We start from the raw sequence: 56,956 nt of genomic DNA on the forward strand, positions 1-56,956 counted from the left end.
CTCGATGGTGACGCGTACCGACAGGGCCCGGTGGCTGCGCCCGTCCGGCCCGGACACCGTGCCCAGCCGCCGTAGCAGGGCCTCGTAGGCGCGTGGCCAGTCGTCCTCGGTGCCCAGCAGCAATCCGATGGTGTGCTCGACGTCGGCCACGGCCGCCTCCTTCAGATCAGTTCGGCCACACCTGCCGCAGCAGTGAGGTCAGATGCGGGTCCAGGGCATCGCGCCAGCCCACCCAGGTGTGGGCGTCCGGGTTCTCGGTGGTCGTCACGGGATACCCCTGTTTCGCCAGGGCATCCGCCATGTCCCGGTTGTTCGCCAGGTTCTCCTCGGCGGCGCCGCACGTGATCGCCGCCGGGACGGCCGGGCCACGGCGCGCTCGCAGGGTGCGGGTGGTGAACCGGACGATCCGCTTCCAGTGCTGGAAGCCGGACTCCTGGCTGTCGTACCGGGGCTGGAAAAAGCTGCCGGACTGCAGGAACAGCCCGGCGAAGCCGGCCGGGTGGCGGCGCTGGGCGTGCAGCATGGCGAGCGCGCCCAGGCTGGCGCCGGCGCCCACGACCGTGCCGCCCGGCGGGCCGGTGTGGTTCAGCCGGGCGCTCTCCTGGGCGGCGCTGTCCAGTTGGGCGCTTTGCTGGGCGGCGCTGTCCAGTTGGGCGCTTTGCTGGGCGGCGCTGTCCAGTCGGGCGCTTTGCTGGGCGGCGGCGCTTGCCAGGCCGGCGCGCACGCGGGGGAGGACTTCGCCGGCCAGGGCCAGGGCGTAGGCGCGGGAGGCCGAATACCACTCCAGGCGGTCGCCGGCCGGCAGCAGCACCAGGTGGTAGGGCGCGACGCGCCCGTCGCCGATCATCGCGGCGGTGTATCGCCCCAGGTCGCCGAAGCGGTCATAGTCCGGCCCGTCGTGCGCCAGAAGCACCCGGGTGGTCGGGGTCTCCGGCGACCAGATCCGCAGGCTCAGGGCGGTCCGCAGGCCGCGGACCGGCAGCCGCACCGTGCGCCAGGAGCCGGGCGCGGGCGGCAGGTGCAGCCAGGCCGGCTCCCGGTAGTCGGGGGAGTGCAGCACCGACGACTCGCCGAAGCCGCCCGGCACTCGGTCGGGGTTCGCCGGATCGCAGACGGTTTCCCGCGAGCCGTCCCGGTGGAGCAGCTCCAAGCGGTACTCGAGTCGTTGCACGGGCGGCGTCTCGCGGCTCAACTCCCAGAATCCGTCGTGGAAGGCGAGGTCGGCTTTGAACGCGGAACTGAGCACCCGGGCTCCGCAGAGGGTGTGCGTCGCGTCGGCGTACCGGAAAGAGAGCGTGGCGCCCTCCCACCGTGCCCCGCCCGCGCCCGCCATGAACGCACCCTAACGCCGCGCCCGCCCGCTCGCCCGGCTTGTGCCGGCGCCCGCCGCCGCGATCGGGCCGGGGTCAGCCGATCGCCGCGGTGAGGCGGGACAGGAAGCGGGCGCGCAGATCCGCCGTCTCCAGGTTGTCGGCGGGCCACCACGGACAGGCGACGTGCACGGCGACGACCCAGCCGGTGGCCAGGAGGCGCCCGGCGGCGGCCAGCACGTCGTCGCCGGACGGGCCGCCGGGCGCGGGAAAGCGAAGCCCGGGCAGCTCGCCCGGGTCGATCACGTCGGCGTCGATGTGCAGCACGAACGGGCCGGGCGGAGCCGTGCCCGCGTCCACCTGCGCCACCGAGACGCGGCGGATCGCACCGGTGGCCAGGTAGTCGGCCTCGGCCGGATCGGTGTCCCGCGCGTCCACCAGGACGGCCCGCTCCGGTGGCACCGGGCGCAGTCCGAAGAGTCCGGCGTACGCCTCCGGGTGCGCACCGGTGACCAGCCGCAACGACAGGCCGCCCGGGTAGCCGGACGTGGTGGTCTGGAAAGTGTGCAGGTCGGCGTGCCCGTCGAACCAGACGATGCCCGGATCCAGGCCGGTCCGCTGCACCCCGGCGACGACGCCGCCCGCGACGAGACAGTCCCCGGAGAAGATCACCGGCCGGGCGCCGGCCGAACCGACCGCCTCGGCCACCGCGCCCTGAACCGCCGCGATCCGCAGCCATGGGTCCGGGTCCGACGACTCCGCCCGTACGGTGACCGCCGCCGGCACCGGGATGTCACCGACCGGCAGGGGCTGATCTTGGTGGTACGGCACCAGAATGATCGTCACGCCGTCCAGACTGGCACGATGGGCGACATGGCGCTGCCCGCAGACAGTCACGTGCACAGCGAGTGGTCCTGGGACGCGGTGCGCGGCTCGATGGAACGGACCTGCGCCCGGGCGATCGAGATCGGCCTGCCGGCGCTCGCGTTCACCGAGCACGTCGACCATCACTCCTGGCCGGCCCCGGTCGACGGCCCGTACGCCAACGACCGGATCACCGCCGCGGCCGACCCGGCCGGGCTCTTCACCCCGCCCGCGTTCGACGCCGCCGGCTACCTGGCGGCCGTCGAGCGCTGCCGCGAACGCTTTCCCGGCCTGCACATCCTCACCGGCCTGGAGATGGGCGAACCACACCGGTTCGGCGGCGAGCTCTCGAAGATCCTCGCGACCGGCCCCTTCGACCGGGTGCTCGGCTCGCTGCACTGCCTCCCGGACGGCGACCACTACGCCGAACCGTGGGGCATCTTTCCGCACCGCGACCCGGCGGAGGTGGTCCGCGAATACCTCGCCGAGGTGATCCGGCTGGTCAGCACCACCGGCGACTTCGTGGTGCTGGCACACATCGACTACCCGGTCCGGTTCTGGCCGGATCCGCCGTTCGACGTGGCGGCGTTCGAGGAGGAGTTCCGCGCCGCGCTGCGGGCGACCGCACGGTCCGGCCGGGCCCTCGAGATCAACACGCGGCTGCCCCTGCACGCAACGATCCTCGACTGGTGGCGCGACGAGGGTGGCCGGGCGGTGTCCTTCGGCAGCGACGCCCATTTCCCCGAGGCGGTCGGTCTCGGTTTCCGGGAGGCGGCCGCGATGGCCGAGGCGTACGGCTTCCGGCCGGGCGACACTCCCTACGATTTCTGGCGCCGGTCCCTCTAGGGTCGGCGGCATGCGGATGCGGATCGAAGGCCACGACCTGCCCGGGCGGCCCGGGGCGCCGCAGGCCGAGCAGCTGCGGCTCGGCGGCGTACAGGTGGGGATGCAGCGCAAGAGCGAGGTGGTCGGGCGGGTGCCGGTCCACGAGGAGCGGGCCGTCTGGGAGCTGGAGGTCACCACCCGGGACGTGGACGGGCTGGTCGACGTGGGCGGGCCGTGGGTGCACGGGCGGCCCGGGGCCCGCTTCCTCTACCTGAGCTGGGGCGCGGCCGACGGGGAGACGTTCTCGATGTTCCGGCGCGCGAAGCTGTTGTTCGGCGACATCCCAGGCCCGTTGTTGCGGGCGGCCGCGGCGGACCAGGGCGTCCTTGTCGGCCGGCTCGGCCTGACCGACGCCGACGGGGGCCCGCGCTGCGCCCGGGTCCGCCCGCCGGACCTCACCTGGGCTCTGGAGTAAACGGGTCCGCCCGCCGGACCTCACCTGGACCCTGGAGTGACGCCGTGCTCCGCTGAGCGGGGCGTCCGGAAAAGTGTCGGAGGGTCGGCCTAGAGTCGGCGACGTGCTGATCGACCGTGACCCGCCCGCCCGCTGCCGGTGGCTGCCGTGACCGCCGTGGTCACCGCTGCCGCCGCCGAGGTGCGGGTGTTGCACGGCTTCCTCGGGCCTGGCGGCACGATCTCGCTGTGGGCGGAGACCGACGCCGCCGAGGGTCCGGCCCGCGCGGGGAGACGGCGCGGGGAGACCCCCGATCATCCGTTCGCGGTCCCGGTCGAGGGGCTGCCGGCCGGTGAGGCACGGCCCGCCGTCCTGGTGCTTCCCTCGACCAGTGCCGGGCCGCTGCCGTCGCCGCAGCTCGGGTTGCCGGCCCGCCGGGGGACCCCGCGTCCCCGGATCTGGCGGGTGCCCGCCGTCTCGGTTCCGTTCCTCGACCCGGACCTGGTCGCCGAGTTCGACGGGCGGGCCGCGCCGTCGGTCGGGTGGCTGGTCGAGCTCTGCGCGTTCGCGGCGAGCCTGGTCCGGCGCGGGCGGCTCCTGCCCGGCGTGCGCCTCGACGGCCCGCGCCCGGCGGCCTGGTGGCGGCCGGTGCTGATCGGGGCGGACGCGGTTCGCTACGCGTCGCTGCGAGATCGGATGCCGCCGGCCTGCCGGGCCTGGTCCGCGCCTTCCGCACCCCGCGCCGGGCACGCGCGGCCGGCAGCGCAGCCCGATCCGGAGCCGCCGGTCGATGGCGGCGGGCGGCGGGACCGCGGCCGGGCGGCGGACCCGGTTGTGCAGGATGCCGGTGAGCTGCTCCAAAGCGGCCTGGAGCGTCTCGTCGACGGGCTGGTCCGGACCCGGCTGGCGGAGGCCGGGGTCGCCCTGGCCGACTACGGGTGGCTGGCCGCGCTCACCGGGGAGCCCGAGTTCGAGGCGGCCCCGGCGCTGGTCGACGAGCTGACCCGGCGGCTCGACGAGTGGTTCGCACAGGCCGCCCGCGGGGCCGAGGTTCGGGTCTGCTTCCGGCTGAGCGATCCGCGCGAGCACGAGCCGGTGATGCCCGACGACGTTCCGCTGCCGGACGACGCGTGGCGGCTCGAGTTCCTGCTCCAGGCGGCCGATGAGCCGAGCGTGCTGGTCAGCGCCGCCGAGGTGTGGCGGGATCGATACGCGCCGCTGTCCCGGTGGACATCGCATCCGCAGGAGCGGCTGCTGGCCGGGCTGGGCCGGGCGGCCCGCCTCTACCCGGAGCTGGGTGAGGCGCTGCGCGGCGCCCACCCGACCGAGATGCTGCTGGACACCGAGGGCGCGCACCGGTTCCTCAGCCACGCCGCACTGCTCGAGGAGGCCGGCTACGGGGTGCTGCTGCCGGCCTGGTGGCAGCGACGGCCGAGCCTCGGGTTGTCGCTGCACGTGCGCGGCCGCGATCCGGTCTCCACCGTGCTGCGGGACCGGGCGGTCGGGTTGCGGGAGATGGTCGACTACCAGTGGGGGCTGGCGCTCGGCGGGCGCACCCTCACCGCGGACGAGCTGACCGACCTGGCCCGGGCCAAGGTGCCCCTGGTCCGGCTGCGTGGGCGCTGGGTGTTCCTGGACCCGCAGCGGCTCGCCACGGGGCTGGCCTTCCTGCGCCGGGGCGGCGGCACGATGACCGCGGGCGAGGCGCTCAAGGTGATGCGCCTGCTCCCGCCCGAGGAGCTGCCGCTGCCGGTCACCGACGCCCGGGGTGAGGGCTGGCTGGCCGACCTGCTCACCGGGCGCCTCGACCAGCGGCTGGAGGTGCTCGATCCGCCGCCGGGGCTGCACGGCGTGCTCCGGGCGTACCAGATCCGGGGTTTCTCCTGGCTCGCCTTCCTGGACTCGCTGGGGCTGGGTGCCTGCCTGGCCGACGACATGGGGCTGGGCAAGACCGTGCAGCTGCTCGCCCTGCTGCTGCACCACCGGGCGGGTCCGGCGCTGCTGATCTGCCCGCTGTCGGTGCTGGGCAACTGGCAGCGCGAGACGGAGCGGTTCGCACCGTCGTTGCGGGTCCGTGTGCTGCACGGTGCCGGCCGGGAGGATCCGGCGTCCCTGGCCGGCGACGCCGACCTGGTGCTGACGACCTATGCGACGGCCGTCCGCGACGCCGACGCGCTCGCCGCGATCGAGTGGGATCGCGTGGTGCTCGACGAGGCCCAGCACATCAAGAACGCGGGTGGCGGCGCGGCCAAGGCGGTGCGGCGCTTCCCGGCGCGCAACCGGATCGCGCTGACCGGCACACCGGTGGAGAATCGGCTCTCCGAGCTCTGGTCCATCCTCGACTTCCTCAACCCCGGCCTGCTGGCGTCGGCGCACACGTTCCGGGCCCGGTTCGCCGTGCCGATCGAGCGCTATGCGGAGGAGGACGCCGCCGCCCGCCTGCGCCAGGCGACCCGGCCGTTCCTGCTGCGACGCACCAAGCTGGACCCGGGGATCGCCGGTGACCTGCCCGCCAAGCGGCACGTGCGGCACCTGTGCGGCATGACGACCGAGCAGGTCAGCCTCTACCGGGCGGTTCTCGACGAGCTGGAGCAGCGGCTGGCCGAGCCGGGCGAGAAATGGCGCAAGGGCCTGGTGCTGGCCGCCATGACCAAGCTCAAACAGGTCTGTGTGCATCCGGCACTGCTGCTCAAGGACGGTTCGCCGCTGCCCGGGCGCTCCGGGAAGGTGGATCGTCTCGAGGAGATCCTGGACCACGCGCTCGGGGTGGGGGAGAGCGTGCTGTGCTTCACCCAGTTCGCCCGGTTCGGCGGGATGCTCGTGCCACACCTGGCGGCGCGCTTCGGCGTGCCGGTGAAATTCCTGCACGGCGGCACGCCGCGCGGCGCCCGCGACGCCATGGTCGCGGAGTTCCAGCAGGCCACCCGTCCGGGGATCTTCGTGTTGTCGTTGAAGGCGGGCGGCACCGGGCTCAACCTGACCGCCGCCAACCATGTGGTGCACGTGGACCGCTGGTGGAACCCGGCCGCTGAGACGCAGGCGTCCGACCGGGCGTACCGGATCGGCCAGCGCCGCGACGTGCACGTGCACAACCTGGTCTGCCTCGGCACCCTGGAGGAGCGCATCGATCGGCTCGTCGCCGACAAGGGCGTCCTCGCCGAGCGCGTGGTCGGCACCGGTGAGGGCTGGCTCAGCGCGCTGTCCGCTCAGGAACTGCGCGACCTGTTCGCCCTGGCCCCGGAGGCGATCGTTGACTGAGCCGACCCGTGGCGGAAAACCGATGCCGCCGCAGAACGAGTTCCCCCTGGCCTTCCTGGGCATGTTCGAGTCGCTCCGGATGGGGCCTACGTTCGCTCGCGGCCGCCGTGACGAGCGCGCCGGTTATGTGCGCAGCCTGACCGTCTCCAGCAGCCTGGCCGTCGCGCTGGTGCGCGGCCCGGAAGACCCGGTCGCCTTCCGCTCGCGGATCGCCGTGCGGGCGTTCGGTGCGGCCGACTGGGTGCGAGTCGAGAAAGCACTGGTCAGCGAGGCGCGCTACGTCGCTGATCTGCTCGACGGGCGGATGCCGGCCGGGATCGAGACGGTCTTCGCCGGCGCCGGGCTGGGCCTGCTGCCGCTGTCGCTCGACGAGGTGGCGATGGACTGCACCTGCGAGCGCTGGCCGATGCCGTGCATCCACCTGGCGGCAACCACCTACGCCCTCGCGCGTGCCTTCGAGACCGACCCGTTCGAGGTGTTCACCTGGCGCGGCCGGTCCCGCGACGAGCTGCTGATGCGCCTGCGACGGCTGCGCGAGTCGACGGCCGTGGACTCGCAGCTCGCCGCCGCGTCCCCGGCAGTCGCGGATCCGGATCCGCCGCCGCCACCGGCCGCCCTTGTCGATCCGGACGATCCGAACGCGTTCTGGGGCACGGAAGCGGGCGGCGAGTCCGAGCCGCTTCGCGGGGTACGCCCGGACGCGCTCCTCGACCAGCTGGACCCGCCCGCGCTCAGCCACCACGGCAAGCCGGTGACGGAGGTGCTGCGCCCGGCGTACCTGGCGTTGACCGACGACGACCGGGATTGACGTTGCGCGGCCGCACTAGGGTGGGCCCGTGATCTGGTTCGAGGCGTTGTGGCGCTTGGTCGGCGTGCTGCTGACCGAGTCCGGCCCGACCGGTCTGCTGCTCGGAGCCGGCGCCGTCGCCGGTGTGCTGCTGGTGACCGCCCTCACCGCGAGCATGCTGCTCGGCGGGCGCTTCACCGCCACCGAGCCCGGGACCAGCCGCCACTGGCTGCGCGAGCGCGCCCGGCGTACCGGTGTGCCGCGTCACCGCGACCCCGACGCCGCTGGGCGCACCCGGCCGAGAGGACCCACCGCGGCCCTCGCGGCCGCCTGAGCGTTCCCTTCCGACCGCTCGCCGGCCGCTGACGTCTGTCCACGTCCCGGCTCGCGAGGAGTTCCCTCACCATGTCTTCCTTGATGGACGCCGTCTACACGGCGATCTCAGCGATTCTGCTCTTCTGGCACAGCGCCTGGTACCGGGTGTTCGGCGACGCCGACGCCCTGCGGACCGACTGGGCCTGGGTTCTCGGCATCGCCTTTCTCGTCCTGACCGTCCGGATTGCACTGTTCCCGCTGGTCGTGCGGCAGGTCCGCTCGCAGCGTGCGGTGCAACGGCTCCAGCCGAGGATCCAGGAGGTGCGCGAGAGATATCGCGGCGACCGGCCCGGCATGCAGGCCGAACTGCTCAAGCTCTACCAGACCGAGAAGATCAAGCCGATGGCCGGCCTGCTGCCGCTGCTGGTGCAGGCGCCGATCCTGTTCGGCCTGTTGCACGTGCTGCGCCACGTGCGGCCGGACGTCACCAGTGCGGCCTCCCGCACCCTGTACGGCTGGACGCTCACCCAGTTCGACAGCGCGGTCCACGCGAAACTGTTCGGGGCGCCGATCGCCGCGGGGTTCACCTCGTCCGCCGAGCAGCTGAGCATGTTCGGTGCCTCGGGCGTCACCGTGAAGCTGGTGGCGGCGGTATTGATCCTGATCATGACCGCTACCACGTACCTGACGACCCGGCAGATGATCAGCAAGAGCGGTCCGGCGGCGGACCCGCAGGGCCGGATGGTGCAGCGCCTGATGCTGTACGGGTTCCCGCTGTCCCTCCTGGTGTCCGGTGTGATCTTCCCGATCGGAGTGGTCTTCTACTGGGCCGTGCAGAACCTGTTCGCGCTGGGCCAGCAGGCGTGGATCCTGCGCCGCTACCCGCTGGCGCCGGCGACGCCGGCCGGACCGCCGGCCCCGCGCCCGGCCGTGGAGTCGCCGCGAGTGGGAGCGAAGCCGTCGCGGAGCAAACGGCGCCGCCGCATGTCATGACCGGGCTCCGGCGGGTTGATGGCGACTGCCACGAAGAAGGAGATCGCACTTCGCCGTTACGGCCCTGAGTGGGTCGTCCAAACGGTCAGCATTCCGGCAAACCGCGGAGGGCCCTTCGCCGAGCGTGATGAGCTACGCACGTCATGGCGTTTTTGTCCTGAAAAGGTGTGACATGAACAAAGCAATTCGTTCGCTTGCGATCGCCGGCATGAGCCTCGCCGCCGGCGCGATGATCGGCGTGGGTCCGGTGCACGCCGCACCGGCCACCGACCAGGCCGCTGGAAGCAACGCGGGATACCACGCACAGAGCTGGGCCGACTACGACTATGTCGTCGGCTACTTCCGGTGGCAGCGGAGCTGCCGGAACGCCGGGTGGACGGGCATCAAGTACGGTGCCTGGGACAAGTACAAGTGCTCCCCGGTGCGGGTCAGCTGGCGTGGCTGGGCGTGGAAACTGCAGGTCCGTCAGGAGTACTGGAACTGGGACGACTGGGACGGCGGATGGCCCGGCGACTGGCCGTACAAGCCGGACTACGTGGGTAGCCCGTTCAACATCGGCCAGCCGTACAAGCACAACGGCTTCCCGTGGAAGAACTACAAGGGCAACAAGTTCGACCACTGGAAGGACGCCCCGGGCGACAAGTACCAGGACTGGAAGTACCCGCAGGGGCCTAACGACAAGTACCAGGGCCAGTACCCGCAGGGACCCCACGACAAGTACCAGGACCAGTACCCGCAGGGACCCCACGACAAGTACCAGGACCAGGACTGGAAGTACCCGCAGGGGCAGCACGACAAGGTCAAGGACTGGAAGGGCATGCCTTAGGGCGAGGACGGCGGCCGTAGCATTCCTGACCGCAACGGCTTCTTCTCGTTCTGACGAGCGGGCCGCACCGTATCCACGGCGCGGCCCGGCGTCGTTTCAGGTCACCAGGCGACCGGGACGTAGTCCTTCAGGAAGCAGCCGTACACGTCCTCGCCCAGCTCGCCGCGGACGATCGGGTCGTACACCCGGGCTGCGCCGTCGACCAGGTCCAGGGGCGCGTGGAAGCCCTCTTCGTGCAGCCGCATCTTCGTCGGGTGCGGGCGCTCGTCGGTGATCCAGCCGGTGTCGACGCTTGTCATCAGGATCCCGTCGGCGAACATGTCGACCGCGCTGGTGCGGGTCAGCATGTTCAGCGAGGCCTTCGCCATGTTGGTGTGCGGGTGACCCGCTCCCTTGTAGCCACGCGCGAAGATGCCCTCCATCGCGGAGACGTTCACCACGTACCGGCGCGGGAACGGCGACGCCAGCATCGCCCTGCGCAGCCGGCTGACCAGGATGAACGGCGCGGTCACGTTGCACAGCTGGACCTCGAGAAGCTCGAGCGGGTCCACCTCGTGCACCCGGTCGCTCCAGCTGTTCGTCGGCGTGGTGTCCGGCACCAGGCCACCCGCGTCGATCTCGGCCGAACGGGCGGTCAGCGCCAGCTCGGTGATCTGCTGCGGGGACAGCGACGACTTGCCCGCCGTCAACGCGGCCGCCGGGGACGTTCCGGCCGCGCCGAAATACTCCAGCTCCGGCAACTTTCCGCTCGGCAGCGGCTCCGCCTCCGCCGCGGCGATGGCCGAGTACGCGCCTGCGGTACGACGTACCGTCTGGGCTGCGTTGTTGATCAGAATGTCCAACGGCCCGCGTGACGCCACCGAATCAGCCAGACCCACCACCTGGGCCGGGTCTCGCAGATCGATGCCCACCACCCGCAGCCGATGCAGCCAGTCCGCGCTGTCCGGCATCGCCGCGAAGCGGCGGACGGCATCGTGCGGAAAGCGCGTCGTGATCGTCAGATCCGCGCCGTCGCGCAACAGCCGCAGCGCGATGTACATGCCGATCTTGGCGCGGCCGCCGGTGAGCAGCGCCCGGCGCCCGGTCAGATCGGTACGCGCGTCCCGGCGGGCGTGATTCAGCTCCGCGCACGACGGGCAGAGCTGGTGGTAGAACGCGTCCACCACGGTGAACCGCTGCTTGCACACGTAGCAGCCGCGCGCCTGCTTGAGCACCCCGGCACTAGCGCCCCGGATCGTGCTCTTCAGCGGAATCCCGGCCGTCTCATCGTCGATCCGCCCCGGCGCGCCGGTCGCTGTTGCCTCGGTCACCGTCTTGTCATGCGTGAGGACCGCGTCCCGGCGCTCCCGGCGACGCTGCATCTTCGCCGTCTTGAACAGCCCGCCGACCGCCCGGCGCACACGCACCGCGTCCGGATGCTCGACCGGCAACGCCTCGACCTCGGCCAGCACGGCGAGGCATTCCGCGAGGCGGTCCGGAGCCACGCCCACGGCGTCGTCCGTCATTAGTACGTCCCCCTCTGTTCCCACCGCAGGCACTGTACTTACCCGCCGTCCTATCGGCCGCCGGCGGCGCCCCGCAAGGGCGCCGGTCACCGAATTCGCAGCCCTTTTCGGCGTCGGCCCCCGAGTCGGCGGCGGACCCGTGCCCTGCGGATCGGGCTCCGGCTTGTCATGCCGGGCCGGTGCGGGTCAGGTTGCGGGCGGGATCGGGCTGCGGCCGGTCAGCCCAATGCCACCTGGCCTAAGTTGATCATGATGGCTGACCTGCGGGCATGCGGTGGCGGTAGCCACGTCCCAGGCGGCGACCCGCCGAGATGCCTCGCGACCCCTTGCGGTCGCTAATCAAGATCAACCTAGGCCTGCATGGGGGTGCGCCGGCGACGGCTCGCCCAGCGCCAGTGCTATTTAGCCTAGGTTGATTTTGGCTTGGGCTGAGGCGCCGTAGCCCCTGATCTGCGAGGACGTCTCGGTCAGGTAGGGCGCCTCGCTGGAGAGGGCTGCCAACCGCCACCCGCGTACCCGCCGGTCACCTCCCATGATCCACTTAGGCTAAGTGGCATTGGGTCACGCCGGGCCGGCGCCGGTCAGGATCGCAGGGCCGGATCAGGCTGCGGCCGGTCACACTGGGGCCGGCGCGGGTCACGGTTGCGGGGCCGGATCAGGCTCCGGCTCTTCCCCGGCGGGCTTGCGGCCCGCCCGCGACGCGGACCCCGGATGGTCGGCCAAGGAGGACGGCCGGCGGCCGGATCGATCGTACGGATGCTCGCCCGACCCGCCTGCCCAGTTGTGCGGCCCGCCGTTGGCGGCCCGGCGCCGGACCGCCTCGTCATCGGCGAGCGTCGCCGGCCGGGCGGCACTCTCCGGAGGCGTGGACGGCCCGGTGGGGGTCGCGCCGCTGAGCCAGTCGTCGAGGGTCTTCGGCCGGCGGATCCCGCCGGTGGTGAGGTCGCCGAGCGTGTGGGGACGCTCGGCGGCGGCCGCCGGCTCGGAAACGATCGGGCCACCCTTCAGCCATTCGTCGAGCGTCTGCGGGCGGCGGATGAACCCGGAATCGTCACCGCTGTTAGCCGGCTCCAGGACTGCGGCGCCGCTCGTGGTGGCGGTCGTTTCCGCGCCGGGCGGGAGTTCGGCGTCCGTCGGTCGTTCGGCCGGGACGGTCTCTGCTGCGTGCGGGGCTGTGGTTTGTGCGGCCGGAGCGATTCCCGCTGCGTGCGGGGTGATGGGCTGTTCGGCCGGAGCGGTCTCTGCTGCGTGCGGAGCTGTGGGTCGTTCGGCCGAGGCGGTCTCTGCTGTGTGCGCAGCTGTGGGTCGTTCGGCCGAGACGAACTCCGCCGCGTGCGGAGCTGTGGTTTGTGTGGCCGGGGCGATCGGGGCCGCGACGGTCTCTGCTGCTTCGGGGCCGGCGGACCGGTCTGCCGGGGCAGGCTCTGCCGCGTCCGTCACCTCGGCCCGGGCCGAGGCGGCCGGGCCGACCGGCGTAGCGGAGAGGTCACCGAGGGTTTCCGGGCGGGACGGGCGCTCGCCCTCCGCAGCCGGGCCGCTCAGCCACTCATCCAGCGTCTGCGGGCGTCGCCCCGTCGCCGGAACCGCGCTGACCGGCGTCGTCAGATCATCGAGGCTTCGAGGACGGTCCTGAGCCGGCCGGTTGCCGGTCCAGTCGCCCAGGGTCTGCGGGCGGGTGTTACCGGGACGATCCTGGAACGAGTACGGCAGGGCCGCTTCCGGCATCAGCGTGGCCGGCTGCCAGGGCGCGGACGTGGCTTGATCCTCGTCCACAGCACCGGACCGAGATTCGGAACCCGCTGCGGGCGCGACCTCGGCGGCCGGGACGCTTTCTTCCGGCGTGGTCGATCCTCCGCCGGTCGCGCCGGCGTGGGGCAGCCAGCCGAAGGAGTCCGAGCCCGAGGCGGCGAGGTTCATGAGGCGGGGATCGGATCGCCAGGCGAACAGATCCTCGATCCCGGCCGGTGCGGGCGCAGATCCACTACCGGTAGACATCGCACGGCCAGATGCCGGCGCCGCGTCTACGGTCTCGTCCTCGGCGACCGCCGGTTCGGACGGCGCGGCGTCGATGTCGCTCGCCGGTTCGGACGGCCCGGCGTGGATGTCGCTCGCCGGTTCGGACGGCCCGGCGTGGATGTCGCTCGCCAGTTCAGACGGCCCGGCGTGGATGTCGCCAGCCGGCTCGGACGGCCCGGTGTGGATGTCGCTCGCCGGTTCGGACGGCCCGGCGTGGATGTCGCCCGCCGGTTCGGACTGCGCGGTGTCGAGCGACATGGCTGCCGCGGTCTCCCGTGCGCCCGGTGCGACCGAGGACGCCGCGGCAGCTATGTCGCTGCCAGTCGGAATGAATGGTTCCGTTCCGATCGGGATCGGGGCGGCGTTGAGCGGCGTGGGTTCCGACTCGGTCGGCGCGTCCGCGCCTGCCGACGCGCTTAGTCCTGCGCCTGCGCTCACTTCCAAGCCCGCGCCTGTGCCGGGGCCCGCGCCCACGTCTCCGCGAGCGCTTGCGCCTGCGTCCACGCGGGGGCCTGCGTCTGTGCCTGCGTCCACGCCAGCGTCTGTGCCTGCTGTGTCCACGCCAGCGCCAGCGTCTGTGCCTGCTGCGTCCACGCGAGTGCTCGCGTCCGCGTCCACCACGCCAGGGCCTGCGTCTATGCCTGCCTTCGCGGCTGCAGCTGCGGTTTCGGTGGGCTGCGGCACCCGCTCCGGCTCCGAGCCCGGCGTGGGCTCGGGCACGGACTCTCGGTCCGTGCTGTCCGCGTCGGTCGGTGTCGCCGACCTTGCTGGGCCAGCCACTTCGCTGAACGGAATGAATAGTTCCGTTCCGATCGGGGCGGGTGTGGTGTTGGGCGACATCGGTTCCGGCTCGGTCGATGCGACTCCGGTCGCGGCCTGGTCGGGCTCAGGCTTGCTGATCATGGCTTCGGGCGTCGCGGAGGCGGGATCAGCGGGAGTGGCCGCTTCGGCGTAGCTGAGCTCTGTTTGCCCGTTCGCAGTCTCAGGCGTGCCAGCGGAAGTAGTCCCTTCCGCGTAGGCCGGCGTTGACTCCTTGCTCGTCGCGATGGGCGCGCTGAAAGCAGAAGCCGCAGCCGCGAAGATCGGCGAGGATTCTTCGCTTGTCCTCTCCGGCGTGCCGGGGGTGGCCGGCGTGGGCTCCGCGTCGGTGGCGGCCGCCCTGGTCACCGCTTCGAGGAGCGGAGGCAGTGACTCGTCCGGCGCCGCGTCGGCATGAGGACCGGCACCGATGGCAACGTCGGCCAGGGGATCGTCGACCGAAGCAGCCTCGACAGGGGCGGCGTCAGCAAGGAGATCGTCGATCAGGACGGAATCGGCGGGGGCGGCGGCGTCGGAGGGCGCCCGGTAGAGGAGCGGCGTGCTGGAGCTTTCCGTCTCTTCCGCCACGGCGTCCATGATCGGCGTTTCGTCGTCCGGTGTCACGGTGTCGGTTGCTGAGGGATCTTCGTCGGCGAAGAGGGCCGGATACGCGGCTGCGCCTTCGGTGAGCTTCTCCGGTTCGAGGCCGAGTAGCGAGGCCACCGGCAGGTCAACGATGTCCGAGGCGGGCTCCGACTGGTCGGCGCCGGCGCCCCTGTCGGTGACGTCCGAGTCATGCCCGGACTCGGCGGCGAACGCGGACTTGATGCCGGGCTCGGCGTCGAACTCCGGCTCGGCGTCGAAATCGGACGTGGTAGCGGACCCAGCCGCAGGCTCCGACTCCGCAGCCGTCGCGTCTCCATCGATGACTTCCGAGTCATGCCCGGAATCGCCAACCGCCCGCCCCCTACCGGCAACCACCGGAAGCACCGTGGTCTCTTCCCCCGGCCCCGCCGGCAACGCCGCCACCGGCCGGGTAACCGCGCCCTGCTCCTTCTCGGCGATGTAGTCGAGAACCGCCGCGTAATCCAGGACGACGGTCTGCGACACCGACGTGCCCGCCGGCAGCGCACCCGCCGCGGCGACGCCGGCCGGCAGGGCGAAGGTGACGGTGTCATCAGAGAAGGACGAAGGGGCGAGGGCCGGGCTGACCGGAGGCTGCCAGTCGGTGATCTCCGCTTCCCCGGCGTGTTCGGCCAGGCCGGCTCGTTCCTGGAGGCGGCGCAGCGGACCCGGCGCCCACCAGGCCGCGTCGCCGAAGAGGGCGAGCACGGCCGGCACCAGCAACATCCGGACTACGGTGGCGTCCAGGACCAGGGCGATGATCATGCCGACGCCGACGAACTTCATGGTGGTCACCGAGGAGAGCGCGAAGGCGCCGGTCACCACGATGAGCAGCAGCGCGGCCGCGCTGATCACCCGGCCGGTGCGGCTCAGGCCGATGGTGACGGCCTCGGCGGTGGAGGCGCCGCGGGTACGGGCCTCGACCATCCGGGACAGCAGGAACACCTCGTAGTCGGTGGAGAGGCCGAACACCACGGCGGCCATCAGCACGACGATGCCGGCTTCCAGGGGTGCCGGGGTGACGTTGAGCAGGCCGCTGCCGTGGCCCTCCTGGAAGATCCAGACGAGGATGCCGAACGTCGCGCAGAGGCTCAGCGCGCTCACCACGACGGCCTTGATCGGCAGCAGGATCGAGCCGAACGCCAGGAACATCAGGACCAGCGTGGCGCCGGCCAGCAGGCCGATCATCAGGGGCAGCCGGTCGGCGATCGCGTCCAGGCTGTCCACGTTGCGGGCGGTGATGCCGCCGACCAGCACTTCGGCGTTCGCCGGGGCGGACAGCGCGCGCAGGTTCTCGACGGCCTGGCGGGCCTCGGTGCTGAACGAGTCGGTGCTCTCCAGGTCGGCGTTGAGGACGACGACGTCGTCTCCGGTGCCGGACGTGGTGATCTCGGCGATGCCGGGGACCTTGCCGGCGGTTTCGGTGAACTTCTTGACGTCCGGCTTCTTGCCGTCGGTCCCGCGTACCACGAGTTGCACGCCGTCGGCGCTGAACTGCGGATAGTCGGTCTTGAGCGTCTCCACCGCGACCCGTCCCGGGTCGCCGGCGGGCAGCACGCGTTCGTCGTTCTCGCCGAACCGGGCGTCGGTGATCGGCAGCGCCAGCACGAGCAGGGCGGCCAGGATCGGCAGCGCCACCAGGAACGGGCGGCGCAGCACGGCGCCGGCGAGCCGTTCCCACCCGCCGGGCCCGGCGCCGGTGTCGCGGCGGCCGGGGAGCCGGACCGGCAGCTTGTCGACGCCGGGGCCGATGATCGCCAGGATCGCCGGCAGCAGGGTGAGCGAGAGCAGCATGGCGAGGAAGACGGCGGCGAGGCCGCCGTACGCCAGGGACTTGAGGAAGCCCTGGGGGAAGAGCAGCAGGCCGGCCAGGGCCGTCATCAGCAGGGTCGCGGAGAAGAGCACGGTACGGCCGGCGGTGGCGACGGTACGGCGTACGGCCTCCGCGGTGCTGTGGACCGCCTGCTCCTCGCGGAACCGGCCGACCATGAACAGGCCGTAGTCGATCGCCATGCCCAGGCCGAGCAGGCTGGCCACGTTGACGGCGAACGAGTTGACCTCGTGGTTCAGCGCGACCGCGTGCAGGACGCCCAGGGAGCCGAGCACCGCGCAGCCGCCGATCAGCACCGGCAGCGCGGCGGCCACCAGCGAGCCGAAGATGAGCAGCAGCAGGATCAGCACGATCGGCAGTGAGATCAGCTCGGCGGACGCCAGGTCCTGGGTCGAGCGGACCGACGAGGTGTGGTTCAGGGGCACGCCGCCGGCGAGTTGGACGTGTGCCCCCGGGACGGTGAAGTCGTCCTCGATCTGCGCGTACGCATCCATCTTCTCGGCGTCGTCGTCGCCGGCCACCGTGATCACCGCGATCGCGCTGGATTTGTCCTCGGCGGCGAAGCCCGCCGCCTTCTTCTCCCAGTACGAGTCGTGCGCGGTCACCGCCGACTCCGGCAGCGCCGCGAGCCGCTCCTTGATCCGCTTGGAGAGGGCGGCGTCGTCGATGGTCCCCTGGTCCGGCGTGTAGATCGCGATGACGTCGCCGCCCTGCCCGTCGAGGGCCTCGGCGACCACGTCGGCGGCCCGGCCGGACTCACTGCGCGGGTCGTTGTAGCCGCCCTCGGAGAGACGGTCGAACACGCCGAAGCCCCACACCCCGGAACCGATCACCGCGACGAGTGCGATGATCAGCACCGGCCAGCGAAGTCGGGCGACCCGTGATCCCCAGCCCGCGAACACAAGCTCCCCTTACCTGTCGAAAGTGCGAGTTACCGCAGCTCAGCGCAGAGCTGCGGCGAACAGGACGACCCCGCCGCAATCCCCGCCGAAGGACTCTTCGGTGATCCACTGCACCGAGATCTTGCCAGCACCGGTGGCCCGGTAGTTCAGCGTGTAGGCAGCCGTGGACAGCCCGGTTCCGCGCTGCGCCCAGCGGTCGGTGTAGATCTCCCCGCCGGTGGAGAGGCTTGCCTGAAGTCGTCCCCGGCCGGACGAGACGCCGAGGTAGAGCCGGAGGGTGGTGCGTTCCGTCGTGGCCGGCGCCGTGAGCGTGAAGCCTTTACCCGCACCGCAGGTACGCACACCGCTGGTCACGCCGGTGGCCTGAGCGAGTGGGCTGCCCCCGGTCCAGCGGTACCGCTGCGGGCTGTTCGTGACCTTGGTCCGGGTTTCGTCCGGCGTGCCCTCGAGGATGACGAAGTCGCCGTCCGCCTTGCGTTCGAGGGTGTACCGGCCCTGCTCACCCCAGTGCACCCAGTCGATCTCCCCGTCGGCTGCCAGGTCCACCGTCGAGGCGATCGGTACGCGCTCGGTGACGATCGAGTTCACCGGCCGGACGGACATCGACGGGGAGGCGCTGGGCAGCGGGATCGGCAGCTGGGCGGCGGTCGGCTCGGCGAGCGCCGGGGTGGTGACCGCCGGGGCCGCGCGGTCCGCCGACCGGGCGCGGACGACCAGGCCGAAGGAGAGCACGGCGAGCACCCCGAGGAGGATCACGCCGGCCGTGGCGAAGTGTTCCTGCCAGCGCTGCCAGCCCCTCTCGAGCAGCACGTCGGGCACCTGGCGCCGGCGGGCGCCGGGGCGTGCCGGTACCAGCGCGGCCGACGGTCTGTGCTCGTGCACGGGCGTCTGATCGGGCAAGGATCCTCCAGATCAGGCGGGGGTGGGGGCGCGGAGGCGATAAACGATCTCATCTTGTGGCCCGGTTATGAAGAGGGGGTGGCGGGTCTCCGGACGTACGGGTGATCATCCGCCTCGGCGATTCGGCGGAGGTTCTTCGTGGGTTTGCTCCCGCTCACGAGTACCGTGTCCGGAGTTTTCCGACTTGCGGACAGGGGATGGCATGACTGACAGGACCGGCTCGAAGAGCAAGGGTCTCGCCTTGGCGGTGGCGGGCGGGGTGCTGGTTCTCGCCGTGCTGGCCGGGATCTTCTTCCTGGTGCAGTCTCGTGACGAGGAGCCGGCGACCACCCAGGCCTCCGCGACCCAGCCCGCCAACCCGCTCGAGGTGGAGCCGGAGATGAAGCCGGGCACCGGCACGGTCGACAAGATCGTCATCACGGAGATCGTTCCGGGGACCGGTGCGGTGGTGCAGAAGGGTCAGACCATCACGGTCAACTACAAGGTGATCTCGTACAAGACCGGGGAGCTGATCGACTCGTCGTGGGACGGCGGGCAGCCGTTCTCCGCGCAGATCGGCGTGGGCCAGCTGATCCCCGGCTGGGACCAGGCCGTCCCCGGGCAGAAGGTGGGCAGCCGGATCCAGCTGGACGTGCCGGCCGACCTGGCGTACGGGCCGTCGAAGGGCGACCTGCGCTTCGTCGTCGACATCCTGGACGCGAAGTAGCCGTTACAACTCGGTCACCACGACGTCGAGGGCGCGCGGCCGACCGGGCGCGCCCGGCGTCTCCTCCACCGTGAACTTGAGGTCGCGCAGCGCCGTGACCAGGTCATCCACCGACTCCGGCGCGGCGCCGTCCGCGGCGAGGGCGCGGACCAGGCGACCCTTGGTGGCCTTGTTGAAGTGGCTCACCACCGACCGCTTGGGCACGCCATCGACGTTCCGCTCGTGCAGCACCCGCAGTGCGGCCGCCCGCGTGGCGCTGCCGGCGGCCGGCGACCACATCGCGGCGTACGCGCCGGAGCGCAGATCGAGCACCGGTTGGCCGTCGGTGGCGGCGTCGAGTGCCGGGCGGAGGGCCTTCTTCCAGTACGTGGTGAGCCCGCCCACCGGCGCCGGCAGGGTGACGCCCACCGAGCAGCGGTACGCCGGAATCCGGTCACCGAGCCGGACCACGCCCCACAGCCCGGAGAAGACCACGGCGTTCCGCTCCAGCCAATCCCGCGCCGCCGGAGCCAGGCTGTCCGCGCCGAGCGCCTCGTACAGCACCCCGGTGTAGATCTCCGCGGCCGGGGCCGCCGGCGCGCCGGGCAGCTCGGCGTTGCGGGCCACCTCAGCGCGCTGGCCGGCGCTGAGTCCGAGGGTGGCGAGCGAGCCGGCGATCGACCGTTCACTTGTCCGCTTGCAGAGCGCCACCAGCCGGTTGAGCACCCGGGTCCGGGCCTTGGCGAGTTCGGGCAGCCAGAGCGCGGCCGGGTCGACGGGTTCGCCGGTGACGGCCGGGGTCTTGCCCTCGGACGGTGGCAGCAGGATCAGCACGCGGCGAGACTAACCGGCGGTGCCGTCCGGCCGGTCGGCCAGGGCGTCCGCAACGGTCGGGTAGACCCCGATCCGGGTGGTCAGTCCCACCGTGTCGAGCAGCCGTTCCAGGAATTCGCCGGGGCCGGCGAGCCGCAGCCAGCCGCCGCCGGCGCGGGCCCGGTTGTGCCCGACCACGAACGTGCTCAGCCCGATCGAGTCGCAGAACTCGACACCGGCCAGGTCGACCACCACGCGGGGCTGGGGTTTCGACAGCGCCTCGTCCAGCTTGGCGGCGAGACTGGGTGCGCTGTCCAGGTCCAGGTGCCCGCGCACGGTCACCACTACGGCGCCGGGTTCCTCGGCAAGGAAGACGTACACATCGGCTTCTTGCCCAGAAACCGCCTCGCCGTCACCTCTCCACGGTGACGGTCGTTTTCACGGTTGCCCGATCGATCTCGCTGGTCCGGATGGTGAAGGCCAGCTCGTAGGTGCCCGGCAACGGGAAGGTCACCGAGCCGAGGGCCTGGTGCGACGGGGCGTCCAGGCCGGCGATCGGCTGGGGGACCGCCTCCAGGTCCTGGTCGAGCAGGCGGGCGGTCAACTGCCACTCGGCGGCCCGCAGCGGTGCGCCGGACGGGGAGTAGAGGAAGGCGTGCACGGTGTTGTACTCGCCCAGCTCCACCGGATAGATGTTGAACTGGAGCGCGTAGATCGGGCTGTCCAGGGTGTCCGAGGAGCCCCGGCCGCTGATCGCGTTGTCCTTGACCGCGGCGGTGCGACCCGGGTCCACCTGCACCAGCACGGCGCTGAGCGCCAGGATCACCACGGTCGCGACGACCTCGATGCCGACCGTACGCCGCAGGACCCCGCCGTTGCGGGCGGTGAGCACGAGCTTGCGGGCCACCGCCGCGGCGCCGAGGACCAGGGCGAGAACGCCCAGCTTGGCGAGCAGCAACTGGCCGTACCCGGTGCGCCAGAGTGCTTCGAGAGAGCCGAGCTGCACGGCGGACTGCACCCCGCCGGCGATCGCGAGCCAGAGCACGGACATGGCCGCCCACCGGGACCAGACCGGCAGGATCTTGGCGAGGACCCGCCGGTGGGTGCCGCGCAGCAGGAACGCGATCAGGGTGATAAGGCCGCCGATCCAGATCGCCATGGCAGCCATGTGCACCACGCCGACGGCGACCGTGACCGCGGGCATCGGCGCGGCGGCGGCGTGCCCGGTCAGCGGCCAGGTGACCAGCCCGGCGACGGCGAGTAGCAGCACCGCGACGACCTGGGCCCGGTGGGCGCGCGGCTGGACGACGGTGGGAGCGACCCGGGGGACCGTGATGAGCGCGGGGGCGTCGGTCGAGACCAGGGTGAGGGCGGGGCCGCCGGCGGGTACGAGTTCGCGGGCCGGCGCGGGCGCGGGGGAGGGCCCGATGGCCGGGGTCCGGCGCGGGCCGCGCAGCAGCCGGGGCAGCAGTGCCGCCAGTACCGCCAGTACCGCCAGCCTGATCGTCAGCAGGAGCCCGAACTGGCTGGTCAGCACCTCGCCCAGCTCGCCGGCGCTGACCTGCCACAGGGCGGAGCCGCTGCCCTGCTGCGCCTGAAGGCCGAGCGCGCCGACGGTCGCCACGGCGGTCAGGGCGATGCCGGTACGCACGGTGATCAGCGCCGATCGGCGGGAGCGGCGCGGTGGCCACAGGAAGGCCAGGAACAGCGCGGGGCCGGCGATCAGCGTGAGTCCGGCGTACCCGGTGAATTTCAGGGTGGGGATCGCGGCCGCGACCGACCAGTGCGGCCCGGTGCTGGTCGCGGCCTCGGGCCGCTCGGAGGGCGCGCCGACCGAGAAGGTGATGGCGCCGCCGACCGGGTGGCTGTCGGCGGAGATGACCCGGAAGCTGATCAGATAGGTGCCGAGCGGGCGGCCGGGCTTGCGGACCGGGATGCGCAGGACGGCGCCCTCGACGGTGGGTGTGCCGTTGATCCGCTCGCCGTCCGGGGCGATCACCTGGATCCGTCCGCTGACCACGGCGATCGGCTCGCTGAACGTGACCGTCACGACGCTCGGCGAGGCGCCGACGACGCTGCCCGGAACCGGATCCGAACTGACCGGCGTGGCGTGCGCGGACGCCGGGACGGCGGGCAGGAACAGCACTCCGAGCACGGCGAACAGCAGCAGGAGTGGAATGTTACGAACCCTCGTCACACCGGGTAGTTCGGAAGCGGGCCGGGAAAGGTTCAAGCGGGTCGTCGCTGGATACGATCCGGCACAGATCCATGCGCTCTGCGAGGAGGCCACGATGTCTGTCCACCCCCGTGCCGGCCGGCCGGCCGAACCCGCCGATCTGATCGACGTACCCAAGGTCATCTCGCGTTACTACACCGAGCACCCGGACCCCGGGCAGGCGGGGCAGCAGGTCGCGTTCGGCACCTCGGGGCACCGGGGTTCCAGCCTCCGCTGCGCCTTCAACGAGGACCACATCGCCGCGACCAGTCAGGCCATCGTCGAGTACCGCCGGGAGCAGGGCGTCGACGGCCCGCTCTTCATGGCCCGGGACACCCACGCGCTGAGCGAGCCGGCGATGATCACCGCGTTGGAGGTGTTCGCCGCCAACGACGTGACCACGCTGATCGACAGCCGGGACGGGTACACCCCGACGCCGGCGCTGTCGCACGCCATCCTGACGTTCAACCGCTCGTCCGCGCGCAAGGCGGACGGCGTGGTGGTCACTCCCTCGCACAACCCGCCGGACGACGGAGGCTTCAAGTACAACCCGCCGAACGGCGGGCCGGCCGACACCGACGCCACCAAGTGGATCCAGGACCGGGCGAACGCCCTGATCGCGGGCGGGTTGAAGGACGTCCGGCGGGTCGGCGCGGCGCAGGCCCGCGAGTCGGCGACCGTCTCCGGGTACGACTACCTGGCCACATACGTGGACGACCTGCCCTCGGTGATCGACATCGAGGCGATCCGGCGGGCCGGGGTACGGATCGGCGCCGACCCGCTCGGCGGGGCGAGCGTCGCGTACTGGGGTGAGATCGCCGACCGGCACGGCCTGGACCTGACCGTGGTCAACCCCGTGGTCGACCCGCGGTTCGGCTTCATGACCCTGGACTGGGACGGCAAGATCCGGATGGACTGCTCGTCGCCGTACGCCATGGCGTCGCTGATCGAGCAGAAGGACCGCTTCCAGATCGCGACCGGCAACGACGCGGACGCCGACCGGCACGGCATCGTCACCCCGGACGGCGGCCTGATGAACCCGAACCACTACCTCGCGGTGGCGATCGGCTACCTGTTCCGGGCCCGTACCGACTGGCCGGCCACCGCCGGGATCGGCAAGACGCTGGTCTCCTCCTCGATGATCGACCGGGTCGCCGCCGACCTGGGCCGCCGCCTCGACGAGGTGCCGGTCGGCTTCAAGTGGTTCGTGCCCGGCCTGCTGGACGCGTCGATCGGCTTCGGCGGCGAGGAGAGCGCCGGCGCCTCGTTCCTGCGCCGCGACGGCAGCGTGTGGAGCACCGACAAGGACGGCATCCTGCTCGACCTGCTCGCCTCCGAGATCATCGCCACCACCGGCAAGACGCCGAGCGAGCACTACCGCGAGCTGACCGCACGGTTCGGTGAGCCCGCCTACGCCCGGATCGACGCCCCGGCGAACCGGGAGCAGAAGGCGATCCTCGGCAAGCTGTCGCCGGAGCAGGTGACCGCCACGGAGCTGGCCGGCGAGCCGATCACCGCCGTGCTGACCAGCGCCCCGGCCAACGGCGCGGCGATCGGCGGCCTCAAGGTGGTCACCGGCTCCGGTTGGTTCGCGGCCCGCCCGTCCGGCACCGAGGACGTCTACAAGATCTACGCCGAGTCGTTCCACGGACCCGAGCACCTGGCCCGGATCCAGGAAGAGGCGCGCGCCGTGGTCTCGGCGGCCCTCGGGAGCTGATCCGGTTCCACTCAGGTTCGGGCCGGTTCCGCCGACAGGAATGCCGCAAGCACTGTGCAGACCTGGCGAGGAGCCGTACGAACCCGATGAGCGCACCCGAGACCGCCGGCTCCCGGCAGCGAGCCGGCGGGCTCACCGCCGTGGTGGTGGCCCTGGCGGCCATCGTCGCGGTACTGGTGTGGCTACTGGTGGACCCGTCCCTGCTCCACCTCGGGTACCTGGGCGGTCCGATCGCCATGGCCACGGCGGTCCTCGCCTGCCAGCGGATCGCCCGGGTGGTGCAGCTGCCGCGCCCGGTGCGGTCGTTCTGGCGCCGTATCGAGCACGCCGGCGTCTGCATGCTGGCCGCTGCGGTCATCGCGATGTTCCGGGCCAACAACGAGGCCGGGCTGTCGCCGTACGTCGGTGTGCCGCTGCTGGCCGGCGTACTGTTGCTGCTGGCCGCGTTCCTGCTGCTGCCCGGCCCGAAGCGGACCGCGGTGGGCTGGATACGAGCGCTGCTGGACGGCGCCACGGTGGCGGTCGCCAGCGCGCTGATCTTCTGGTACGTCGTGCTCGACCTGGCACCCGGGGGCACCTCGATGGTGGCCCGCACCGGGGCCGCCGTGGTGGGCACCGGCGGCATGCTGCTGCTCGTCGTGATCGGCAAGGCGGCGGCCCGGCCGCAGACCATGGTCGCCCCCGACGCGCTGCGGGTGCTGGCCCTCGCGCCGCTCGCCGCGGTCGCCGGCAACGTACTGCTGATCGCCGGTGGCGACTGGAGCCGGCTGGCGCTGTCGGTGCTGGCCATCCCGCTGGTCGCGGTCTCGATCTGCGTCGCCGCCCACCTCCAACGGCGGGCGATGACCGATCCGGAACGCCCGCAGGACGCCGCGCTCGCGCACCGCTCGCTGTTCAACCTGTTGCCGTTCCTCGCGGTCACCGCGACCGCGGTCCTGGTGATCAGCGTCAGCAGCCAGGACATGACCGGCCGGCAGCGCACCGTGATCATCGGTGCGGTCCTGATCGCCGGCTTCGTCGTGGTCCGCCAGCTGCTCAGCCTGCGGGAGAACAGCCTGGCGCTGAAGGGCATCCGCCGGCAGCAGGCCGAACTGGAGCGGCTGGCGCTCAGCGACTCGCTCACCGGGCTGCCGAACCGGGCCCGGTTCGGTGTCGCGCTGGCCGAGCGGATCGGCGCGCACCAGCCGGCCGGTGCCCTGCTGATCGACGTCGACGACTTCAAAATGATCAACGACACGCTCGGCCCGGCCGCCGGTGACCAGCTGCTCTACCAGGTCGCGCAGCGGCTGCGGCAGCACTGCGCGGCCGGCGAGATGCCGGCCCGGCTCGGCGGCGACGAGTTCGCCGTGCTGCTCCCGGCCGACGAGCCGGAGGAGGCCGAGGCGGCCGCCACCCGGCTGCTGCTGGCCTTCGCCGACCCGTTCCGGGTGGGCGACCAGACGCTGCTGCTGCACTCCAGTGCCGGTATCGCCCTGGCCGGCACCGGCGAGACCGCCGACGAGGTGCTGCGTAACGCGGACATCGCGATGTACGCGGCCAAGGAGTCCGGCAAGGCCTCCTGGGTACGCTTCGAGCCGCGGATGCGCCAGGACATGGTGAACCATGCCCGGCTGGCCAGCGAGCTGCAGAACGGCATCATCCGCGGCGAGCTGCGGCTGCTCTACCAGCCGGTGTTCGACCTGGTCACCGGCCGGCTGCACGGCGCCGAGGCACTGGTGCGCTGGCAGCACCCGACCCGCGGGTTCGTCTCGCCGGGAGAGTTCATCCCGGTCGCCGAGCGCTCCGGGCTGATCGTGCCGCTCGGCGCCTGGGTGCTGCGGGAGGCCTGTACCCAGCTCGCCAGCTGGCGTGCGGAGTACCCCAACGCGATCGAGGCGGTGAACGTCAACGTCGCCGTCCGTCAGCTGCGCGAGGCCGGCTTCGTGGACGAGGTGGCCGCGGTGCTCAGCGACACCGGGCTCATGCCGGCCAACCTGATCCTCGAGGTGACCGAGTCGTCGGTGGTCGACGGCTGGCAGGTCCGGGAGACCCTGCAGACGTTGCACGACATCGGCGTACGCCTGGCGCTTGACGATTTCGGCACCGGCCAGTCCTCGCTCAGCCTGCTGCGCGCCTTCCCGGTCGACGTGCTGAAGCTGGACAAGTCGTTCGTCGACGGGATCGCCGACGGCGAGGACCGCGGCCGCGTCGCGGTGGCCGCCGCGGTCGCCCAGCTGGCCGAACATCTCCAGCTCAAGGCGGTCGCCGAGGGCATCGAGAGCCGGGAGCAGGTGGACCGGCTGCGGGACATGGGCTACCGGTACGGCCAGGGCTTCTACATGGCCAAACCGCTGCCCGCCGCCGAGTGCGGAGCGCTGATGGCCGCCGATCCGGTCCGCGCCGCCTAAAACGGGTAGACCTCAAGACCGGTTCAGGTAATACGGTCTTGGGATGGCCGTCATCCGGGGCAACGTGAAGACCTTCTACCAGCTGCTCGGCAACACCCTGCTGGTGTCGGTCATGAATTTCACCGTCTGGTTCGCCGTCACCTTCTGGGTGTACCTGCAGACCAGGTCGGTCTTCGCGACCGGGATGATCTCCGGCATCTTCCTGGTGCTGACCGCGTTCACCGGCATCTGGTTCGGCGGCATCGTCGACGGCCACCGCAAGAAGACCGCGCTCCAGCTCTCCGCCGTGGCGTCGCTGCTGCTGTACGGTGCGGCCTTCGCGCTCTACCTGGCCGTGCCGGACGACGAGTTCCGCAAACCGGCGAGCCCCGTGCTGTGGGCGTTCGTCCTGCTGCTGATGTTCGGCGTGATCGCCGGCAACATCCGCACCATCGCACTGCCCACCCTGGTCACGCTGCTCATCGAGGAGGACACCAGGGACCGGGCGAACGGCCTGGTCGGCACCGTCTCGGGCACCACCTTCCTGGTCACCTCGGTGATCAGTGGTGTGCTGGTGGCCCTGGACGGCATGTTCTCGGTGCTGCTGCTGGCGCTGGTGGTGCTGGCGATCTCGCTGGTGCACCTGAGCTTCGTGCCGATCCCCGAGCGGGAGATCGTGCACACCGGGGACGACGTGCCGAAATCCGGTGTGGACCTGCGCGGCACGCTGCGGATCATCGCCGGTGTGCCGGGCCTGACCGCGCTGATCCTGTTCAGCACGTTCAACAACTTCCTCGGCGGCGTGTTCATGGCGCTCGCCGACGCGTACGGGTTGTCGCTGGTGTCGGTGCAGACGTGGGGTCTGCTCTGGGGTGTGCTGAGCACCGGGTTCATCATCGGCGGGCTGCTGGTGGCGCGTACCGGCCTGGGGCGCCGCCCGGTCCGGCTGCTCCTGCTGATCAACGTGGTGCTCTGGGCGATCATCATCGTGTTCCCGCTGTGGGCGTCGATCATCCCGCTGGCGATCGGCTTCTTCCTCTACATGACCCTGGTGCCGTACGCGGAGGCCACCGAACAGACCATCCTGCAGAAGGTGGTGCCGTACGAGCGGCAGGGCCGGGTCTTCGGCCTGGCACAGAGCGCCGAGCAGGCCGCCTCACCACTGACCGCGTTCCTGATCTCGCCGATCACCCAGTTCTTCTTCATCCCGTTCATGACCGACGGGGCCGGCGCCCGCACCATCGGGCCGTGGTTCGGCACCGGCGCCGACCGGGGCATGGCACTGGTCTTCGTGCTGACCGGCATCATCGGCGTGATCGCCACGTCGCTCGCCCTGATCAGCCGCCCCTACCACCGGCTCAGCCGCCGCCTGGCCGAGGAGAAGACCACCGAGCCGGCCGAGGAGAAGAGCACCGAGCCGGCCGAGGAGAAGACCGAGCCCGGTCCCGACGAGCCGCGGGGGGGGCGGGGGAGGGGGGGTGGCCGGCCCCCGGGGTGGGGAGGCGCCCACCGCCCCGGGCGCCGGCCCCCCGCGCGCCGCGTTTCTGCCTTCTTCCCCCCCCCCCCGCGACCGGTGACTCAGGCGTCGACCTCGGAACGGTCCTCGGTCGCCCAGAGGGTGTGGAACGAACCCTCCTTGTCGATCCGGTGATAGGTGTGCGCGCCGAAGAAGTCGCGCTGCCCCTGGATCAGCGCGGCCGGCAGCCGCTTGGCGCGCAGGCCGTCGTAGTAGGCCAGCGCCGACGAGAAGCCGGGCGCCGGGATGCCCTGCTGCGCGGCGGTCGCCGCCACCCGGCGCCACGCGTCCTGTGCGCCGCTGACCGCGTCCAGGAAGTACTGGTCCACGAGCAGCGTGGGCAGGTCCGGCTGCTTGTCGTACGCCTGCTTGATGAAGTCGAGGAACTTGGCGCGGATGATGCAACCGGCGCGCCAGATCTTCGCCATCGCGCCCGGGTCGATGTCCCAGCCGTACTCCTTGCTGGCCGCCTGGACCTGCTGGAAGCCCTGCGCGTACGCCACGATCTTGGAAGCGAACAGCGCCTGCTCGACGTCGGCGACCAGGTCTCCGGCGTGCGCGCCGGCCGAGGCCGACGGGCCGGGCAGGCCCGCGTCGGCGGCCGCCTTGCGCACGTCCGCGCCGCCGGACAGGGCGCGGGCGAAGACAGACTCGGCGATGCCGGAGACCGGTACGCCCAGGTCCAGCGCCGCCTGCACGGTCCAGCGGCCGGTGCCCTTCTGCTCGGCCTGGTCCAGCACGACGTCCACGAACGGCTTGCCGGTGTCCGCGTCGACCTGCTTGAGCACCTCGGCGGTGATCTCGATCAGGTACGAGCCGAGCCGCCCCTCGTTCCACTGGCCGAACACGCCGGCGATCTCCGCCGGTGACAGCCCGCCCACCTGCCGCAGCAGGTCGTACGCCTCGGCGATGAGCTGCATGTCCGCGTACTCGATGCCGTTGTGCACCATCTTCACGAAGTGACCGGCGCCGTCCGGGCCGACGTGCACGCAGCACGGCTCCCCGTCCACCTTCGCCGCGATGTCCTCGAGCAGCGGGCCGAGCGCCTCGTACGACTCCTTCGGCCCACCCGGCATGATCGACGGGCCGTGCAGCGCGCCCTCCTCGCCGCCGGAGACGCCGGCGCCCACGAAGTGCAGGCCCTTCGCCTTGAGCGCCGCCTCCCGCCGCCGGGTGTCCGCGAAGTGCGCGTTGCCCGCGTCGATCAGCATGTCGCCCTCCTCCAGCAGCGGGGCGAACTCGTCGATCACGGCGTCGGTGGCCGGGCCGGCCTTCACCATGATGACCACGCGGCGCGGGCGCTCCAGGCTCGCCACGAACTGCTCGGCGGTCTCGGCCGGCAGGAACGTGCCCTCGTGACCGAACTGCTCGACGAGTTCCTTGGTGCGGCCGTAGGACCGGTTGTGCAACGCCACGGTGTGCCCGTGCCGGGCGAAGTTACGGGCCAGGTTGCGGCCCATCACCGCCAGGCCGGTGACTCCGATCTGCGCCTTCTGCGACATCACTACGTCCTTCCTCGTTACCCGCCCGTTACGGGCCCCGCCGTCATTCTTACGGGAACCGGCCTCCCGGGGTTCGATCACGTCCACGTGGTGAACTCCGCCAGGCGCTCTGTACCGGGCGAAACACGCTGCAGGGGCGAGCGCCGGGGAGATCGGCGCGGCGGTACGCTTCCTGCCATGCCGATCCGGACCACCTGTTACCTCCGGATCCCGCAGACATGAGACGCGGCGAGATCTGGACCATCGGCGACCGCGCCGACCTGCGTTACCGCGTACTCGTACTCTCCGCCGACAGCTACAACGAGCGCGGCAACGCCGCGCCGATCTGCGCGCCCATCGTGCGCCAGCGCGGTGTCACCGAGCTCCCGCCGTACGCGGTGGCGCTGACCGAACAGGATCCGATCACCGGCGTGGTCGTGGTCAACCGGATGCGCCGGCTGCCGGCGTCCACCGGCGCGGAACGCATCGGCATGGTGACCGGAGCGAGCATGGCCCGCCTCGCTGAGGCGGTCCGCGACCTTTTCGAGCTCTGACCGACTCTTGTCGGCCGATGCCTCGGCCCCGAAAGTTCGACGCCCGACCGGGTGACCCGTGCGACGTGACGCCGCAGGCAGGGCGCGTGGGCGGATGAACGGGGGATGCCGAGCGGGTGCCCGCTGGCGTAAGCAGGAACCCGAAACGGGCGGGAGGTCGCTGGTGGGAGGTCAGGCGCACAGGCAGGCCACGAGCAGCCTGCGTCCCGGCGGGGAGTACGACTCGCCGGAGGGCGCACGCGCCGCCGTCGACCGGGCGGTCGGGCTCCTCGCCGGACGGGCGCGCTGCCGCCTCGCCGAGGCGCACCGGCACCTGCTGCGGATGGCGGCCGCGCAGCGCTGCGACGTGGCGGACGTGGCCGGCCGCGTGATCCGGCTCTTCGACAGCGGCGACCAACTCGCCGACCGGCCGCCGCCGGAGACGGTCCCGCAGCTCGTCACCGCCGCCCTGGTGAATCCCGCGGTGGTCAGCCCGGCGCCGGCACTGACCCACGCCGAGCCGCCCGGCCGCCGGTTCCGGCCGTGGCTGCGGACCGTGCAGAGCGTTCTCGACGCGCTGCCCGGCATGGCCGCGTTCTTCACCCCGGAACGCGACCAGGCCGGCCGGCTGATCGACCTGGTGTGGGCGGCCGCCACCCCGGAGGCGGTGACGCCGGACGGGCGGCGCGGTACGCAGCTGGTCGGGCAGCCGATCAGCCGGTACTACCCGCACGTCGTCGGCGAACAGCGCTGGCTGGTCTATCAGCGGGTGCTGGACACCGGTGAGCCGGCCGACCTCGGCCTGGTGCGTACCGGGGAGGCCGACCTGACCGTCCAGGCCCGGGCGCTCGGCCCCGGTCTGATGATCAGCTGGCAGCGGCGCGACGACCCGCACCGCGAGGTGGACCGGCTGGAGGGCATGGAACAGCTCGGCAACCTCGGCTGGGGCGAGTGGGACCTGGTCAGCGGCGCGGTCTACTGGTCACCGCAGCTGTACCGCATCTACGAGCGGGACCCGGCGCTCGGACCGCTCCAGGAGGACCAGGCGAAGGAGATCGAGGTCGCCGACGACCAGCCGCTGCGGACCGCCGCGCTGGAGTCGTTCCTGCGGGCCGAGCGGGTCGACATGGTCACCCGGGTGCGGATCGCCGGGCGGATCAAACACCTGCGGACGGTCGCCGACGCGGTACGCGACACCGAGGGCCGGCCGCTGCGCGTCTACGGCGTCGTGCAGGACGTCACCGACCAGCAGGCCGGTGCCGAGCGCCTCGCCGAGGTGGAGCACCAGCTCGACGAGCAGCGCCGTACGCTCGCCGCCGAGCACGACCTGGCCGCCCGCCTGCAGCGCATCATCCTGCCGATCCCCGAGGAGCCGATCGACCTGCCCGGTCTGAAGGCCGCCGTCCGCTACCTGCCGGCCGGCGACGACACCATGGTCGGCGGGGACTGGTACCACGCGGCCGCGCTGCGTGACGGCTCGGTGCTGCTGGCCGTCGGGGACGTCGCCGGCCACGGCACCCAGGCGGCGACCACGATGGCCCAGCTGCGGCACGCCCTGCGCGCGCTCAGCATCCTCACCAGCGACCCCAGCACGCTGCTGGAGCACCTCAACCGGCTGACCTGCGAGCTGGAGGCGGACACACCCGAACTGGCGGCCACCGCGGTGATCGCCCGCTTCGACCCGCGCCGGTGCGAGCTGGTCTGGGCCCAGGCCGGGCACCCGCCGCCGCTGCTCAGCCGGGACGGCCGGACCGCGCCGCTGGCCCGGCCGGCCGGGCCGATGCTCGGCGTGGTCGACGACGCCACGTACGCGGACGCGGTCACCGAGTTCCGCACCGGCGACGTGCTGCTGCTCTACACCGACGGCCTGGTCGAGCACCGGCGGCACAGCCTCGACGCCGGCCTGGACGCGGTGATCGCGACGGTGGACGACGCGGTCCGCGTGGCACCCCAGCAGCCGCTCACCGAACTTCTGGCCCGGCTGCGCCGCGCCAACCCGGACGACGACACCTGCATCCTGGCCGCCCGCCCGAGCCGCCACCTCACCCCGCGTCGCGGCCTGGCCCGGCACGCTGGGGCGACTGTCATCACCTAAAAGTTGATCTTGTCAGACCTGCCTCCTATGCTCCTGCCTCGTGAAATTCAAATCCGCCGCTCTCCTGGCGATCCCGTTGCTCGCCCTCGCCGCCTGCGGGCAGTCCGAGGAGCCCACGACTTCGCTCCCGGCTCCCGCCGCCTCCACGCCGGCCGCCACCTCCGCGGCCGCCACCTCCGCGGCCGCGGCACCGTCCGGCGGCAAGATCGGAGCGAAGGGCAGCGCCTGCAAGCTGCCGGTCGAGTTTGAGTTCGCCCAGGACTGGAAGCCCAAGGCGGTAACGGTCGACCCGGACGACGAACTGGAGGCCGCGCTGGGTAAACGGGGCGACCTGACGATGGCCTGCGAGATCGACGCCAAGCCGGCCGGCAACATCGGCTTCCTGCGGGTCTGGACCGCCAAGGTGAAGGGCCCGAAGAAGAACTTGGAGGCCTACCTGGGCAAGGACGCCATCGAGCCGGCCTACACCGATCTGAAGATCGGCGGGCGGCCGGCGGTCGAGGTGGTCTACCAGAAGAAGAGCGAGCTCGACGACAGCCTCGAGCAGGAGCGCGCCTTCGCGGTGGGCACCGGGAAGGGCACCGTGGTGGTGGTACTCGACAGCTTCGACAACGACGAGCACGAGGCCATGCTCCCCGCGTACGAGTTGGCCAAGGCCACCCTCACGGTCTGACAGCGGTCTCGCGGGCGGGCATGATCGGCGTCGCGCGCCGGCCCGCATCGGTGAGCCGCACAAGCTCGACTCGCTGGTGGACTATCGCTGAACCGGGCCGTCCCAGTCCCAGTGCGGCATCGGGGCTCCGGCCGGCACCTTCGCGTCCATCGGGAAGTACGACGCCACCTCGGCCGTCGCCGCCCGCATGTAGGCGTCCAGAGCCGCCCGCAGCTCCGGATCGGCGGGCAGCGTGGCCGCCACCGCGGCGTTGAAGCAGTCCAGGAACAGCGCCGAGAACGGATCCTCGTCGTCCACCTGGTTGGCGTGCAGCCGCAGCACGGCCTCGTGCCCGCCGTACTCCTCGGAGTAGACCGGCGGCCCGCCGAGCACCTCACCCCAGTAGTCGGCGAGCCGCTGCACGTGCTCCGGGCTGCCGCGTTTCGAGAAGGGGTGCTCGAGAACCGGATCGGCGAGGCAGCGGGCGTGGAAGTCGGTGGCGAGAGCGAGCATGGCCGGCGCGCCGCCGGCGGCTTCGTAGAGGGTCGGCCGTCCCATCGTTCGATGATGGCAGAGGAACAAAGTCGGACGTATGCCGCAGATTCGTCGGGGTACCAGCACGGAATGATCCGGTACGGGGACGAGGTGGCATCCATCGCCCGGCCGCTGCGCGACCCGGGCGACCTGGAGATCCTTCTGGATCGGGCGGCCGGCGCGCGGGTCGTCATGATCGGCGAAGCCACACACGGTACGCACGAGTTCTACGAGTGGCGCGCCGCGCTGACCCAGCGGCTGATCGCCGAGCGCGGTTTCTCCTTCGTCGCGGTGGAGGGGGACTGGCCCGACTGCCAGCGGGTGGACGCCGCGGTCCGTGGCGGAACCGATCCGCGCGAGGCGCTTGTCCGGTACGACCGCTGGCCCACCTGGATGTGGGCGAACGAGGAGACCGTCGACTTCACCTGCTGGCTGCACGAGTACAACGCGGCCCGCGCGCCGGACGACCGGGCCGGCTTCCACGGGCTCGACGTCTACTCGCTGTGGGAGTCCATGCGCGAGATCCTGACCTGGCTGCGCGAGCACGACCCGGACCTGGTGCCGGCCGCGCTGGACGCGTACCGGTGCTTCGAGCCGTACGCCGAGGACCCGAACGCGTACGGCTGGGCCACCCAGTTCGTCCCGGCGAGCTGCGAGAGGAGCGTCGTCGAGATGCTCACGACGCTGCGCGACCGCGACTTCGGGGTGTGGCAGAACGCTGAGGTCGTCGCGGGTGCGGAGGGTTACTACCGGACCATGGTGCGCGGCGGCCCGGAGGCCTGGAACATCCGGGACCGGCACATGGACCGCACCCTGGACCGGCTGCTGGACCGGTACGGCCCGGCCGCGAAAGCCGTGGTCTGGGCGCACAACACGCACGTCGGCGACGCCCGGGCCACCGACCAGTCGCAGTACGGCGAGGTCACCCTGGGGCAACTGGCCCGCGAGCGGTACGGGGACGACGAGGTGGTCCTGGTCGGCTTGGCGACGTACCGCGGCAGTGCGGTGGCCGGACCCGAGTGGGGCGCGCCGATGGAGGCGATGCCGGTGCCGCCGGCGCGGTCCGGCTCGCTCGAGGAGATCCTGCACCTGACCGCGCCGCCGTGCGGGATCTTCGTGTTCCCGCCCGCGCCGGACGGGCCGGACCTGCTCACCACCGTGCTGCCGCACCGGGCGGTGGGCGTGGTGTACCGGCCGGAGCGGGAGCGCTGGGCGAACTACGTGCCGACCGTGCTGGGGGAGCGGTACGACGCGTTCCTCTGGTTCGACGAGAGCCACGCGCTGCGGCCGCTGCACACTCTGCGGGTTGACACCCGGGAGCCGGAAACATTCCCCAGTGGAGTGTGAGCGTTCATTCGTAAAGGGTCGCTTAATTGGATCTTCTTTTTGGCGCAAACGGTGAGTACACATCGGATTCGCGGCTATGTATCTGTGTACCTGGATACGGATACACGCTGTCGTGATCAGTTTTAGGCTGTGTTCCCACCGACCAAAAAGCTCGGATTTCCCAGGGAACGGGGTGCCATGAAAACGATCGTCAGGATCCTGCTCGCCGTCTTGCTCGCGCTGGCCGGGACCGTGGCCACGACCGGCACGGCGGCGAGCGCGGCGCAACTGCCAGGCTTCGTGCTCTCCTCCTCGGCCGCTGCTCTCCCGGCTGAATTGTCACCACTGGCCACCGGCCGGCGCGTGCAGTACGTCTCCACCAACGTCAATGGCGGTTTGATCACGGCGACCGGCCTGGTCCTGACGCCGAAAACCGGAAAGCAAAACAAGATCGTCGCGTGGGGGCACGGCACCACCGGCCTCGCCGACAAGTGCGCCCCGTCCACCAATCAGGGCGTTTTCTGGGAAGAAGCCCGAATTGCCGTCGCCGAACTGCTGAGTCGCGGCTGGACCGTTGCGGCGCCCGACTACCCGGGACTCGGCACCCCGCAGCCCCACCCGTACCTGATCGGCGCCAGTGAGGGCCGCTCGCTGATCGACAGCGTGAAAGCGGCACGCAACCTCGACTCCGCACTGTCCACCCAGTACGTGGTCGACGGCCACTCGCAGGGCGGCCAGGGTGCCCTGTTCGCCAGCCAGCTCGCGCCCTCCTACGACGGGAACCTGGTGTTGCGCGGCACGGCCAGCATCGCCCCGCTCTCCAACGCCGACGTGCTCGCCCCGTTCATCCCGGGTACGCCCGCCCAGGGCTACTTCGTGATGGCCCTGTACGGCGTCAACGCCGTCGAACCCACGTTCCAGCCGTTCACGTATCTGGCCGCGCCCGCCGAGGCGAGGGTCGGAGTGCTACAGACCGGCTGCCTCTTCGAGATCCTCGACGCCTACGACGAGCTCACCGCGGCCCAGCTGGTGAACGGCGGCGTCGTGCCCGGCGCGGTCCTCAACAAGTTCCGTCAGTACCTCAACCCGGGCCAGACCTCGCCGAGCGCGCCGGTGCTGATCGTGCACGGCACCGCCGACGAGGCCGTCCCGTTCTTCCTCTCCGAGGACTATCTGGTTCCGCAGCTGAAGCAGCAGTACCCCAGCCTCTCGGTGGAGTTCGTTCCGATCCCGGGCGCCAACCACGACCAGGCGGTCATCCAGTCCGCTGACCTGGTGGCCGACTGGATCGCGGCCCGCCTCGCCTGAACCCGGCACCCGCCCCTACCCGGAGCCCGGCGGTGATCCCGCCGGGCTTCGGCCCGTTTCAGCCCGGCCGGTGCGCGACGGTCAGCCGGATCGTGGTCGTCAGCTCCGGCGGGTCCGGCAGGATCGTGGCCAGTTCGGCGAGCAGGTCAGCGCGGCCCTCCATCGGCACGCGGCGCAGCACGTCCCGCCCGGAGTGCGAGGCGATCCAGGCGACGTAGTGCTCCACGTCGCGGAACTCGCTGCGTACGGTCAGCTCTTCGGCGCGCGTACCATCAAAGCCCGCCTCAGCCACGGTGGCGCGCAACCGCGCCGCGTCCTGGAAGATCTCGGAGAGCGCGGCCTGCCGCGGTGGATCGACCGCGTGCCGCGCCACCGCCTGCATCGAGGCCCGATGGCGCGGGTCGAACTCGGCGAACGTGCTGAAGGCCAGCGTTCCTCGCGGCCGCAACAATTTCCGGTACGCGCGAAGCGCGGCACCCGGGTCCGGCAGGAAGAAGAGCAGCAGTCCCGCCGTGACCACGTCGAAGCTCGACTCCGGGAAGTCCGGCGCCTGCGCGTCGCCGACCGCCACCTCGACCTGTGGCAGCCCCGCCGCGTCGGCCCGGGTCAGCTCCACCATCGCCGGCGCCAGATCGATCCCGGTGACCCGTCCCCGCGGCCCCGCTGCCCGGGCCGCCGGGAAGAGCACCGCACCGCGCCCGCAGCCCACGTCGAGGACCCGGTCCCCGGCCCGGATCCCGGCCGCGGCGGCCAGCGCCACACCCATCGGGGTGAAGAACTCCACCCCTAGCTGATCGTATTCGGCCGCCGCCTCATCGAAGACATCGCTTGGTCCGCCCACCACCCCACCCTCTCAGAAGGCGTAGCGGACGCGGAGGTAGGGCGTGCGCTCGGCGATCAGGTCGGTGAGGGCGCGGACGTACGAGCCTTTCGCGCCGGTCCGGTAGCGGACGTTGAGGTCGCCGTTCTGCGAGCGTTTGGGCTGCTGGAGGGCGGGCTGCCAGAGCAGGTCCTCGGCGCGCGGATGCCAGCCGAGGTTGACCTCGTGCAGGCCGCGGTTGTGTGTCAGGAAGATGATCTCGGCGGCGAGCTGTTTCTTCGTAGCCGGCCCGATCCCGGCGTCGAGCTGGTCGAGCAGGTCGGCCCAGTCGGCGAGCCAGCCGTCGCGGACCACCACCGGGCTGAAGTTGACGTGCACCTCGAAACCGGCGGCCACGAAGTCGTCGATCGCGGCGATCCGCTCCGGGATTCCGCTGGTGCGGATGTCGAGCACCTTGGCGTCGGCCGCCGGCATCAGCGAGAACCGGATCCGGGTACGGCCGCGCGGGTCCCAGCCGAGCAGGTCACGGTTGACGTGTTTGGTGGCGAAGCTGGCCTTGGCGTTCGGCAGGTCGCGGAAGAGCGTGACCAGGTCGCGGACGTTGTCGCTGACCCGGGCGTCGACCGAGCAGTCGGAGTTCTCGCCGATGTCGTAGACCCAGGCGTGCGGATCGCACTCGTTCGGCTCCGGCTTGCCGCCCTGCCGGGCCGCGTGCCGCCTCAGGTAGCCCGTGATCTTCTCGATGTTCGCGAAGACGGTGATCGGGTTGCTGTAGCCCTTGTGCCGGGGCACGTAGCAGTAGGCGCACGCCATGGCGCAGCCGTTCGCGGTGGACGGGGCGATGAAGTCGGCGGAGCGCCCGTTCGGCCGGGCGGTGAGCGTCTTTCGTACGCCGAGGACCAGGGCCTCCCGCTTGATCCGCACCCAGCGGCGCACGTTCGTCTCGTCGCCGTAGAGCTCCGGGATCCGCTGGTGGCTCCCCACCTCGACGACCGTGGCGTCCGGGAAGCGGGCCAGGATCTCCCGGCCGCGAGGCAGTTCGGCAGCCGCCGGTTCGAGATAGATGCGGCGGATGTCCAGCAGGTCGGTCACGACCCTATTGTCCCTCGGACCCCAGCACGCCGGCGCCGGTGCGGACCTCGAAGACCAGGTGGGTCTCGGTCTGACGGACCACCCGATGGGTGGTGACGTGTCGCAGCACGAAGTCGCGCAGCGCCTCGGCGTTCTCGACGGCGACGTGCAGGTAGAAGTCGTCGGCGCCGGCGACGTGGAAGGCCTGGAGGACACCGGGGGTCGCGGCCAGGGCGTCGTACAGCTGGTTGACGTTGGCCATGGTGTGGCTGCCCAGCCGCACCATGATGATCGCCTGGAGGGGATGGCCGAGCAGCGCCAGATCCAGCTGGACCCGGGTGCCGGTGATGACGCCGGCCTCGCGCAGGGCGCGAACCCGGTAGGCGCAGGTCGACTCGGCGAGGCCGAGGCGGCCGGCGAGCGCCTTGTTGGTCACGTCGGCGTCCTCGGACAGCGCCTTGAGCAGCTGGTGGTCGACGTGGTCGAGGTTCGCTTGCGCATTTCGCAATGGGATCGCTCCAACTCAGTCGATCATTGCTGAAAACATCGAATTACGACCAGGCAGCTGCTGCTTCTACAGCAAGACTATGAAGTTCTTGGGATTTCCGGAACCCTACCGGAATGCACAGCGACTCGGTTGCCGTGCACGCCGGCCGTGCGGACCTCACCGCGCTCGGCGTGCACGCCCTGCCTCTGGATCTCTCGTCGACCCATCCGCTGCCGGACCTCACCCGCGGCGGCGAGTCCTACGAGGCCATGGCCGGCGGCGGATATCCGCTGCCGGACGGCGGCGCGGTGTACGCCCGGCTGTGGAACTCGACCGTGGCCCGGTTCGAGACCGCCCTGGCACAGCTGGAGCACACCAGCACGGCGGTCGCGTTCGGGTCGGGCATGGCGGCGATGACGGCGGCGATCCTGGCGCACACCACGATGATCGGCCGGCGGCACGTCGTGGCGGTCCGGCCGCTGTACGGCGGCACCGACCATCTCCTGGCCACCGGCCTGCTCGGCGCGGAGGTGACGTTCTGCGCCGAGGCGGAGGTCGCCGACGCGATCCGGCCCGACACCGGCCTGGTGATCCTGGAGACGCCCGCGAATCCGACCCTGGACCTGGTCGACATCGCGGCCGTCGTGGCGCAGGCCGGGCCGGTCCCGGTGCTGGTGGACAACACGTTCGCGACGCCGATCCTGCAGAATCCCGTTACGCTCGGGGCGACCATGGCTCTGCACAGCGCGACCAAGTACCTCGGCGGCCACGGGGACGTCGTCGCCGGGGTCATCGCCTGCGGCGAGGAGACGGCCGGCAGGTTGCGGCAGGTCCGGGCCGTGACCGGCGGGCTGCTGCACCCGTGGGGTGGGTACCTGTTGCACCGTGGCCTGACGACGCTGCCGATCCGCGTACGCGCCCAGCAGGACAACGCCGGCCGGGTCGCCGCGTGGCTGTCGCGGCATCCGGCCGTCGCCCGCGTCTACTACCCGGGTCTCGACGGTGACCCGCGCGGGCTGCTGCGCCGGCAGATGCGCGGCCCGGGGGCGATGGTCTCCGTCGCGCTGCGCGGCGGGTTCGAGGCCGCCGGCCGGCTCACCTCGAGCACCCGGCTGTTCACCCACGCCGTCTCTCTCGGCGGAGTGGACTCCCTGATCCAGCATCCGGCCGCCCTGACGCACCGGCCCGTGGCGCCGCACGCCCGCCCGTCCGCCGACGTGGTGCGGCTCTCGGTCGGCCTCGAGCACGCCGACGACCTGGTCGCGGATCTCGATCAGGCGCTCGGCGCCACCACTCTCGCCGCCACCGGAAGGTTCTGATGAACGACGTCGACGTCCTGCGCGAGATCGCCCGCCGTGTGCTGTGGCTGTCGGCGTCGATCGTCGACGCCGCCAACGCCGGCCGGCCGAACGACTCCGGGGTGAAGGTGGGCGGCCATCAGGCCTCCAGCGCGTCGATGGTGGACATCATGGTGGCCCTGTGGTTCGCCGAACTGACCGCCCAGGACCGGGTGTCGGTCAAACCGCACGCCTCGCCCGTGTTGCACGCCATCAACTACCTGCTCGGCGACCTCGACGAGTCCTACCTGCCGATGCTGCGCGCGAAGGGCGGGCTGCAGTCGTACCCGTCGCGCCTCAAGGATCCCGGCACGGTCGACTTCTCCACCGGGTCGGTCGGCATCGGGGCGACCGCCGCGTTGTGGGCCGCGATGGCGCACCGCTACCTGACCTCCCAGTTCCCCGGCACACCCGCCGGTGGGCGGTTCGTCAGCCTGCTCGGCGACGCCGAACTCGACGAGGGCGCCATCTGGGAAGCGGTCATGGACCCGGCCGTCGCCAAGATGGGTGAGCTGCTCTGGGTCGTGGATCTCAACCGGCAGTCCCTGGACCGAGTCGTCCCGGACATCCAGATCGCCAAGCTGCAGGGCATGTTCGCCGCCGCCGGGTGGCAGGTCGTCGTCCTCAAGTGGGGACGGATCATCTCGGAACTGTTCGACCGTCCCGGCGGGCAGGTGCTGCGGGCCCGGCTCGAGGCGATGCCCAACGAGGAGTACCAGCGGATGCTGCGGGCCGGCCCGGCGCAGACCGCCGAGCGCATCCTGGCCGGCGACTTCGCCGACGGGCCGCGGCTCAAGGCGCTGCTGGACGAGATCGCGCCGGACGAGCTCGCCGCCGCGGTACGCGATCTCGGCGGGCACGACCTCGGGCTGCTCGTCGACACGTTCCGCGACGTCGACCCGCACCGCCCGACCGTGGTGTTCGCCTACACCGTCAAGGGCCGTGGCCTGCCGACCGAGGGGCATCCCAACAACCACTCCGCGCTGCTGTCCGCCGCACAGATGGACGCCCTCGCGGTGTCCTCCGGCATGGACCGCACCGCGCCGTGGCAGCGTTTCGCGTCCGGCACCGCGGCCGGGCGGCTGTGCGCCGACCGGGGACGGGTGCTGCGCCGGGAGCCGGTCACGCCGACGTCACCGGTTGCGGTGCCGGCTCAGCTCGGTCACCCGTACCGTAAGCCGATCAGCACCCAGGCCGCCCTCGGCCGGCTGCTGGCCGACCTGCCGCGCGACGCGCCGGTGGCGGCCGCCCGGGTGGTCACCTGCTCCCCGGACGTCGCCTCCTCGACCAACCTGGGCGGCTGGATCAACAAGACCGGCGTGTGGTCGGTGCAGGACCGGCGCGACTGGTTCGCCGACGACGCCGAACGGGTGCTGCGCTGGCAGGAGAACCGCAACGGCCAGCACATCGAACTCGGCATCGCCGAGGTCAACCTGGTGTCCCTGCTCGGCGAACTCGGCGCGACCTGGTCACGCTGGGGCGAACGGCTCATACCCATCGCGACCCTCTACGACCCGTTCGTCTCGCGCGCTCTGGAACCCTGGTCGTACGGCATCTACGCGGGCGGCCAGTCGATCCTGGTCGGTACGCCGTCCGGGGTGACCCTGGCGCCCGAGGGCGGTGCACACCAGTCGATCACGACGCCGTCGATCGGGCTGGAGCAACCCGGATGTGTCGCCTGGGAGCCGGCGTTCCCCCAGGACCTGGAGTGGTGCTTCCTGCACGCGATGAGCCGGGTCGGCGTGGACGGGGGCACGTCCGCCTACTTCCGGCTCTCCACCAGGCCGATCGACCCGCGGCTCGCCGGGGTGCCCGACGACCCGGCCCTGCGGGAGCGCCGGCGCCGGCAGGCGGTCGCCGGTGGCTACCGGCTCCCGGCCGGGCATCTGCCGGGTGAAGAGGACGTCACCCTGGTCGGCGCTGGTGCCATCATGCCGGAGGTGATCGCGGCCGCGCAGGCCCTGTCCGCACAGGGAGTCAACGCCGGGGTGGTCTGTCTGACCAGCCCCGACCTGGTGTTCCGGTCGTTCCAGCAACGCGGCAACCGGGCCGCCGGGCTGGGCGGCGGCATCCTGGACGAGCTGTTCCCCGCCGAGCACCGGGCGCCGCTGGTCACGGTCCACGACGGACATCCGCACACCCTGGCGTTCCTGGGCGCCGCCCGCGGCGATCGGACGCGTTGCCTCGGCGTGACCGAGTTCGGGCAGTCGTCCAGCCTGGCCGACGCCTACCGGCTGCACGGCATCGACACGGCGTCGATCGTGGACGCGGCGCTGACCGTGGCAGGCCGCTGACGCCGGCGCTGGTCAACGGGCCACCATCTCGGTGTGCGCCGGCCTCGCCGTCGCACGGGCCCGGCGGCCGGTGCTGAACAGTCCCAGTCCGAGCACCGCCACGCCCAGGCCGCAGAGGATCCACCAGGCGGCGTGCTGTGTGGTCTGGTCGACGCCGCCGGCGGCCGACGAGGCCACCACCGCACCGATTACCGCGACGCCGAGCGCGGTGCCGACCTGGCGGCTGGTGGAGGCGATCGCGGCGGCGACGCCGGCCCGCTCCCGGGGCAGGCCGGAGACCGCGGTATCGGTGATCGGCGTGTTCACCATGCCGAAGCCGAACCCGAACACCAGGTAGCCGGCGAACAGCTGCCAGGGCGCCGTGTCCGCGCCGGCCCAGGTCATCGGCAGCATGCCGAGAGCCATCGCGGCGCCCGCCACGGTCAGCGGCACGCGGGTGCCGCGGGCGGCGACCAGGCGGCCGGAGAGCGGTGAGGCGATGATGGTCGTCACCGCCAGCGGCAGCGTGTATAAGCCGGCGTGCAGCGCGGACAGGCCGCGGACCTCCTGCAGGTAGAGGGTGTTCAGGAAGAGGAAGCCGCCGAGCGCGGCGAACGCGCAGACCGCGATCAGCGTGGCGCCGCTGAACGGGATGCTGCGGAACAGCCCGAGTTCGATGAGCCCGTACGTGACCGCGGCGAGCAGGGTGAAGACCAGCATCTGGCCACCCGGGTCGAGGCGGCGCGGATGCTCGGCCCGGGACTCCGGGATGAGGCGCCAGGCCAGCCGGAACGCGCCAGGCTGCACAGCAGCGAGCCGAGGGACAGGGCCAGCCCGGCCTGGAAGACCCGGCGCCGGCCGATCCGGTCGGCGACCGAGCCGGCCAGCACCAGCAGGCTGGCCAGAACCAGGGTGTACGCGTCGAGCGTCCACTGCAGGCCGGCGACCGAGGCGTCCAGATCCTCGCGGATGGCGGGCAGGGCGATGTTCACGATCGTCGCGTCCAGGCTGATGATCAGCAGGCTCAGGCAGCAGATCGCGAGGATCAGGTAGCGGCGGGGCACGCTCTCGGTCCTACGCTCGTGCTGGGTCGCCCACCCGTGTGTCCGACGGCGGAGCGCTGCCACCCTGCGGTTCGGTGGCGGTCATCAGCGCGATGATCGTTTTCTGGTCCGCGGCCGAGGGCAGCCCCCAGCCGGGCCGGTAGTCGTAGACCTGGTCCAGACCGGTGGCCGCGGTACGCCCGTCGAGGATCTCCACCGAGCCCGTGTCGATCAGGCCGGGGTGCTCGACCCCGCAGGCCTCGGCGACCTTCACCAGGTCACGCCGCAGCGTCTTGATGTAGTTCGCGGCGCGGACCGACTTCAGTGCCGGGTCCAGGCCCCGGGTCAGCCAGCGGTTCTGGGTGGCCACGCCGGTGGGGCAGGTGTCGGTGTGGCACTTCTGGGCCTGGATACAGCCGATCGACAGCATCGCCTCCCGGGCCACGTTGACCATGTCGCAGCCCAGCGCGAACGCCACGATCGCGTTGTCCGGCAGCCCCAGCTTGCCGGCGCCGATGAAGACCACCTGCTCGTGCAGTCCGCGCTCGGCGAACATCCGGTAGATCCGTGCGAAGGCCAGCTGGAACGGCAGCGACACCGTGTCGGTGAAGATCAGCGGAGCGGCACCGGTGCCGCCCTCGCCGCCGTCGATCGTCACGAAGTCGGGGCCCCGGCCGGTGCTCACCATCAGACTGGTCAGCTCGTCCCAGAACTCCAGGTCACCGACCGCCGACTTGATGCCGACCGGCACGCCGGTCTCGGCGGCGAGCAGCTCCAGCCAGTCGAGCAGGCTGTCGGTGTCGGAGAACTCCGCGTGCCGCGACGGGCTCACGCAGTCCTTCCCCTGCGGGATGCCGCGGGTGGCGGCGATCTCGGCGGAGACCTTGGCGCCGGGCAGGAGCCCGCCGAGGCTGGGCTTGGCGCCCTGACTGAGTTTGATCTCCAAGGCCCGGACCGGGGCGGAGGCGACCAGGTCCTTGAGCCGTCGCAGGTCGAAGCGGCCCTGCTCGTCGCGGCAGCCGAAGTACGAGGTGCCGATCTGGAAGACCAGGTCACCGCCGTGCCGGTGGTACGGCGACAGCCCGCCCTCGCCGGTGTTGTGCAGGCACCCGGCCAGGGCGGCGCCCCGGTTCAGGGCCTCCACGGCGGCGCCGGAGAGCGAGCCGAAGCTCATGCCGGAGATGTTCACCACCGACTCCGGCCGGAACGCGTGGGCCCGGCCGCGCGCCGCGCCCAGCACCTTCGCACACGGCACGTACGCCTCGTAGCCGGTCGCCGGGTTCGAGCGGGGGACCGCGCGTCCGAACGTACGATGCTTGATGATCGGATATCCGGCCGTGTACTCGAGATCGTTGTCCGTACCGAATCCGAAGTAGTTGTTCTCCTTCTTCGCCGAGGCGTAGACCCATCGCCGCTGGTCACGGGTGAACGGGCGCTCCTCGTTGTTGCCCGCCACCACGTACTGGCGCAACTCCGGCCCGATCGCTTCGATCAGGTAGCGACCGTGTCCGATCACCGGGAAATTGCGCAGCAGGGCGTGGTTGCGCTGGACCAGATCCCGTACGGCGACAGCCGTGATCGCCGAGGCCGCAGCCGCCGCGGCCGCCCGGATTCCACGCTTCATGACCTTCCCATTTGCCGACCGGCCGAGAGCTAAACCGGCTCGCGGGACGTTGGTCACAGCGGACAGGCGTTTCCCCGTGCCCGTGGATTGGGCATCGTTGGCGCATGCATATCTGGCCGGGCAACCCCTACCCGCTGGGTGCCACCTATGACGGGGGAGGCACTAACTTCGCGCTCTTCTCCGAGGCGGCGCACCGGGTGGAACTGTGCCTGTTCGACGACGACGGCAACGAGACCCGGATCGACCTGCCGGAACGGGAGGCCATGGTCTGGCACGGTTACCTGCCGCGGGTGGTGCCGGGCCAGCGGTACGGCTACCGGGTGCACGGGCCGCACGACCCGTCCCGGGGGCTGTGGTGCAACCCGAACAAGTTGCTGCTGGACCCGTACGCGAAGGCGATCGACGGGGACTACCGGTGGAACGAGGCGCTGTTCTCCTACCGGTTCGGTGATCCGGAGTCGTACAACGACGCCGACTCGGCACCGTACGCACCCCGGTCCGTGGTGATCAACCCGTACTTCGACTGGGGCAACGACCGGCCGCTGAAGATCCCGATGTACGAGACGGTCATCTACGAGGCGCACGTCAAGGGGATGACGGTCCAGCACAAGGACATCCCGGCCGACGTGCGCGGCACCTACTCCGGCCTGGCCCACCCAGTGATGATCAAGTATCTGAAGGGGCTCGGTGTCACGGCGGTCGAGTTGATGCCGGTGCACCAGTTCGTGCACGACAGCGGCCTGATCGAGCGAGGGCTGAACAACTACTGGGGCTACAACACCATCGGCTTCTTCGCCCCGCACAACGGCTACTCCTCGTTCGCCGGTGGCGGCGGGCAGGTGCAGGAGTTCAAGGCGATGGTCAAGGCGCTGCACCAGGCCGGCATCGAGGTCATCCTGGACGTCGTCTACAACCACACCGCCGAGGGCAACCATCTCGGTCCGACCCTGTCGTTCCGCGGCATCGACAACCCGGCCTACTACCGCCTGGTCGACGGGGCCAAGCAGTACTACTACGACACGACCGGCACCGGTAACAGCCTGAACGTGCGCCACCACGAGTCACTGCGGCTGATCATGGACTCGCTGCGGTACTGGGTGACCGAGATGCACGTGGACGGCTTCCGGTTCGACCTGGCCGCCGCGCTGGCCCGTGAGTTCCACGAGGTGGACCGCCTCGCGGCGTTCTTCGACCTGGTCAACCAGGACCCGGTGGTGTCCCAGGTCAAACTGATCGCCGAGCCGTGGGACGTCGGCGACGGTGGCTACCAGGTCGGTGGTTTCCCGCCGAACTGGACGGAGTGGAACGGCAAGTACCGCGACTCGGTCCGTGACTTCTGGCGTGGCGAGTCGTTCAGCCTCGGCGAGTTCGCCTCCCGGTTCACCGGGAGCTCCGACCTCTATCAGGACGACGGGCGCCGGCCGATCGCGTCGATCAACTTCGTCACCGCCCACGACGGGTTCACCCTGCACGACCTGGTGTCGTACAACGAGAAGCACAACGACGCCAACGGCGAGGGCAACCGGGACGGCGAGAGTCACAACCGGTCATGGAACTGCGGCATCGAGGGACCCACCGAGGACCCGGAGATCGTCACGCTGCGGGAACGGCAGAAGCGCAACTTCCTGGCCACCCTGCTGCTCAGCCAGGGCGTGCCGATGATCTCGCACGGCGACGAGCTGGGCCGCACCCAGCAGGGCAACAACAACGTGTACTGCCAGGACAGCGAGCTGAGCTGGATGGACTGGCAGGACGCCCGCAACTACGACGTGCTGACCGGCTTCGTGCACCGGCTGCTCAAGCTTCGCGCCGAGCATCCGATCTTCCGTCGCCGCCGGTTCTTCACCGGCGAACCGGCCGGTGACTCGAAGCTGCCCGACATCGCCTGGCTGCGCCGCGACGGCGAGGTGATGACCGCCTCGGACTGGAACACCCGCAGCGGCATGACCATGACCGTCTTCCTCAACGGCCACGGCATCCCGGAACGGGACGCGCTCGGCGAGGAGATCCGGGACGACTCGTTCCTGCTGCTGTTCAACCCGCTCGACGAGGACGTGTCGTTCACGCTGCCGGGGCGCGACTACGGGCGTACCTGGGAGATCGTGGCGAACACGGCCGACCCGCTGCTCGCGGTCCGGCGCAAGACCTTCCGGGCCGGCGGCCAGATCTCAGTGACGCGCCACAGCCTCGGTGTCCTGCGGTGCCGCTACTGACACCGACCGGTACCACTTGATCTTCTCGCGCACCCGTTCCTGCTCGCGGCGCAGCTGGGCGACCTTCTCGTCGATCTCCCGGTCGTGTTCCTCGAGCAGGGCGGTGCGCTGGTCTGCCGTCGCGTCGCCGCCCTGGAGCAGCTCGGCGAACCGCCGCAACCGGGCGATCGGCATGCCCGAGTCGCGCAGGCAGCGCAGCAGCCCCAGCCGCGACAGGTCGTCCTCGGAGAAGACCCGGCGGCCGCCGGAGTCACGCCGGATGCCGTGCATCAGGCCGATCTTCTCGTAGTAGCGGATCGTGTCGATGCTGACCCCGATCCGTCCGGCCGCCTCGCCCGGCGTGTACGGCACGCTGCCTCCCCGTAGCTCGTCTGCTGCCGACAGGGTAACCGCCCGGGTACTGATCGGGCGGCGCCCCCTGGCCGGATGGGCACGCCGCGTGACGCCTGTCAGACACAGAGTGTCCACATCGGCCACGCGCTCCGCATCCTCGACGGGACCTTTCCTGTCACGAGGGGGACACCGATGTCTCGTACCCGATGGATCAGTGCGGCCGCCGCCGCACTCCTGCTGATCTCCGCATCGCCCGCGCAGGCCGCACCCGACCGCTCGAAGCTCCGGCCGGCCGGCATCGACCTGACCGTCGCGGGGGCGGCGGCGAGCGCGAAGAGCCGGCAGGCGGCACCGGCGGCGGACAGCCCGGTCAAGCTGAGCCAGACCTGCGACCCGGCCACCGTCACGCTGAAGCAGACGACCACCTGCACGATCACCGCCGAGAACACCGGCGCCGCGAGCACCACGGTCGACCTGGGCACGGCCACCACGCTGAACCTGCCGATCACCGCGGCCACCGGCGCGACCGCGACCACACCGTTCACCGCCAAGGCGCCGCGGGCCACCCTGGCCGGCGTCCGGGCCGCCGGCCCCGTCGCCGTGGCGGCCGACCCCGGCAACATCTTCGGCTACATCCCGCTGACCGCCTTCGGTGGCAACACCGTCATCCCGCTCGGCGACGAGGAGATCAGCAACCTCGACGTGCCCGGGTTCGTCTTCGACGACACCACCTACAACCGGCTCGGCATCACCTCGAACGGCTACCTCGTCGCCGGCGGCGGCGAGCAGGCCGACGTGAGCCCGAACGGTACGCTGCCCGACCCGGCCCGGCCGAACAACGTCATCGCGCCGTTCTGGAGCGACTTCGACGGCACCGGCACCACCGGCGTGCTGGCCAACGTGCTGACCGACGGCGTTGCCAGCTGGATCGTCGTCGAGTGGCAGGTCAACGTGCGCGGAACAGCCGACCAGCGCGTCTTCCAGGTCTGGCTGGGCATCAACGGCGCCCAGGACATCCAGTACGCCTACAAGTTCGACACCATGAGAGACCCGGGCCAGCCGTTCACCGTCGGCGCCGAGAACGCCGCCGGCACCGCGGGAGCGCGGTTGCCCGCCGGCACCCTGCCCACCACTGACCTGCGGGTCACCAGTGTCGGCGCGCAACCGGGCGGCAAGGTGTCCTACACGGTGACGGCAAAGGGCCTGATCCGCGGTCCCGGCCACGTGCTGACGATCGCCCGCAGCCAGGCCGCGTCCACACCGATCACCGTCACCACCCCGGTGACAGTGACCCGTTGATGCTCAGCTGGGGCGCGCTCGACTGGAGCGCGTCCCAGCTCGCAACGCGATCGTGCTAGGCCGCGGCGTCCAGGCGGGCGCGCTGCTGTGCGCTGATCTCGAGGTCGCGCGCCGACATCGCCTCGCTGATCTGCGCGGCCGTGGTCACGCCGACAAGCGGGGAGATCGGAGCCTTCCCTCCGATCAGCCAGGCGAGCACCACCTGGTTGCGGGTCGCGCCGAGCTCCCGCGCCACCTCGTCGAGCACGGCCAGCCGCCGGGCGGTGCCCGGGTGGTCGTAGGCGTCGGGCAGCGGCCGGTCCGGCCGGGTGTACCCGCCGTTGAGCAGGGCGTTGTAGACCCAGAGCCGCAGGCCGTCGGTGTGCGTGATGTAGTCCAACGTTTCCGGCGAGGCGTGCACGTGACCGCTCTCCGGCAGCGCCACTCCGGGTAGCGGCTGCAGGTACGACCAGCGCAGCTGCATCGTGGTGTACCCGGCCAGCCCTCGTTGCGCCGCGTGGGCCCGGGACTGCGCGACCCGCCACGCCGGATGGTTCGAGGCGCCGAGCCGGGCCACCCGCCCGTCCGCGACGAACCCGCCGACTGTCTCCACGGTCTCCTCGAGCGGCACCGTCCGGTCCTCGATGTGTGTCCAGTACAGGTCCACCCGGTCCGTCTGAAGCCGCTCCAGGCTGCCGGCCAGGGCGTTGCGCAGCGCCGGCCCGGACAGCCCTTCGACGTGGTCCGGGTACCCGTTCGGGACGGTCGGTTCCGCACCGCCCTTGGTGCTCAGCTTGATCCGTTCCCGCATGCCGGGCCGCTTCGCCAGCCACCGCCCGATGATCGCCTCGCTCTGCCCGCCGAGGCCGCTGTCGTGCAGCCACCAGGAGTAGTTGTTCGCCGTGTCGATCCATTCGCCGCCGAGCTCGGTGAACTGGTCGAGCAGATCCATGGACTGTGCCTCGTCCACCCGGGTGCCGAAGGCCAGTGCGCCGAGGACGATCGAATTCTCCGTTGCCATGGGAAGAGCTTGGATGCTGGAGCGCACTCCAGGTCAAGCGACGACCGAACAGCCGCCTCCTGCGGCGGAGAGTTCGTCGGAGGGCGATTGCTTCGACCAGACGGGCGGTTGAGTGCCGGTTATCTCGAAGAACTGCGGCTCCATGGACAGGGTGCACGCGCCGCGCTTCGGTGAGCGCGGCGTCCGGATAGGCATCTTCTGCGCGAGCGCACGGATGCGCGGTACTACCGAGGTTCGGGATTCACCGGCTGGAGGTCGAGGGAGACGTGGTCATGGATCACGCGCTCGTCCCACCGTGTCAGGCTGCGGCGGGCGGCCTGTTCCACCACGGCTCGCTCATGATCCTCGCCGGCGAACGCACGCACATCATCCATGCTCGCGAAGAAGGTGATGGAGGTGAACAGCACCTCGTCGCCGTCGTCACGACGCAACAGCCGCGCACCGCGGTATCCCGAAACCTTCTTCAGGCGTTCAGCGACAACGGTTTCGTAGAGCTGCTGGTAGTCGTCGGCTGTCGAGGTGGTAGCCCAGCCTCGCCACGTCCGTGCGATCATGCGGTACCTGCCTTCCACGGCATTCGTCGCGCCTTGGCATTTCCAGCACGTTCCACATTGCAGTGTGCCCCAGCGCTCGAAGCGCCGGTAGCCGCACACGCCGGTGGGGCATGTGCGGCTACCGGCGGGGTCAGCAGCCCAGGCCCTCCTTGTACCACGCGGGGACGTCACCGCCGGCGACCTTGTCGGCGAGCTCCCAGAGGACCTCGGGGTAGTCGCCCTGGCCGTTCATGTCGTGCAGCACCTTCCACTGGTGGCTGCTGCGCAACGCCGCGGCGGCCTGCTTGACCGCCTCCTTGTCGCCGGCCTTGTCGGCCCGGACCCACTCGGCGATCCAATCGCACGCGACCCGGCCGGCCACCGCGGCGCCGAACTGGTACGGGTCGTTGGCCCCGGCGTTGTCCAGCACCGCCACGTCGAAGCCAGGCGGGGCCGGCATGTCCGCGAGAAGCTTGGCGGCCTCGGTCCGGACGTCACCGGGCGTGACGATCTCCGGCGGCAGCGCCTTGAGGAAGGACTCGGCGTCCACCTTGATCACATGGGCGAGGATCTCGTCGAAGGTGGCCCGCGTCCAGTCGCCCTGCGTGCGCAACTCGACGAACGTACCGTCCTGCGGCTTGAGCATGGCCGCCATGTCGTTCTTGCTGTACGTGAAGACGCTGGCCGGACGGTTCGCCACGGTGGTCGCCTCCGGCTCGCTGACGTGAAGCCGGTCGTCGTAGTAGCTCTGATACTGCTCGTCCGGGTACCAGTTCATCTGGAGGCCGCGTCCGCCGTTCTGAAAGTTGATGCTGCCGCTCTCCTCGGCGAACCCGTAGACGTGGTCCGGTTTCCAGCCCGGCTCGTCGATCAGCAGGCGCGGGTGACCCTGCGCGGCCTTCAGGTCGAGTTCCCACCCGCTGATCGCGCCCACGCGGGCGCCGGCGCTGGGCAGGCCGGTCGGCCCGGCGTAGACGTCGTCGGGCTGCGTCTGCCAGAGCGACGAGGTGGCGATGATGCCGGCCACGGCCGCCGCGGCGGCCATCGCGCCGGCGAGCCGGCGGACCAGGGTACGGCGCAGCGGCCGTGCCGGGGAGTCGAGCTTCGGGGTGGACATGATCTCCTCCAGGAGATGCTGATCCGCCCCGCCGAGGCGCTCGATGATCTCAGGTCGATAGGGGTCGGCGTCTCGAACCAGGCGGTCGAGGTGCTCGTCGGTCATCTGCCCTCCTCCGGGACGGGTACGGCCAGGACGTCGAGTACATGTCCGGGTGCGTCACGGTCGTGACCCACGAGTTGACGCAGCCGGGCTCGCGCCCGCGACAGGCGGGTCCGCACCGCGGCCGGGCTCACCCCGATCACCTCCGCCACCTCCCACGGCTGGAGGTCCTCCCAGATGGTGAGCAGCAACACCTCCCGGTCCGTCTCGTTCAGCCGGCTCAGCGCGGCGCGCACGGCGAGCCGCTGCGGCACCTCGCTGCCCGGGTCGCGCGTCGGCGCCGGGGTCAGGCGCTGCCGCAGCCGCTCGCCCAGCCGCTCCCGGCGCATCCCGCCACGGTGGTGATTCGCCAGCACGCGGCGCGCCACCCCGTACAGCCACAGCCGTATCTCGTCGTCGGGCGGCAGGTCGGCGCTGCGCCGCCAGGCCACCAGGAAGGTTTCCGCGACCACGTCGGCGGCGTCGTCCGGCTGCTCGACACGACGTGACGCGTACGCGAGAAGCGCTTCGAAGTTGCCGGCGTAGACGCGCCGGAACCGGTCCTCAGAGCTCACGTCTCTTCCATGTCCGGCATCGGGCCCATCGTGACACAACGAATTGTCAGCACCCGGCGAACAAACGTGGGTGGCGAGCGGACTAACGAGGTAACGATCGCCACAACTGAGGAGAACTGAATGAACCGTTCCTCGCTCCCACGCTTCATCGCCGTCGGTGTGCTGGCTCTGGGAGCACTTGTCACGGCGGCGGTACCCTCGTCCGCTTCAGCCCGCCCGGCGCCGGCCGGCACCATTGTGGATGGTCCGGCCGAATCGGTGCTGAGTGTTCGCGGTGCCGGTCCGTACCGAATCGGCGCTCGCCTGCCAGCCTTGCAGAAGGCTGGCCTGATCAGCTGGGTCGCCCCGCCGCAGAAGTGCGACGTCGTGCACACCGGCGTCACCGGCGATTGGTCCGGGAAACTCATCCTGGCCTTCCGGGCCGGCCGGCTGGTGGAGGTCGGCACCGCCACCGTCCCGCCCCGGTCGCCGCGCGGCGCGTCGGTCGGCATGGGCTGGGCCGAGCTCGAGGACATCTACGGCAGCCGCGGCCGCCTGATCCACAACAGCGAAGGCGAGCAGGCGTACGTCGTCCGCATCGGTTCCCGGGTCGAGTTGTACACCGGGCACCCGATTCGCGAAGGTGCCGGCTACTTCCAAGCCGGACCGGCCAACTTCGTCCTGAAGAACTTCAAGGGCAAGCCGGTCTGCTGATCAGAACGCGGTGACGCGCCGCCCGGCCGGACAGCCGGGCGGCGTCATGCCGCCCGTCAGCGCTGGGCGTACGGGCTGGCCCACGGCGAATGATCCGCCGCGTCGAGGCGTTCGAGCTGCTCCGAGCCGAGCTTGAGATCGACGCCGTCGAACGCGCTGTCGAGCTGATACAGCTTGCTGCCGCCGAGCATCGGGCGGATGCCGCGGCTCAGCAGCCAGGCCAGCACCACCTGCCCGCGGGTGGCCCCGGCCTCGCCGGCCACCGCGTCCAGGGCCTGAAGCCGGGCGGTGTTACCCGGGTGGTCGTACACCTGCGGGATCGGCTTGGCCGGGTTGTCGTACGCACCGGACAACAACGGCGTGTACGCCCACACCTCCATCTCATGCTCCGCGGCATAGTCGGCCTGCTCGTCGCTGAGCACCCCGAACCGATGCGCGACCCCGGGCGGCAACGTGCCCGGCCGCGGACGCAGGTAGGTGGCGTTGAGCTGTAGCGCGTCAAACGGCAGCGCCCCGATCGCGCGGGCGTGGGCACGGCCCCGCTCGACCTGCCAGGTGGGGTGGTTGGACACCCCGAAGCTGTCGGCAGCCAACCCGGCGAGCGCGCCGACGGTTTCCTCGATCGGCGTCGACCGGTCCTCCATGTGCAGCCAGAGCCGGTCGACCCGGTCGACCTGAAGCCGTTCGAGGCTGGCGGCGAACGCGGCCGCTACGGCACCCGCGGACAGCCCTTCCCGGCGCTCCGGCCAGGAGCCCGGCTCGACCGGCTCGGCACCCAGCTTGGTGGCGATCTTCACCCGGTCACGGACGCCGGGGCGGGCGGCGAGCCAGCGGCCGATCACCCGCTCGCTCGCGCCGCCGTGCCCGCTGTCGCTGGCCCAGAAGGAGTAGCAGTTGGCCGTGTCGATCCACTGTCCGCCGCGTTCGACGAACCGGTCCAGCAGCGCGAACGACGTGTCCTCGTCGATCTGAGTACCGAACATCATCGCACCGAGCACCAGCGGGGACTGCGTCATATCGATCATGAGGATGACCTTGTCACCTGGAGCGCGCTCCAGGTCAAGCGCAGCCGGGGCGGGGTTGGCAGGCGTGTGGGGTGGCGCCCGGAAGCCGGCGATGCTACGCAGAGGCATGGAACCCGCACCGCGCGTTTCGGGCCTGCGGCCCCGGTTGCACTTCACCCCGCGCGCCGGCCGGGTCGGCGACCTTTTCGGCGTCCTGGCCACCGACGGCATGTACCACGTCTACTACGAGCATCGTCCGGACGCCGGCGGGGTCACCGGCTGGGGGTACGCGACCTCCGACGACCTCGTCCTCTGGACCGAGCGGCAGGTCGTCCCGCCGCCGGCCGACCTCGGGTGCGGCACCGTCTTCGCCGGGCCGGGTGGACCCACCCTGTTCTTCACCCGTGCCGGTGGGGGAGTGATGCGGGCGGTCGCCGACCCCGGCCGGCCCGGCTGGCGTACCGACCCGGCCGAGCCGTTGATCTCGGCCCCACCCGGCGGCGTCAGCGACCTGTCCGATCCGTACGTGTTCCCGGCCGACGGCGGCTGGCGGATGCTGCTCGGCGGCCGGACCGGCGGCGACGCCGGCGCGGTGGTCCAGTACCGCTCCGACGACCTGATCAACTGGACCTGCGACGGGATCCTGGTCGCCGCCCGGTCCTGGGGCTGCCCTCGGCTGTTCCCTCTCGACGGCGCCTGGGTGCTCCTGGTCAACGACGGTGCCGGCGAGGAGGCGTACGCGATCGGCGACTATGACGGCCGGGGCTTCACCGCCCGGTCCTGGGGCGTCTTCGGCCGGGGCCGTCTCGGCCCCGCCGCCACCTTCCTCGACGTCGCCGGCCGCCGCTGCGCGCTCGCCAGGCTCGGCGAGGAAGCGGCACCGCCCGGGTCGGCCTGGGCGGGCACCTTCACCCTTCCCTGGATTCTTTCGGTACGCGACGAGCGCCTGCTCGCCTCACCGCACCCGCACCTCGACCACTACCTGATCAACGGCGCGACCGGCCTGTCCGCCTTCGGGGGAGAGGTACGCGATCACGGCGAACTGATCCTGACGATGCCCGCCGGCGGGGAGACCCTGGTGCTCACCGACGCCGACATCATCGAGGTGACCGTCGAGGGGGTGAGCGGCCTGGGCGCGGCCCGCCGCCCGCTTCCCGGGCCGCCCGGTGCCCGGGTGGGCCGGTTTGGCAGCGGGGCACCCGGGAAATCCGGAGGTCATGCCTGGACGTGACGAACTGCCGGAGACCCTGAAGCGCTCACCGGAGAAGGCGCAGGAAACGTTCATCAAGACGCACGACTCCGCCGTCGAGCAGTACGGCGAGGGCGAGCGTGCCCACCGCACCGCGTTCTCCGCCGTGAAGCACTCGTTCGAGAAGGTCGGCGACCACTGGGAGCCGAAGGAGAAGAAGGGCCCGAGTGACCCGAAGGCCGCTGGTGGCCGGGACACGCGCGCCGAGACGGCGGGCGGCGTGGACGCCAACGCCAGCAAGGAGCATTTGCTAGGTTTGGCCCGCAGGCTGGACATCTCGGGCCGGTCCACCATGACCAAGGCCGAGCTCGTCGACGCCATCCAGAAGGCCAACGACCGGGAGACGCGGCGCGCGCGTGAATGATCTGGACCGATTCGTACGAGCTCAGGACGGCGTCTACCAGCAGGCGCTGAGCGAGTTGCTGGCCGGGAACAAGCGCAGCCACTGGATGTGGTTCGTCTTCCCGCAGCTGGCCGGCCTCGGCTCCAGTCCGACCGCCCAGCGCTTCGCGATCCGCGACCTGGCCGAGGCCCGCGCCTACCTGGCCCACCCGGTGCTCGGCCCGCGTCTCGCCGAGTGCTGCTCGGCCCTGCTCAAGCACGAGAACCGCAGCGCCGAGCAGATCTTCGGCTATCCCGACGACCTGAAGCTGCGCTCGTCGATGACCCTGTTCGCCCGCGCCGCCGACGACCCGGCTCTCTTCGAGAGTGTCCTCCAGCGGTATTACGACGGCCCGGACCAGCGCACAGTGGACCTGCTCGACCGCTAGGGTCCAGATCATGAAGTTGCGTGAGGACGAGGTACGGATCCCGGCGCCGGACTGTGCGATCCGGACGATCGTGGTCCGCCCGGTGGGTGTCGAGCCGCTGCCCGGTGTGCTGCTCTACACCGACATCTTCCAGCTCACCGAGTCCACGTTGCGCACCGTGCGGCGGCTCGCGTCGTACGGGTTCGTGGTGGCCGTGCCGGAGATCTATCCGCGCACCGAACTGGCCGGGGTGGCCCTCGAGTTCGACGACGCGGGCAAGGCCGCCGGTCTCGCCGGTGCCGCCGCCACCACGACCGCCCACTTCGACACCGACCGGGTCGCCGTCCTCGACCATCTCGCACAACGGCCGGACGTCACCACGCTCTACGTCACCGGTTTCTGCATCGGCGGCCACCTGGCGTTCCGGGCCGCCTTCGACCCGCGCGTGGCGGCCACCGTCTGCTTCTACCCGACCGGCCTGCACAGCGGCTCGCTGGGCGCGGACGACCCGGGTTCGCTCGCTCGCGCCGCCGACATCACCGGCCGCATGCTGATCGTCTTCGGCTCGGCGGATCCGCACGTGCCCGCCGACGCGCGACTGCGGACGATCTCCGCCCTGTACGCCGCCGGCAAGGACGACGTCGAGCTGCACGTCTACTCCGGCGGCGAGCACGCCTTCATGCGCGACGTCGGTCCCCGGCACGATCCGGTGCTGACCGACCTCGCCCTCACCGAGGCGGTCTCCTTCTTCACCGGCCGCTGAACGGCTGGAAATCCTCGAACGGCGGCTCGAACGACGGGTCCGGCAGGCGCAATGCCCGGCACCGTGCGGACGCGATGGGGATGACCGTCCAGCCCAGGTTGGTCTCGTAGTAGCGGACCGCGGTGTGCACCGACGGCGTCCAGTCGTCGTCGAGGACGATCAGACCGCCCGGCCGGACGATCTTCCGGAGGAAGTAGAGGTCGACGAACACCTCGTGGAACCGGTGGCTGCCGTCCACGAAGGCCGCGTCGGCCCGGAAACCCTCGGCGACCAGGCGGGACAGGGCGAGCGACGAGGGCTCGGAGATCAGCGAGGCGATCGAGTGCAGCCCGGCGTCGCGGAGCAGGTTCCACCCGACGTCGTGGTAGGCCTGCTCCTGGAACGGGTCGATCACGACGTGCCGGGACCTCGGCGCGCCGACGGTCAGCAGGGCCTCGCCGATGGCCAGCGCGGAACTGCCGTAGGCGAGCCCGACCTCGACGACCGTCTCGGCCCGCTCGGCGATCAGCAGGTCGCGGAGCAGGTCGCAGTCGCGTTCGGGCAGGGTCACCCGCTGGAAGTCCAGCTCCGGGCCGCGCGTCCACCCGGGTCCGTCGGCGGCCAGCCGGTGGCGTACCTCGCGTACCCGCGCCGTCATTCGAGCCCGCTCGCCATCACCAGGACCTCGGCGAACTGCCGCCAGCCCGGCTCCGGCGGGAACTCCTCGTCCCGGTCCCGGTACACCCAGGGCAGCGACGTCACCGACTCCTGCGTCGCGGCGAGGAACGACTCCAGGGTGTGGTTCTCCCACGCGCCGGGGTGCGCGCGCAGATCGGCGAGCATCCGGCCGATCACTTCAGCGACATCGTCTGCGGACTCCACCCGGGCCACCGCGCCCGGTGGAACGGCGGCGAACCGTCCGGTCTCGTATGCGTCGGTCATCCATCGATGATGCTATGCGCGGCCGGCACCATGAGAGCCTCGGCGCCGACCGGGCGATAACCGGCGGCCTGGAAGGCACGCACGCTGCGCGCGTTGCCGGCGGCTTGCTGGGACCAGATCCAGGAGCCATGGGGTACGAGATGACGCGCGGCCACCGCGAGCCGGCGACCGAGTCCGCGTTGCTGGTGCTCCGGTTCCACCTCGATGGCGGTCTCCCACCGTCCCGCCACACCGCGGCCGAGGATCAGCACTCCGCCGCCGGTGGTGGTCCACACCCGTACCTCGTCTCGGTGCAGCCGGGCCCGCCGCACCCGCGGGTGAT

Annotated in this window: 51 protein-coding genes (2 of these 51 cut by a window edge); 25 read left to right on the top strand and 26 right to left on the bottom strand. The window is 71.3% G+C overall.

What is annotated here, in order from left to right; all coding sequences use genetic code 11:
* From I4J89_RS12805 to I4J89_RS12815, 3 genes are all read right to left on the bottom strand, one after another.
* A protein-coding gene (locus I4J89_RS12805) for an ATP-grasp domain-containing protein (RefSeq protein WP_196414132.1) crosses the window boundary here: on the bottom strand, nt 1-150 show its beginning. 1,089 nt of this gene lie to the left of the window's left edge; 150 of the gene's 1,239 nt are visible here — the first part of the coding sequence; it begins with the start codon at nt 148-150; the stop codon falls past the left edge of the window.
* Between the two features lie 16 nt (nt 151-166).
* On the bottom strand, nt 167-1,333 hold the full coding sequence (locus I4J89_RS49480; protein WP_230858831.1) for an alpha/beta hydrolase: 1,167 nt from the start codon (nt 1,331-1,333) through the stop codon (nt 167-169).
* Nucleotides 1,334-1,406: 73 nt separating this feature from the next.
* Nucleotides 1,407-2,156 carry an arginase family protein gene (locus tag I4J89_RS12815; RefSeq protein ID WP_196414133.1) on the bottom strand — a complete coding sequence of 250 codons (750 nt, stop codon included), beginning with the start codon at nt 2,154-2,156 and terminating at the stop codon, nt 1,407-1,409.
* A gap of 27 nt (nt 2,157-2,183) precedes the next feature.
* Between I4J89_RS12815 and I4J89_RS12820 the strand changes: the two genes are divergently transcribed.
* The 7 genes from I4J89_RS12820 (at nt 2,184) to I4J89_RS12850 (ending at nt 9,632) form a co-directional block, all read left to right on the top strand.
* Nucleotides 2,184-3,020 (top strand): PHP domain-containing protein, encoded by an 837-nt coding sequence (locus tag I4J89_RS12820; protein WP_196414134.1) that lies wholly within the window; start codon nt 2,184-2,186, stop codon nt 3,018-3,020.
* Nucleotides 3,021-3,030: 10 nt separating this feature from the next.
* Nucleotides 3,031-3,474 carry a DUF5990 family protein gene (locus I4J89_RS12825; RefSeq protein WP_196414135.1) on the top strand — a complete coding sequence of 148 codons (444 nt, stop codon included), beginning with the start codon at nt 3,031-3,033 and terminating at the stop codon, nt 3,472-3,474.
* A 147-nt stretch (nt 3,475-3,621) separates the two neighbouring features.
* Nucleotides 3,622-6,711 (top strand): SNF2-related protein, encoded by a 3,090-nt coding sequence (locus tag I4J89_RS12830; RefSeq protein ID WP_309238287.1) that lies wholly within the window; start codon nt 3,622-3,624, stop codon nt 6,709-6,711.
* Nucleotides 6,704-7,519, top strand: coding sequence for an SWIM zinc finger family protein (locus I4J89_RS12835; RefSeq protein WP_230858832.1), 816 nt, complete (start codon nt 6,704-6,706; stop codon nt 7,517-7,519). The genes I4J89_RS12830 and I4J89_RS12835 overlap by 8 nt, the downstream gene beginning before the upstream one ends.
* Nucleotides 7,520-7,547: 28 nt before the next feature.
* Nucleotides 7,548-7,832, top strand: coding sequence for a DUF6412 domain-containing protein (locus I4J89_RS12840; protein WP_309238288.1), 285 nt, complete (start codon nt 7,548-7,550; stop codon nt 7,830-7,832).
* Between the two features lie 71 nt (nt 7,833-7,903).
* On the top strand, nt 7,904-8,806 hold the full coding sequence (gene yidC / locus I4J89_RS12845) for a membrane protein insertase YidC (RefSeq protein WP_230858833.1): 903 nt from the start codon (nt 7,904-7,906) through the stop codon (nt 8,804-8,806).
* A 172-nt stretch (nt 8,807-8,978) separates the two neighbouring features.
* Nucleotides 8,979-9,632, top strand: coding sequence for a hypothetical protein (locus tag I4J89_RS12850; protein ID WP_196414136.1), 654 nt, complete (start codon nt 8,979-8,981; stop codon nt 9,630-9,632).
* Between the two features lie 101 nt (nt 9,633-9,733).
* On the opposite strand, the gene I4J89_RS12855 is transcribed toward I4J89_RS12850, so the two are convergent.
* The 3 genes from I4J89_RS12855 to I4J89_RS12865 form a co-directional block, all read right to left on the bottom strand.
* Nucleotides 9,734-11,137: an SDR family NAD(P)-dependent oxidoreductase gene (locus I4J89_RS12855; RefSeq protein WP_196414137.1), complete on the bottom strand. Its 1,404-nt coding sequence runs from the start codon at nt 11,135-11,137 to the stop codon at nt 9,734-9,736.
* Nucleotides 11,138-11,773: 636 nt separating this feature from the next.
* Nucleotides 11,774-17,263: an MMPL family transporter gene (locus tag I4J89_RS12860; RefSeq protein WP_309238289.1), complete on the bottom strand. Its 5,490-nt coding sequence runs from the start codon at nt 17,261-17,263 to the stop codon at nt 11,774-11,776.
* A gap of 84 nt (nt 17,264-17,347) precedes the next feature.
* Complete coding sequence (locus I4J89_RS12865) at nt 17,348-18,118, bottom strand: hypothetical protein (RefSeq protein WP_309238290.1); 771 nt, start codon at nt 18,116-18,118, stop codon at nt 17,348-17,350.
* Nucleotides 18,119-18,410: 292 nt separating this feature from the next.
* On the opposite strand from I4J89_RS12865, the gene I4J89_RS12870 reads away from it, so the two are divergent.
* Nucleotides 18,411-18,914, top strand: a complete 504-nt coding sequence (locus I4J89_RS12870) for an FKBP-type peptidyl-prolyl cis-trans isomerase (RefSeq protein ID WP_196414139.1) — start codon at nt 18,411-18,413, stop codon at nt 18,912-18,914.
* Nucleotides 18,915-18,917: 3 nt separating this feature from the next.
* Here I4J89_RS12870 and yaaA read toward each other — a convergent pair whose 3' ends face one another.
* Genes yaaA through I4J89_RS12885 form a run of 3 tightly spaced genes read right to left on the bottom strand, consistent with a single transcriptional unit; the run spans nt 18,918 to nt 21,903 of the window.
* Nucleotides 18,918-19,727, bottom strand: a complete 810-nt coding sequence (gene yaaA, locus I4J89_RS12875) for a peroxide stress protein YaaA (RefSeq protein WP_196414140.1) — start codon at nt 19,725-19,727, stop codon at nt 18,918-18,920.
* Nucleotides 19,728-19,736: 9 nt separating this feature from the next.
* Nucleotides 19,737-20,087, bottom strand: a complete 351-nt coding sequence (locus tag I4J89_RS12880; protein ID WP_196414141.1) for an STAS domain-containing protein — start codon at nt 20,085-20,087, stop codon at nt 19,737-19,739.
* A 31-nt stretch (nt 20,088-20,118) separates the two neighbouring features.
* The gene (locus I4J89_RS12885; protein WP_309238291.1) at nt 20,119-21,903 is read right to left on the bottom strand and encodes a copper resistance CopC/CopD family protein; all 1,785 of its coding nucleotides are present in this window, start codon (nt 21,901-21,903) and stop codon (nt 20,119-20,121) included.
* Between the two features lie 94 nt (nt 21,904-21,997).
* On the opposite strand from I4J89_RS12885, the gene pgm reads away from it, so the two are divergent.
* From pgm to I4J89_RS12900, 3 genes are all read left to right on the top strand, one after another.
* Nucleotides 21,998-23,638, top strand: coding sequence for a phosphoglucomutase (alpha-D-glucose-1,6-bisphosphate-dependent) (pgm, locus tag I4J89_RS12890; RefSeq protein ID WP_196414143.1), 1,641 nt, complete (start codon nt 21,998-22,000; stop codon nt 23,636-23,638).
* 86 nt (nt 23,639-23,724) lie between these two features.
* Complete coding sequence (locus I4J89_RS12895) at nt 23,725-26,025, top strand: putative bifunctional diguanylate cyclase/phosphodiesterase (protein ID WP_196414144.1); 2,301 nt, start codon at nt 23,725-23,727, stop codon at nt 26,023-26,025.
* Between the two features lie 43 nt (nt 26,026-26,068).
* Nucleotides 26,069-27,655, top strand: coding sequence for an MFS transporter (locus tag I4J89_RS12900; RefSeq protein ID WP_230858834.1), 1,587 nt, complete (start codon nt 26,069-26,071; stop codon nt 27,653-27,655).
* On the opposite strand, the gene gnd is transcribed toward I4J89_RS12900, so the two are convergent.
* Nucleotides 27,583-29,022 (bottom strand): NADP-dependent phosphogluconate dehydrogenase, encoded by a 1,440-nt coding sequence (gene gnd, locus I4J89_RS12905; protein WP_196414145.1) that lies wholly within the window; start codon nt 29,020-29,022, stop codon nt 27,583-27,585. The two genes, I4J89_RS12900 and gnd, sit on opposite strands and share 73 nt — an antisense overlap.
* A 218-nt stretch (nt 29,023-29,240) precedes the next feature.
* Between gnd and I4J89_RS12910 the strand changes: the two genes are divergently transcribed.
* From I4J89_RS12910 to I4J89_RS12920, 3 genes are all read left to right on the top strand, one after another.
* On the top strand, nt 29,241-29,555 hold the full coding sequence (locus I4J89_RS12910; RefSeq protein ID WP_196414146.1) for a type II toxin-antitoxin system PemK/MazF family toxin: 315 nt from the start codon (nt 29,241-29,243) through the stop codon (nt 29,553-29,555).
* A 163-nt stretch (nt 29,556-29,718) separates the two neighbouring features.
* Nucleotides 29,719-31,629, top strand: coding sequence for a SpoIIE family protein phosphatase (locus I4J89_RS12915; protein WP_309238292.1), 1,911 nt, complete (start codon nt 29,719-29,721; stop codon nt 31,627-31,629).
* A 40-nt stretch (nt 31,630-31,669) separates the two neighbouring features.
* Nucleotides 31,670-32,302: a lipoprotein gene (locus I4J89_RS12920; protein ID WP_196414148.1), complete on the top strand. Its 633-nt coding sequence runs from the start codon at nt 31,670-31,672 to the stop codon at nt 32,300-32,302.
* A gap of 81 nt (nt 32,303-32,383) precedes the next feature.
* Here the strand turns inward: I4J89_RS12920 and I4J89_RS12925 are convergent, their stop codons facing one another.
* The gene (locus I4J89_RS12925) at nt 32,384-32,839 is read right to left on the bottom strand and encodes a group II truncated hemoglobin (RefSeq protein WP_196414149.1); all 456 of its coding nucleotides are present in this window, start codon (nt 32,837-32,839) and stop codon (nt 32,384-32,386) included.
* Between the two features lie 66 nt (nt 32,840-32,905).
* On the opposite strand from I4J89_RS12925, the gene I4J89_RS12930 reads away from it, so the two are divergent.
* Nucleotides 32,906-34,162: an erythromycin esterase family protein gene (locus I4J89_RS12930; protein WP_196414150.1), complete on the top strand. Its 1,257-nt coding sequence runs from the start codon at nt 32,906-32,908 to the stop codon at nt 34,160-34,162.
* Nucleotides 34,163-34,339: 177 nt separating this feature from the next.
* A complete protein-coding gene (locus I4J89_RS12935) occupies nt 34,340-35,449 on the top strand; it encodes an alpha/beta fold hydrolase (RefSeq protein ID WP_196414151.1) in 1,110 nt (369 codons plus the stop codon).
* A 58-nt stretch (nt 35,450-35,507) separates the two neighbouring features.
* Here the strand turns inward: I4J89_RS12935 and I4J89_RS12940 are convergent, their stop codons facing one another.
* The 3 genes from I4J89_RS12940 to I4J89_RS12950 all read right to left on the bottom strand — a co-directional run bounded on the left by I4J89_RS12940 (nt 35,508) and on the right by I4J89_RS12950 (nt 37,848).
* A complete protein-coding gene (locus I4J89_RS12940) occupies nt 35,508-36,215 on the bottom strand; it encodes a class I SAM-dependent methyltransferase (RefSeq protein ID WP_196414370.1) in 708 nt (235 codons plus the stop codon).
* 87 nt (nt 36,216-36,302) lie between these two features.
* Nucleotides 36,303-37,361, bottom strand: a complete 1,059-nt coding sequence (locus I4J89_RS12945; RefSeq protein ID WP_196414152.1) for a spore photoproduct lyase family protein — start codon at nt 37,359-37,361, stop codon at nt 36,303-36,305.
* Between the two features lie 4 nt (nt 37,362-37,365).
* Nucleotides 37,366-37,848 carry an Lrp/AsnC family transcriptional regulator gene (locus I4J89_RS12950; protein WP_230858835.1) on the bottom strand — a complete coding sequence of 161 codons (483 nt, stop codon included), beginning with the start codon at nt 37,846-37,848 and terminating at the stop codon, nt 37,366-37,368.
* Nucleotides 37,849-37,961: 113 nt separating this feature from the next.
* Here I4J89_RS12950 and I4J89_RS12955 point away from each other — a divergent pair, with 113 nt between their 5' ends.
* Complete coding sequence (locus I4J89_RS12955) at nt 37,962-39,146, top strand: trans-sulfuration enzyme family protein (protein ID WP_196414153.1); 1,185 nt, start codon at nt 37,962-37,964, stop codon at nt 39,144-39,146.
* Nucleotides 39,146-41,458, top strand: a complete 2,313-nt coding sequence (locus I4J89_RS12960) for a thiamine pyrophosphate-binding protein (RefSeq protein ID WP_196414154.1) — start codon at nt 39,146-39,148, stop codon at nt 41,456-41,458. The genes I4J89_RS12955 and I4J89_RS12960 overlap by 1 nt, the downstream gene beginning before the upstream one ends.
* A 12-nt stretch (nt 41,459-41,470) precedes the next feature.
* Here I4J89_RS12960 and I4J89_RS12965 read toward each other — a convergent pair whose 3' ends face one another.
* The 3 genes from I4J89_RS12965 to I4J89_RS12970 are packed head-to-tail and all read right to left on the bottom strand — an operon-like array spanning nt 41,471 to nt 44,104.
* A complete protein-coding gene (locus I4J89_RS12965; protein WP_230858836.1) occupies nt 41,471-42,157 on the bottom strand; it encodes an MFS transporter in 687 nt (228 codons plus the stop codon).
* Complete coding sequence (locus I4J89_RS49485; RefSeq protein ID WP_309238294.1) at nt 42,067-42,501, bottom strand: MFS transporter; 435 nt, start codon at nt 42,499-42,501, stop codon at nt 42,067-42,069. The genes I4J89_RS12965 and I4J89_RS49485 overlap by 91 nt, the downstream gene beginning before the upstream one ends.
* A 10-nt stretch (nt 42,502-42,511) precedes the next feature.
* Nucleotides 42,512-44,104, bottom strand: coding sequence for an FMN-binding glutamate synthase family protein (locus I4J89_RS12970; RefSeq protein WP_196414155.1), 1,593 nt, complete (start codon nt 44,102-44,104; stop codon nt 42,512-42,514).
* Nucleotides 44,105-44,208: 104 nt separating this feature from the next.
* On the opposite strand from I4J89_RS12970, the gene glgX reads away from it, so the two are divergent.
* A complete protein-coding gene (gene glgX, locus I4J89_RS12975; protein WP_196414156.1) occupies nt 44,209-46,317 on the top strand; it encodes a glycogen debranching protein GlgX in 2,109 nt (702 codons plus the stop codon).
* Here glgX and I4J89_RS12980 read toward each other — a convergent pair.
* Entirely contained in the window at nt 46,273-46,668 is a 396-nt protein-coding gene (locus I4J89_RS12980; protein WP_196414157.1) for a MerR family transcriptional regulator, read from the bottom strand. The genes glgX and I4J89_RS12980 overlap by 45 nt on opposite strands.
* A 174-nt stretch (nt 46,669-46,842) precedes the next feature.
* On the opposite strand from I4J89_RS12980, the gene I4J89_RS12985 reads away from it, so the two are divergent.
* Nucleotides 46,843-47,949, top strand: a complete 1,107-nt coding sequence (locus I4J89_RS12985; RefSeq protein ID WP_196414158.1) for an NIDO-like domain-containing protein — start codon at nt 46,843-46,845, stop codon at nt 47,947-47,949.
* Nucleotides 47,950-48,004: 55 nt separating this feature from the next.
* Here the strand turns inward: I4J89_RS12985 and I4J89_RS12990 are convergent, their stop codons facing one another.
* The 4 genes from I4J89_RS12990 to I4J89_RS13005 form a co-directional block, all read right to left on the bottom strand.
* Nucleotides 48,005-48,949 (bottom strand): aldo/keto reductase, encoded by a 945-nt coding sequence (locus tag I4J89_RS12990; protein ID WP_196414159.1) that lies wholly within the window; start codon nt 48,947-48,949, stop codon nt 48,005-48,007.
* 224 nt (nt 48,950-49,173) lie between these two features.
* On the bottom strand, nt 49,174-49,503 hold the full coding sequence (locus tag I4J89_RS12995) for an antibiotic biosynthesis monooxygenase family protein (RefSeq protein ID WP_196414160.1): 330 nt from the start codon (nt 49,501-49,503) through the stop codon (nt 49,174-49,176).
* 130 nt (nt 49,504-49,633) lie between these two features.
* On the bottom strand, nt 49,634-50,704 hold the full coding sequence (locus I4J89_RS13000) for a hypothetical protein (RefSeq protein WP_196414161.1): 1,071 nt from the start codon (nt 50,702-50,704) through the stop codon (nt 49,634-49,636).
* Nucleotides 50,701-51,255, bottom strand: a complete 555-nt coding sequence (locus tag I4J89_RS13005; RefSeq protein ID WP_196414162.1) for an RNA polymerase sigma factor — start codon at nt 51,253-51,255, stop codon at nt 50,701-50,703. Before I4J89_RS13005 ends, I4J89_RS13000 begins: the two co-directional genes overlap by 4 nt.
* Nucleotides 51,256-51,567: 312 nt before the next feature.
* Here I4J89_RS13005 and I4J89_RS13010 point away from each other — a divergent pair, with 312 nt between their 5' ends.
* Entirely contained in the window at nt 51,568-51,948 is a 381-nt protein-coding gene (locus tag I4J89_RS13010) for a hypothetical protein (RefSeq protein WP_230858838.1), read from the top strand.
* A 56-nt stretch (nt 51,949-52,004) separates the two neighbouring features.
* On the opposite strand, the gene I4J89_RS13015 is transcribed toward I4J89_RS13010, so the two are convergent.
* Nucleotides 52,005-52,973 (bottom strand): aldo/keto reductase, encoded by a 969-nt coding sequence (locus tag I4J89_RS13015; RefSeq protein ID WP_230858839.1) that lies wholly within the window; start codon nt 52,971-52,973, stop codon nt 52,005-52,007.
* Between the two features lie 106 nt (nt 52,974-53,079).
* Between I4J89_RS13015 and I4J89_RS13020 the strand changes: the two genes are divergently transcribed.
* Genes I4J89_RS13020 through I4J89_RS13035 form a run of 4 tightly spaced genes read left to right on the top strand, consistent with a single transcriptional unit; the run spans nt 53,080 to nt 55,713 of the window.
* Nucleotides 53,080-54,183: a glycoside hydrolase family 32 protein gene (locus tag I4J89_RS13020; protein ID WP_196414164.1), complete on the top strand. Its 1,104-nt coding sequence runs from the start codon at nt 53,080-53,082 to the stop codon at nt 54,181-54,183.
* Nucleotides 54,170-54,565, top strand: coding sequence for a ChaB family protein (locus I4J89_RS13025; RefSeq protein WP_196414165.1), 396 nt, complete (start codon nt 54,170-54,172; stop codon nt 54,563-54,565). Before I4J89_RS13020 ends, I4J89_RS13025 begins: the two co-directional genes overlap by 14 nt.
* Nucleotides 54,558-54,971: a DUF1810 domain-containing protein gene (locus I4J89_RS13030; protein ID WP_196414166.1), complete on the top strand. Its 414-nt coding sequence runs from the start codon at nt 54,558-54,560 to the stop codon at nt 54,969-54,971. The genes I4J89_RS13025 and I4J89_RS13030 overlap by 8 nt, the downstream gene beginning before the upstream one ends.
* 10 nt (nt 54,972-54,981) lie before the next feature.
* Nucleotides 54,982-55,713, top strand: a complete 732-nt coding sequence (locus I4J89_RS13035; protein ID WP_196414167.1) for a dienelactone hydrolase family protein — start codon at nt 54,982-54,984, stop codon at nt 55,711-55,713.
* Here I4J89_RS13035 and I4J89_RS13040 read toward each other — a convergent pair.
* The 3 genes in view from I4J89_RS13040 to I4J89_RS13050 are tightly spaced (each overlapping or abutting the next) and all read right to left on the bottom strand, a layout consistent with a single transcriptional unit that may run on beyond the window.
* Nucleotides 55,700-56,350 carry a class I SAM-dependent methyltransferase gene (locus I4J89_RS13040; RefSeq protein WP_196414168.1) on the bottom strand — a complete coding sequence of 217 codons (651 nt, stop codon included), beginning with the start codon at nt 56,348-56,350 and terminating at the stop codon, nt 55,700-55,702. The genes I4J89_RS13035 and I4J89_RS13040 overlap by 14 nt on opposite strands.
* A complete protein-coding gene (locus I4J89_RS13045) occupies nt 56,347-56,634 on the bottom strand; it encodes a DUF7660 family protein (protein ID WP_196414169.1) in 288 nt (95 codons plus the stop codon). Before I4J89_RS13045 ends, I4J89_RS13040 begins: the two co-directional genes overlap by 4 nt.
* On the bottom strand, nt 56,631-56,956 hold the end of the coding sequence (locus I4J89_RS13050; RefSeq protein WP_196414170.1) for a GNAT family N-acetyltransferase. The gene runs 340 nt beyond the window's last position; only the last 326 of its 666 coding nucleotides appear in the window; the start codon falls outside the window, past its right edge; it ends in the stop codon at nt 56,631-56,633. Before I4J89_RS13050 ends, I4J89_RS13045 begins: the two co-directional genes overlap by 4 nt.

The sequence above is a fragment of the Actinoplanes aureus genome (assembly GCF_015704865.1).
Lineage (GTDB): Bacteria > Actinomycetota > Actinomycetes > Mycobacteriales > Micromonosporaceae > Actinoplanes > Actinoplanes aureus.

Bases quoted from the DNA above. Each gene is read 5' to 3' on its own strand.
- I4J89_RS12850 (WP_196414136.1), top strand. From the start codon at position 8,979: ATGAACAAAGCAATTCGTTCGCTTGCGATCGCCGGCATGAGCCTCGCC.
- I4J89_RS13045 (WP_196414169.1), bottom strand. From the start codon at position 56,634: ATGACCGACGCATACGAGACCGGACGGTTCGCCGCCGTTCCACCGGGC.
- I4J89_RS12960 (WP_196414154.1), top strand. From the start codon at position 39,146: ATGAACGACGTCGACGTCCTGCGCGAGATCGCCCGCCGTGTGCTGTGG.
- glgX (WP_196414156.1), top strand. From the start codon at position 44,209: ATGCATATCTGGCCGGGCAACCCCTACCCGCTGGGTGCCACCTATGAC.
- gnd (WP_196414145.1), bottom strand. From the start codon at position 29,022: ATGTCGCAGAAGGCGCAGATCGGAGTCACCGGCCTGGCGGTGATGGGC.
- I4J89_RS12935 (WP_196414151.1), top strand. From the start codon at position 34,340: ATGAAAACGATCGTCAGGATCCTGCTCGCCGTCTTGCTCGCGCTGGCC.
- I4J89_RS12855 (WP_196414137.1), bottom strand. From the start codon at position 11,137: ATGACGGACGACGCCGTGGGCGTGGCTCCGGACCGCCTCGCGGAATGC.
- I4J89_RS13025 (WP_196414165.1), top strand. From the start codon at position 54,170: ATGCCTGGACGTGACGAACTGCCGGAGACCCTGAAGCGCTCACCGGAG.
- I4J89_RS12985 (WP_196414158.1), top strand. From the start codon at position 46,843: ATGTCTCGTACCCGATGGATCAGTGCGGCCGCCGCCGCACTCCTGCTG.
- I4J89_RS12940 (WP_196414370.1), bottom strand. From the start codon at position 36,215: ATGGGTGTGGCGCTGGCCGCCGCGGCCGGGATCCGGGCCGGGGACCGG.
- I4J89_RS12965 (WP_230858836.1), bottom strand. From the start codon at position 42,157: ATGCTGGTCTTCACCCTGCTCGCCGCGGTCACGTACGGGCTCATCGAA.
- I4J89_RS12930 (WP_196414150.1), top strand. From the start codon at position 32,906: ATGATCCGGTACGGGGACGAGGTGGCATCCATCGCCCGGCCGCTGCGC.
- I4J89_RS13015 (WP_230858839.1), bottom strand. From the start codon at position 52,973: ATGATCGATATGACGCAGTCCCCGCTGGTGCTCGGTGCGATGATGTTC.
- I4J89_RS12995 (WP_196414160.1), bottom strand. From the start codon at position 49,503: ATGATCGCACGGACGTGGCGAGGCTGGGCTACCACCTCGACAGCCGAC.
- pgm (WP_196414143.1), top strand. From the start codon at position 21,998: ATGTCTGTCCACCCCCGTGCCGGCCGGCCGGCCGAACCCGCCGATCTG.
- I4J89_RS13040 (WP_196414168.1), bottom strand. From the start codon at position 56,350: ATGACGGCGCGGGTACGCGAGGTACGCCACCGGCTGGCCGCCGACGGA.
- I4J89_RS12870 (WP_196414139.1), top strand. From the start codon at position 18,411: ATGACTGACAGGACCGGCTCGAAGAGCAAGGGTCTCGCCTTGGCGGTG.
- I4J89_RS12825 (WP_196414135.1), top strand. From the start codon at position 3,031: ATGCGGATGCGGATCGAAGGCCACGACCTGCCCGGGCGGCCCGGGGCG.
- yidC (WP_230858833.1), top strand. From the start codon at position 7,904: ATGTCTTCCTTGATGGACGCCGTCTACACGGCGATCTCAGCGATTCTG.
- I4J89_RS13035 (WP_196414167.1), top strand. From the start codon at position 54,982: ATGAAGTTGCGTGAGGACGAGGTACGGATCCCGGCGCCGGACTGTGCG.
- I4J89_RS12955 (WP_196414153.1), top strand. From the start codon at position 37,962: ATGCACAGCGACTCGGTTGCCGTGCACGCCGGCCGTGCGGACCTCACC.
- I4J89_RS12895 (WP_196414144.1), top strand. From the start codon at position 23,725: ATGAGCGCACCCGAGACCGCCGGCTCCCGGCAGCGAGCCGGCGGGCTC.
- I4J89_RS13020 (WP_196414164.1), top strand. From the start codon at position 53,080: ATGGAACCCGCACCGCGCGTTTCGGGCCTGCGGCCCCGGTTGCACTTC.
- I4J89_RS12910 (WP_196414146.1), top strand. From the start codon at position 29,241: ATGAGACGCGGCGAGATCTGGACCATCGGCGACCGCGCCGACCTGCGT.
- I4J89_RS12925 (WP_196414149.1), bottom strand. From the start codon at position 32,839: ATGGGACGGCCGACCCTCTACGAAGCCGCCGGCGGCGCGCCGGCCATG.
- I4J89_RS49480 (WP_230858831.1), bottom strand. From the start codon at position 1,333: ATGGCGGGCGCGGGCGGGGCACGGTGGGAGGGCGCCACGCTCTCTTTC.
- I4J89_RS13000 (WP_196414161.1), bottom strand. From the start codon at position 50,704: ATGACCGACGAGCACCTCGACCGCCTGGTTCGAGACGCCGACCCCTAT.
- I4J89_RS12820 (WP_196414134.1), top strand. From the start codon at position 2,184: ATGGCGCTGCCCGCAGACAGTCACGTGCACAGCGAGTGGTCCTGGGAC.
- I4J89_RS12990 (WP_196414159.1), bottom strand. From the start codon at position 48,949: ATGGCAACGGAGAATTCGATCGTCCTCGGCGCACTGGCCTTCGGCACC.
- I4J89_RS12900 (WP_230858834.1), top strand. From the start codon at position 26,069: ATGGCCGTCATCCGGGGCAACGTGAAGACCTTCTACCAGCTGCTCGGC.
- I4J89_RS12970 (WP_196414155.1), bottom strand. From the start codon at position 44,104: ATGAAGCGTGGAATCCGGGCGGCCGCGGCGGCTGCGGCCTCGGCGATC.